We start from the raw sequence: 56,627 nt of genomic DNA, 5'->3' as shown, positions 1-56,627 counted from the left end.
TATGACGGCTCCTGCCCTTCCTGCGTGAAGGACCGACAGTGGTACGAGAAACTTGCCGGTCGCCATGGCGACCGGGTGCGGTGGGTCGATATTACCGGTCGCGACGAGATGCTGCGTGAACGTGGTATTGACCCGGAGCATGCCCTGATGGAGCTCCACGTGGAGGATGCTGACGGCAGGGTTCACCGTGAGCTGGATGCCTATATCCTGCTCATGTCACGGGTTCTGGTGCTTAAGCCACTGGCGTGGGTTCTTGGCCTTCCAGGCATTCGTGGCCTGTTATCCCGGCTATACCGCCGATGGGTGCGACAGCGACTGGCGCGGGAAGGGCGTCTTCCGGATACCAAAAAAGGGGATTCTGAATGAGTAACGATGATGACGAGCTTGACCGCGAGGTGCGGGAACTGGCCAGCCAGCTGACGGATGAGCAGATGGACTCGATCGCGCGCAAGCTCGGGTTGCGTGACGATGAGCGGGTCCGCAGGACAGGTGAAAGTGAAACAGGGAACTGTTCTTTCTGCGGTAAACCGAGTTCCGAGGTGGGTGATATGGTCACCAATGGGGCGGGAGCCCGTATCTGCCGGCAATGCCTGGGCGCATTCAGCAGCGGACCGGCATAAAAAAACCCGCACACAAGGGGTGCGGGTTTTTTCCTCTGGGCGGAATCCTCAGGTTGCGGCTGCCGCCTTCCTGCTACGACCGCGCTTGGCCTTGGACTCGGCCGGCTTGATACCGCGCTTCTCCATGGCCAGGCTCCGCACACGGTCGAAATCCTCGTCCGTGTAGACGCCGTTCACCCCGGAGATGGACGCCAGCTTCATGCCGTGCTTGAGGCCGAGCTGGTAGATCTCGCGGACTTTTTCCCACTCGATCTCCCGGCCCACGGTGAAGGTTTCGTAGCGGCCCTCCAGCGCGAGAACGATGGTCTCCGCAAGGCAGGCATAGGCCACCTTCGGCGGCAGGCCAATGTTCTTCATGCGGACATCGCCCGGAAGCTCCACCTCGCCGGATTCAATGACCAGCACGTCGGGGCGCTTGGCCACGTCCTCGGGCGGAATATCCAGAGGCCGAGCCACGTCGGTGATGACGCATCCGGGCTTCACTTCCATGATGTCCAGGATCCGCTTACCGGCACCGGAAGTGGAGGTCACGATCATGTCCATTTCACCCAGGTACTTGTTGGGGTTGGACGTGACGTGGATCTTCGCTCCCGGCGTCTCCTTCATGATGGATTCCTTGAGCGCCAGCAGCCGGGCCGATTCGCGGGCCACGATGTAGACCTCGTCCACGGCCTTGGCGAGCAGGCGGGCACAGACGGCGCCGATGGAGCCGGTGGCGCCAACCACCATGGCCTTGGCCTTCGCCTTGTTGTTCTCGCCGACCTCAACCAGGCCGAGCTTCTTGAGCGCCTCGTGGGCCGCCCAGAGGGCACCGGAGGCGCTGTAGCTGTTGCCGGTGGTGATCGGCAGCGGCGAGCGCTTGGATACTGTCAGGCCGGCATCGCCAACCACCTTGGTAAAGGCGCCGAGACCCATGATCTGGGCCCCCAGCCGCTTGGCCAGCCTGGCGGCGGCAAGCAGGCGGCGATAGGTGAATTCCGGGCTGTGCGACATGATTTCCTTGGGCGTACCCCCCACGGTGATCAGCCAGCCCTCGGCTTCCGCACCGGTCGGGGACTTGATGCCGGAAACCTTGGAATAGACGAAGGGTGGCGAGTAGGCCATCACCTTCTCAACACTGTTCATAAAGGTCTTCGGTGCATAGCTGGCCACCACATCAAGCGGCTTGGCGTTGCGGAAATACTGCTGGGACAGCGGGTGGATGACGAATGCGAAACGGCTGATCCGCTTGTAGCCGGAGGGGTAGAGAATGCGCGGCTCAATGCCCTCGTTGGTGATGATCTCGAGGTAGTCGTCGTGAGTGATTTCCGACGGTGAGCGCTCAAGCGCGGCCAGGATCATCGCTTCGACGACATTGATGCCAATGGTCTCGTTGAAGATCTGGGGGGTGTAGTCAATCACGACGTTGACGCCGCGGTCGCCCAGCTCCTTGAGACGCTCATCGGAAATGGAGGAGGTGAGCACGGTCTTGCCGGCCAGCTCCTCAAGGCCCATTTCCTCAAGTTCGTTGTAGCGGGCCGCAATAACGTCCGCGTTCTGTGCGCCCTTGCGCAGAACGTAATTGGTGACATTCTTGGCCACCGGAAGTCGGCCGACGGTGTCACCGATATTCCATGACTGGAGGTAACCCGTACCCGTTGCATAGGTCTCGAGCGCGTCGAGTGAGGTAAGCATCTTGGGTACGCCCAGCTGCGTTACCGGATCCGCAAAGAAAAGATTTTCCGTGTACTCGGAGAATACCCGTGCCGGGCGGTAGTTGGCCTGGCCATTGAGGAAGAGGACCTTGGCATTGTTGAAGCAATGCTCCAGTTCCAGCTGGGTGTGACGCACCGCCCAGTCCTGAAGAATGCCGCGCAGCGTGGCGCCGGTTGTCACGGGCACGGACTGGACGGCCTCCTCAAGGCGGCGCGTTTCCTGGTGAGTAACGGTGTGGGTGCCAACCTGGTAGTGGTCCTGGACCATGCCCAGGCCGATCACATCCGCCCTGGGTTCCCATTCGCGGATTGCTGATTCGGCGCGGTCAACATTGCCATCGGTGCCGATGCGGATGACCCGGATCGTCTGGCCCAGAAACTCTGTTTCCAGATCATAGTCCAGCCTTGCAGGTCCAAGGCTGATACTGACTACAGTCTTCATATTTAAAATCTCCCCTTACTATCCCGACTGAAAGAACAGTCCATGACCGATTGTGGTGAATCGGTGGAAATTCATCGTCGGGAAAACCGACATCCTCCCATCGGAGTTGTCTTTTCGTTGTTGTGATTTCCGAGGATCCCGGAGGCGTTAGTCCATTTGCAATCAAACGGCTTGGTAGGACCGATTGTCTGTCAAAGTATAACAGGGTTCAAAGGCGAAGGGGTACAGTGGGGGGTGTGCTTTCAGGCACAAAAAAACCCGGCTTTCAAGCCGGGTTTTTTCGACCTGCGTTCGCTTTACAGCGGCGAAACGTTTTCCGCCTGCGGACCTTTCGGGCCCTGTGTAATAGCGAACTGGACTTCCTGCCCCTCGGTCAGCGTCCGGAAACCGGTTCCGTTGATCGCACTGTAATGTACGAATACGTCGGAGCCGTCTTCACGCGCGATAAAACCAAAACCCTTGGCTTCGTTAAACCACTTGACGCGACCAGTATTGAGATCAGACATGATGCACTTTCCTTCAAAAACACGATTTTCTTACAAGCCCACAATTGGGCTCTTTGGGGCTGTGACGCTTGGCAATTCTGTGAGGAACGATCGATGAGTCCTGAGGCAGGTCGTCGTAAAGCTTTCACATGCAGAGCCGCTTAACGTGCGCAGCAGATTTCATTATAGGAGCTCGCAATAGGCGGTCAACCCTTTTCTGGCGCATTGGCGGAAGTTTTTTCCACTGAGTCCACGGTGCACTGGAGGGCGCCGTGGGCCAGTCGCAGGCGCAGCGGATCACCCGGGTTGATGCTTTCGGGGTCGCGGAGGATGTCCCCGCCGGGCTTCTCGGCGATGGCGTAGCCCCGCTCCAGTGTTGCCAGGGGGCTGACCAGGTCGAGCTGTGAGGCGAGCCCCCTGTAGCGTTCACGTTCGCGTCTGAGCCGGGTGTTGATCGAGAGGCTTAAGCGTTCGCCCAGGTCGCTGACCCGCTGCTGGTACTGTCCGATGCGGTAATCCGGACGACTGGCGTGGAGCCGGTTGCGGAACTGCTCCAGCTTCTCCCAGCGGGCGGTGAGTTGTTGCTGCATGCGCTGCTCAAGACGGAGTTCCAGGTCGTCAACGCGCTGGGCCTGTTCCTGCAACTGCTGGCTGGGGTGGCGCAGGCGTGCGCCCAGCTCCTGCACCCGGTCGTGGCGTTGGCGCAGTATCTGGCGGGCCGAGAGCAGCAGCCGCTCCTCCAGTCGGGTAAGCATGTCCAGCCACTTCTGGCGGTCGGGTGACACCATTTCGGCTGCGGCCGAGGGGGTCGGGGCGCGCTGGTCCGCCACCAGGTCGGCAATGGTGATGTCCACTTCATGGCCGACCGCGCTGATGATGGGGATTCGGCTGTCGTGGATGGCCCGTGCGACCGCCTCTTCATTAAAGCACCAGAGGTCCTCAAGGGAGCCGCCGCCACGGCCCACGATCAGGGCGTCGCAGCGTCCATCGCGATTGGCCCGTTCGATGGCCTCGACGATCCTGGCGGTTGCCTCCTTCCCCTGGACCGGAGTGGGGTAGAGCGTAACGGGCAACCCCGGGAAGCGACGGTTCAGCACCGTGAGGATGTCATGGATGGCAGCGCCGGTGCCGGATGTCACCAGGCCCAGGCGTTGCGGCGGAACCGGGATCGGCCGTTTGCGGTCCTCGCTGAACAGCCCCTCCCGATCGAGCCGCGCCTTGAGTTCCTCGAATGCCTTCTGCAGGGCGCCCAACCCGGCGGGTTCGATGGCTTCGGCAATCAGCTGGAAATCCCCGCGCGCCTCATAAAGGCTGACTTTTGCCCGGACCAGGATCTGCTCTCCCTCGGCAGGGACCGTTTTGACGCTGCGGTTACGGCTGCGGAACATCGCGCAGCGGACCTGGGCGCGGTCATCCTTGAGGGTGAAGTACCAGTGCCCCGACGCCGGGCGCGACAATCCGGATATTTCGCCCTCCACCCAGACCTGCAGAAAACTGACTTCCAGAAGGTGGCGGACCTGGTGGGTCAGTTCGCTCACGCTGACGGCGTGAGCGGCGGATGTCGGGGGATTGCCTTCTTTACGCATTCACTTGCCACAACGTATAATGTTCGTTTACTTAAACCGGCGCCACTGGCGCTCTGAAAGGCCATCCGGATGGCGTTGTACAGCGGCAGAGTGAACCAGAGGTTCCCCGAATTGGCAAGTTCATAAGGCGGATTAGATGCTGCGAATTGCGGAAGAAGCGCTCACCTTCGACGATGTCCTTCTTGTTCCCGGCTACTCCAATGTGATGCCGAACGAAGTATCCCTGAAGACACCACTCACGCGCGGTATCAAGCTCAATGTTCCGCTGGTATCGGCGGCAATGGACACGGTTACCGAGGCGGATCTGGCGATTGCCATGGCCCAGGTGGGTGGCATTGGCATCGTGCACAAGAATATGACGGTTGAGCAGCAGGCCGCGGCAGTACGCAAGGTCAAGAAATACGAAAGTGGCGTGGTCAAGGATCCCATCACAGTCACGCCCCAGACCACGGTGCGCGAACTTCTCGATATCACCCAGGCCAACCGGATTTCCGGACTTCCCGTCGTGGATGGCAAGGATCTGGTGGGCATTGTGACCGGGCGTGATATCCGGTTCGAGGGCGGCCTGGATACCGCGGTTTCTGAGATCATGACACCCCGCGAGAAACTGGTGACGGTCCGCGAGGGCGAGGACGTCGAGAACATCAAGGACCTGCTGCACAAGCACCGCATCGAAAAGGTGCTGGTGGTGAACGACAACTTTGAGCTGCGCGGGCTGATCACGGTCAAGGATATCCAGAAGGCCGAGGATTACCCCGATGCCTGCAAGGATGACCAGGGCCATCTGCGGGTCGGCGCGGCCGTCAGTACCGGTGGTGACACCGAAGCCCGGCTTGAGGCGCTCACCCGGGCCGGAGTTGATGTGGTTGTTGTGGATACTGCCCACGGCCATTCCCAGGGCGTGATCAACCGGGTTCGCTGGGTCAAGGAGCATTACCCGGATCTGCAGGTGATTGGCGGCAACATCGCCACAGCCGAAGCCGCGATCGCGCTGGCCGACGCCGGTGTTGATGGCGTCAAGGTGGGCATCGGCCCGGGTTCCATCTGTACAACCCGTATCGTGGCCGGTATCGGCGTCCCCCAGATCTCCGCTGTGTCCAATGTGGCGGAAGCGCTCAAGAACCGGGATGTTCCGCTGATTGCCGATGGTGGCATCCGTTTCTCCGGCGATATTGCCAAGGCTATCGCGGCCGGGGCTCACACAGTCATGGCGGGCAGCCTGCTCGCGGGTACCGATGAGGCGCCGGGCGAGGTGGAGCTCTACCAGGGCAGGACCTACAAGGCCTATCGTGGCATGGGATCCATTGGAGCCATGGGGCAGGGCTCCAGCGACCGTTATTTCCAGGATGCAGCCGAGGGCCTCGACAAGCTTGTCCCTGAAGGCATTGAAGGTCGCGTTGACTGCAAGGGCCCGATGAAGAGCATTGTGCACCAGTTGATGGGTGGTCTGAGCGCGGCCATGGGCTATACGGGTTGTGCCGATATCCAGGAGATGCGCACCAAGCCCCAGTTCTCGCGCATCACCAATGCCGGCATGCGCGAAAGCCACGTTCATGACGTGACCATCACCAAGGAAGCGCCCAACTACCGGGTCACCTGATAAACGTATTGCCACAGAGGACCTGCATGGCCAAGAACATCCACGACCACCGCATCCTGATCCTGGATTTCGGCTCACAGTACACACAGCTGATTGCCCGCAGGGTGCGTGAGATCGGGGTCTATTGCGAAATCCGCCCCTTTGATCTGACCCCCTCCGAGATCAGCGAGTTCTCCCCCCGTGGCATCATCCTGGCCGGTGGCCCGGAGTCGGTCACCGAGCTCGGTAGCCCCCGAGCTCCGGAAGGACTCTTTTCACTCGGGATTCCGGTGCTTGGCATCTGCTACGGCATGCAGACCATGGCGGAAGAGCTGGGTGGACAGGTAGCCGCCTGTGACAAGCGCGAGTTCGGTTACGCCCAGGTTCGTGTGACCGGCGACAGCAAGCTGCTGCACGACATTTCAGACCATATTACCGAGGGTGGCGAACGTCTCCTGGATGTCTGGATGAGCCATGGCGACCAGGTGGTGGCCGTGCCGGACGGCTTTGAAGTCCTTGCCGGCACCGGCAGTGCCCCCATTGCGGCCATGCAGGATGAAAGCCGCGGTTTCTACGGCGTCCAGTTTCACCCGGAAGTGACCCATACCCTCCAGGGCCAGCGGATACTGTCCCACTTCGTGCTTGATATCTGCGGCTGCGAAGCGCTCTGGACCCCCAGTGAAATTGTTGACGACGCCGTCGACCAGATTCGTGCCCAGGTGGGCAGCGACAAGGTGCTTCTGGGTCTCTCGGGCGGCGTGGATTCCTCGGTGACGGCGGCGCTGCTGCACCGCGCCATTGGCGACCAGCTCACCTGTGTTTTCGTGGATAATGGGCTGCTCCGTCTCAATGAAGGCAAGCAGGTGATGGACATGTTCGCCCGCAACATGGGCGTTAACGTCATCCATCACAATGCCGAGGATCGCTTTCTGGACCTCCTGAAGGGCGTCGATGACCCGGAGGAAAAGCGTCGTATCATCGGCAATACCTTCATTGATGTGTTCGACGAGGAAGCCGTTACCATCCGCGACGTGAACTGGCTGGCTCAGGGCACCATCTATCCGGATGTGGTGGAGTCCGCCAAATCCCGGAGTGGTAAAGCCACTGTCATCAAGTCCCACCACAATGTTGGCGGTCTCCCGGAAAAGATGAAGCTGAGCCTGGTTGAGCCGCTGCGTGAGTTGTTCAAGGATGAGGTGCGGCGTATCGGCCTGGAGCTGGGGCTGCCCTACGACATGGTCTACCGTCATCCCTTCCCCGGGCCAGGGCTGGGGGTGCGCATTCTCGGCGAGGTGCGCAAGGAATACGCGGATATGCTCCGCGAAGCGGATGCCATCTTTCTGGAAGAACTGCACAACTACGACTGGTACCACAGGACGAGTCAGGCATTCGCGGTTTTCCTGCCGGTGAAATCGGTTGGCGTTGTAGGGGATGCCCGTCGCTATGAATACGTGGTGGCGCTCAGGGCCGTGGAGACGCTGGATTTCATGACCGCGCGCTGGGCGCACCTTCCCTATGAGCTACTGGAGACGGTGTCCAGCCGCATCATCAACGAGATCCCCGGTATCTCGCGGGTGACCTATGACGTGTCGTCCAAGCCGCCGGCTACCATCGAGTGGGAGTGATGGTCCTTGACCGCCGCGAGCACGCCAGACGCTGATCGTTACTGGATGCGGCGTGCTCTGAGCCTGGCGGAACAGGCGGCGGAGTACGGGGAGGTGCCGGTGGGTGCCGTGGTGGTCCTGGATGGCGAGCTGATCGGGACCGGCTTCAATGCGCCCATCAGCGGTCATGATCCGACCGCCCATGCCGAGGTTCGCGCGCTGCGGGACGCCGCCGCGACCCTGGGCAATTACCGGCTCCAGGGCGCCAGTCTTTACGTGACCATCGAGCCCTGTACGATGTGTGCCGGAGCACTGGTGCATGCCCGCATCAGCCGGTTGGTTTTCGGCGCCAGGGAGCCCAAGGCAGGCATTATCCGTTCCAGGGATCGGCTTCTGGAGCACGCCCATTTCAACTGGCGCGTGGAGGTTCTTGAAGGGGTTCTGGAAGAGCAGTGCCGCCAGCAATTGACGGATTTTTTTGCACAGAGGCGCGCGGCAAAGAAGGCCGACCGGCTGAGAATGAAGGGAGACGAGCAGTGACCGATAAGGTATTGGTAACCGGCGGCGCCGGCTATATCGGCAGCCATGTGGTGCGCCAGCTTGGCGAGGCGGGCTATGACGTGGTTGTCTACGACAACCTTTCCACCGGCCATGCCTGGGCCGTGACCCATGGTGAGCTGGTAGTGGGGGACCTCGCCGATACCGAGGCCCTCAATGCGCTCTTCGAACATCACCGCTTTTCCGCCGTCCTGCATTTTGCCGCGCATATCGTGGTGCCTGAGTCCGTCGCCGCTCCGCTGAAGTACTACAGCAACAACACGCGCAACACACTGAATCTGCTTGGCGTTATGAACCGCCACGGGGTGTCCCGAATCGTTTTCTCTTCCACGGCGGCTGTTTACGGTATGCCCGAGCAGACGGTTCTTACGGAAGACCTGCCGCTGGCGCCCATCAACCCCTACGGGGCTTCCAAGATGATGAGCGAGCGCATGATCATGGACCTGGCCAATGCCAGTGACCTGACCTACGTCATCCTGCGCTATTTCAATGTGGCCGGCGCGGACCCGCAGACGCGGCTGGGCCAGGCCACACCGGAAGCCACGCACCTGATCAAGGTGGCCTGCGAGTGCGCCACCGGTGCCCGGGACGGCATGCAGATCTTCGGTACCGATTACGACACCCGTGACGGCACCTGTGTGCGGGATTACATCCATGTTGAGGATCTTGCCAGCGCCCACGTGCGTGCCCTGGAGTACATGAACCAGGGGGGCGATTCACAGGTGCTGAACTGTGGTTATGGCCGGGGCTTCACCGTCCGGGAAGTGATCGACGTGGTCCAGAGGCTGTCCGGCGTGGCCTTCCCGGTGAGCGAGACCGCCCGGCGGGCAGGGGACCCGGAAGCACTGATGGCGGACAACACCCGGATACGCGGGACGCTCGACTGGCAGCCCGCCTACGACGACCTCGACACCATTGTACAGACAGCGCTTGACTGGGAACGCCATTGGCAGGCGCGGCAGAACTCTTAAACGGATAGCAAAGGACACGACGGCATGCGTATTACCATTTTCGGAACCGGTTATGTAGGGCTTGTGACAGGCGCCTGTTTGGCCGAAGTGGGCCATCACGTCATGTGCATGGACGTGGACCAGAACAAGATTGACCGCCTGCGCCAGGGCATCATCCCCATCTATGAGCCGGGGCTCGAGCCGATTGTCAGCCACAACACCGAATCCGGACGCCTGCAGTTCACTACCGATGTGGCGGAGGCCGTGACCTTTGGAGATCTGCAGTTCATCGCCGTGGGCACCCCCTCGGACGAAGACGGTTCCGCCGACCTCAAGTACGTGCTGGCGGTGGCAGGCAGCATTGGCGAGCACATGGACGAATACAAGGTGGTGATCGACAAGTCCACGGTCCCCGTGGGCACGGCCGACAAGGTCCGTAACACCATCTCGGAAAAACTGAAGGCGCGTGGTGTTTCCACGGAGTTTGATGTGGTCTCCAATCCGGAGTTCCTGAAGGAGGGGGCGGCCGTCGCTGACTTCATGAAGCCGGATCGCATCATCGTGGGGACCGAAACCGAGCGCCCACGGGAGCTGCTTCGCGAGCTGTATTACCCCTTCAACCGTAACCACGAGCGGGTCCTGTTCATGGATGTGCGTTCCGCGGAGCTGACCAAGTACGCGGCCAACGCCATGCTTGCCACCAAGATCAGCTTCATGAACGAGATTGCGAACCTGGCGGAGCGCCTGGGCGCGGATATCGAGAATGTGCGGCGGGGCATTGGTTCGGACCCGCGTATCGGCTATCACTTCATCTACCCGGGCTGCGGCTACGGCGGTTCCTGTTTCCCCAAGGATGTGAAGGCGCTGGCGCGCACCGCCCATGAATACGACTATGACGCCCGGCTCATGAATGCCGTCGAAGCGGTTAACAACAGCCAGAAATACGTGCTCTTCGACAAGGTCAGCCACTACTTCAAGGGCGACCTTAACGGCAAGACTGTCGCCCTCTGGGGACTGTCCTTCAAGCCCAAGACCGATGACATGCGAGAGGCGCCGAGCCGAGTACTTATGGAGAAACTCTGGGCAGCGGGTGCCAGTGTCCAGGCTTTCGACCCGGAAGCCATGGAGGAAACCCAGAAGATCTATCCGGACCAGCCGGGGCTGCAGCTCTGCGGCACCAAGGAACAGGCACTGAAGGGCGCGGACTGCCTGGTGATCTGTACCGAGTGGAAGGAGTTCCGTTCACCGGACTTCGAGCAGATCGCGGCGGCGATCCGCTTTCCGGTGGTGTTTGACGGGCGTAATCTCTATGACGAGCAGATGCTGGGTCGCTACGGGCTGAGCTACTACGCCATCGGGCGTGGCCTCAACCAGTTCGATCGCACCTAGTCCGGCGTTTCGTAACCTTCCTGCGCCATGGTCTGGGCTCCCACCAGAACCATGCGCAGCTGCACCTTGAGCTTCTCCTTGAGCTTGTTGCGCTGGCGCGGTGGCGCGTCCAGCGCCTCGGCGCCAAGATGGAACACCAGAACCACCATGGATTCCGCCACCATGTGGGCGTCCAGCAGGGGGCGCTGCTTGCCGTCGGCGAACTTTTCCAGATCCTCAGCCAGTTCCGTTACGAAATGGTCGATTTCCGCCTGCACGGCGGTCCGGAATATGCGGGAAACCCCGGTACGCTCCCGTAACAGCAGGCGGAAAAGGTTGGCGTTGTCACTCAGGTACTCCATGAAGGTTTCAACTGAGGTGTCGATGGCGCCGCCGTGGCGCTCGATGCGCTTGCGGGCCTGGCGCATCAGCTGGCGCAGCGCGACACCGGCCTCGTCCACCAGGGCCAGCCCCAGCTCATCCATCTCGGTGAAGTGGCGATAGAAGGAGGTGGGGGCGATGCCGGCCTCGCGCGCGATCTCGCGCAGGCTCAGGCTGCCGAAACCACGGTCCGCGCTGAGCTGACGCAGGGCCGCATCCATCAGGGCGCGACGGGTCTTGAGTTTCTGTTCAGCACGTACGGACACCGGCGATCCTCTTACTCAGTCGTTGCGGAGGGACATGTTAGCGGTTGGATGGCGGGACGTCACTATAGGCCGTCACTGTGATGCCTGTCGCTCATCGGGCGCATTATTCATCAGATGGTCTGACTTCGCCCGCTGTAGCCGTTATAATACGTGGCTTTTCCACGCCGAACCTCTCAGGCAAACAGGACAGAATGGGTATGCGCAGTCATTATTGCGGCGGAATCAACGAATCGCACATCGATCAGGAAGTGACCCTTTGTGGCTGGGTCCATCGCCGGCGTGACCACGGTGGCGTCATTTTTCTGGATCTCCGGGACCGGGACGGTATCGCCCAGGTGGTGTTTGATCCCGACACGCCGGAGAGTTTTGCCCAGGCGGACCGGGTACGCAGTGAGTACGTAATCCAGATCAAGGGTCGCGTCAGGCACCGTCCTGAGGGCACCGAAAATGCCCACATGGCCACGGGGCAGGTGGAAGTCCTGGGCTATGAGCTGGAGCTGCTGAATGAAGCCGCCACACCGCCGTTCCCCCTGGATGAATACTCGGATGTAGGCGAAGACGTCCGCCTGCGCTACCGCTATGTGGACCTGCGCCGCCCGGAGATGCTCAACCGCCTGCGTTTCCGCTCCAGGGTGACGAGCTACCTGCGCAACTTCCTGGACGGGCACGGTTTCATGGACGTGGAAACCCCTATCCTGACCCGGGCCACCCCGGAAGGTGCCCGCGACTATCTTGTGCCGAGCCGCACCCATGCGGGCAGCTTCTTTGCGCTGCCGCAGTCGCCCCAGCTGTTCAAGCAGCTGCTGATGGTTTCCGGCGTGGACCGCTATTACCAGATTGCCAAGTGCTTCCGTGACGAAGACCTGCGCGCCGATCGCCAGCCCGAGTTTACCCAGGTGGACGTCGAGGCCTCCTTCGTGCGCGAAGAGGACATCATGAACACCATGGAGCAGATGATCCGGAACCTCTTCCAGGATCTGCTCAGCGTGGAACTTCCGGAATTCCCGCGCCTGCCCTATGCCGAGGCCATCCGCCGTTTCGGCAGCGACAAGCCGGACCTGCGCATCCCGTTCGAGCTGGTTGATGTGGCCGACCTGGTGGCCAACGTGGACTTCAAGGTCTTTTCGGGCCCGGCCAACAATCCCAAGGGCCGTGTCGCGGCGTTGCGCATTCCCGGCGGCGGTGAGCTGACCCGCAAGCAGATCGACGACTACACCAACTTCGTCGGCATCTATGGCGCCAAGGGGCTGGCCTACATCAAGGTCAACGAGCGCGCCAAGGGCATTGAGGGGCTGCAGTCGCCCATCGTGAAGTTCCTTGGTGACGATGTGGCATTGGCGATCATGGACCGTGTCGAGGCCCAGGACGGGGATATCGTCTTCTTCGGCGCCGACAAGGCCAGCGTCGTGGATGAAGCCCTGGGTGCCCTGCGGGTGAAAATCGGCCATGATCTGGATCGTGTTGAAGGCGACTGGGCGCCCTGCTGGGTCGTGGACTTCCCGATGTTCGAGGAAGACGACGACGGCAAGCTGCACGCGCTGCACCATCCGTTCACCGCGCCGGTCTCCGCTGAAGAGCTCCAGAGCAATCCCGCCGGGGCGCTGTCCAGGGCCTACGACATGGTCCTCAATGGCACCGAGCTGGGCGGTGGTTCCATCCGTATCCACGAGGAACAGACCCAGCAGGTCGTCTTTGAGAGCCTCGGCATTGGCAAAGAGGAAGCGCGCGAGAAATTCGGCTTCCTGCTGGACGCGCTGCGATTCGGCTGCCCGCCCCACGGTGGTCTGGCCTTTGGCCTCGACCGCCTGGTCATGCTGATGACGGAAGCCGGCTCCATCCGCGACGTGATTCCGTTCCCGAAAACCCAGAATGCAACCTGCCTGATGACCGACGCCCCGGGCGAGGTGGATGAGAAGCAGCTCCGCGAGCTCAACATCCGTCTGCGCAAGAGCGCGAAGGACCAGCAGGAAGGCAGCAACTGAGCGAGGCGAGACATGGCCGGACACAGTAAATGGTCCAACATCAAGCATCGCAAGGCGGCCCAGGACGCCAAGAAAGGCAAGATCTTCACCAAGCTGATCCGCGAGCTCTTTGTGGCGGCGCGCGAGGGCGGCGGCGAGCCCGAGGACAATCCCCGGCTGCGCACCGCCGTCGACAAGGCCCTCTTCAACAACATGAAGAAGGACACCATTGAGCGCGCCATCGAGCGTGGCGCCGGCAATGCGGGCGACGAGGATTACGAGGAGCTTGTCTACGAGGGCTATGGTCCCGGTGGCATGGCCGTCTACGTGGAGGCCATGACGGACAACAAGAACCGCACGGTTTCGGATGTTCGCCATGCCTTCAGCAAATTCGGTGGCAACCTGGGCACCGACGGCTCGGTGGCTTTCCTGTTCAACCGCCAGGGGACGCTGAGCTTCAGCGCCGACCATGACGAGGACACCATCATGGAGGCAGCCCTGGAGCACGGCGCCGAGGATGTCCGGGTGAACGAGGACGGTACCAAAGACGTCATCACCACCCCCGAGAACTACATGGATGTGAAGGACGGCATGAAGCAGGCCGGCCTGGAACCCGAACAGGCGGACATCAGCATGGTGCCCGTCACTACCGTCGCCATGGATGACGAGGTCGCCGAGACCAACCTCAAGCTCCTGGAATGGTTGGAAGACCTGGACGATGTCCAGAACGTCTATACCAACGCCGACTTCTCGGATGAGGCCCTGGAGCGCTTCGGTTATGCCTGACGCCGGTGAGGCCCATGGCCATCATCCTCGGGGTTGATCCCGGATCGCGGGTCACCGGCTACGGGCTCATCCGCAGCGGTGGCCGTGAGCTTGAATACCTCGACAGCGGCTGTGTCGTCATGGGCGACAAGCCCATGGCCGAGCGGCTCCAGATCATCTACGCCGGCCTTACGGAAATCATCGAAACCTACCGCCCGGAAGAGTTCGCCATAGAAAAAGTGTTTCTTTCCCGGAACGTGGATTCCGCCCTCAAGCTGGGTCAGGCGAGGGGCGTGGCCATCGTCTGTGGCGCCAATGCCGGGCTTCCCGTTCACGAATATTCCGCCCGCCAGGTCAAGCAGGCCACGGTGGGCAGTGGCAGTGCCGGTAAGCACCAGATCCAGCACATGATCCAGGCTATTTTCCATCTTACCCGCCAGCCGCGCGAGGATGCGGCGGACGCGCTCGCGATCGCGCTCTGTCACGCACACCTCAGGGCCGGACTGGCACGAACCGGTTCCTCCAGCAGCCGTGGCGGCCGGGCCCGTTAAAGGATTGTCATAATGATCGGACGACTCAGGGGCATTCTCGTCGAGAAACAACCCGGCGATGCGCTGATTGAAGCCGGCGGTGTGGGCTATGAGGTCGACATTCCCTACACCACCTTTTTCCGCCTGCCCGAGCTGGGGCAGGAAGCGGTCCTCTATACCCATCTCGCGGTCCGTGAGGACGCCCAGCAACTCTATGGTTTTGCCGCCAAGAGTGAGCGTGAGCTGTTCCGCCTGCTGATCCGCACCAGTGGTGTCGGCCCCAAGCTGGCGCTGGCGATTCTCTCGGGCCTGGAAGCGGATGCCTTTATCCGGGTGGTTGAGGACAACGACGCCGCCGCTCTGGTCAAGATTCCCGGTGTGGGCAAGAAGACCGCGGAGCGCCTGCTCATCGAGATCCGCGACCGTGTCCGCAAGCTCGATAAGGCGCCCGCCACATCGGGCCGGGAGGAGGCGGTATCCGAGCTGCCGGGCATTTCCGCCGTGGAGAGTACACCCCTCGAAGAGGCCGAGGCCGCCCTCATAGCGCTGGGATATCGACCCCAGGAAGCGGGGCGTGCGCTCAACGCCGTTGCCGAAGAAGGGATGGCCAGCCAGCAGCTGATACGACTCGCCCTGAGGAACATGCTCAACCGCTGAAGGGTAGCGTGTGGTATAACATTAACGTAACGTGACTGCCTGTATGCAGGCGATACAATGCCCTGCGAATGGCACCAGGTCAGTATCAGGACAAACATGATTGAATCCGATCGACTGATATCCGGCCAGGCGGATCCCGGTGAAGACAGGCAGGACCGGGCAATCAGGCCCGCACGGCTCCAGGACTACGTGGGTCAGCCCACGGTGAGCGAGCAGATGGAGATCTTCGTGGGGGCCGCCAGGGGCCGCCGCGAGGCTCTGGATCATGTGCTGATCTTCGGCCCTCCCGGACTTGGCAAGACCACACTGGCCAACATCATCGCCAATGAAATGGGCAGCGCCATCAAGGCCACCTCGGGTCCTGTGCTGGAAAAGGCCGGGGATCTCGCGGCGCTGTTGACCAACCTGGAAGAGGGCGACATTCTCTTTATTGACGAGATTCATCGCCTGAGCGCTGTCGTCGAGGAAGTCCTCTATCCAGCCATGGAAGACTACCAGCTGGATATCGTGATTGGTGAGGGGCCGGCGGCGCGTTCCATCAAGCTGGACCTGCCCGCTTTTACCCTGGTGGGCGCAACGACCCGGGCGGGCCTGCTGACATCGCCGCTGCGCGACCGTTTCGGCATCGTGCAGCGCCTTGAATTCTACAGCACGGACGACCTGACCCGGATCGTGACACGTTCGGCGGAACTCCAGGGCATCCAGGTCCAGGCCGAGGGCGCCCGGGAAATCGCAAGACGCTCGCGGGGCACGCCCCGGATTGCCAACCGGCTTCTGCGTCGGGTCCGCGACTTCGCCGAGGTGCGCTCGGACGGCAGCGTGAGCGCGGAGGTTGCGGATCAGGCCCTGAACATGCTTAAAGTCGACTATGAGGGCTTTGATCATATGGACCGACGCCTGCTGCTGGCGTTGATCGAGAAGTTCGGGGGCGGCCCCGTGGGGGTGGAAAGCCTCTCCGCGGCGATCAGCGAAGAGCGGGGCACCATCGAGGATGTGCTCGAGCCCTTCCTGATCCAGCAGGGTTTCATGATGCGAACGCCACGCGGGCGCATGGCGACGACACACGCCTACCTGCATTTCGGTTTTGACACGCCGGATGCCGGAGGCGAGCAATGACTGATTTCCGCTGGCCCGTGCGTATCTATGTGGAGGATACCGATGCCGGCGGTATTGTTTTTTATGCGAATTACCTGAAGTATTTTGAAAGGGCGCGCACGGAATGGGTTCGCTCCCGGGGCGTGGCGCTGCGCGGACGGCTTGAGGAGGGCATCGCCTTCGTCGTCCACAGCCTGAATATCCGCTATCTCCAGCCCGCCTTTCTGGATGATGAGCTGGAAATCAGCGCCGATCTTATCTCGGCGACCCGGACCGCCATGACGTTCCGTCAGGAAGCGTGGCGACGGGACGATGGGGCAGCCCTGGTGTCGGGGGAAGTCAAGGTGGCCTGCGTTCAGCTGCCATCGGGGCGACCCAGGCGGATCCCGGAGGATCTGGACAGGGTATTGAAGGACACTCTCAGTGGTAACGAGTAAGCAATAGGAGCCTTACGTGGACGAACAGCTTTCTGTCTGGCATCTGGTCACCAACGCCGGCATCATCGTGCAGTTTGTGATGCTGTTACTGCTGCTGGCCTCCATTCTCTCATGGGGGCTGATCTTCCAGCGTATCCGGCTGTATCGCCAGACCCGTCAGGCGCAGGCCTCCTTCGAGGAGCGCTTCTGGTCCGGGATGGATCTGGGGCAGCTTTACAAGGAGGTCTGTGGGACTCCCACGCCGCAGGCCGGTGGTGAAAACGTCTTCCGGGCGGGATTCAAGGAATTCAGTCGCCTGCGTCAGCAGAGCGAGGACGGGGAGGCCGTCATGGACGGGACCCAGCGGGCCATGAAGGTGGCGCTTTCCCGGGAGCTGGAAAAGCTGGAATCCCATCTACCGTTTCTGGCTACGGTCGGCTCCACCAGCCCTTATGTGGGCTTGTTCGGTACCGTCTGGGGCATCATGAACAGCTTCCTGGGATTGGCTCAGGTCCAGCAGCCGACGTTGCAGACCGTGGCCCCGGGCATTGCCGAGGCCCTGATCGCCACGGCCATGGGTCTGTTCGCCGCTATCCCGGCAGTGGTTGCCTACAACCGCTTTACCGCCCAGTCGGATGCCCAGGTGAAGAGCTATGAGATGTTTGCGGAAGAGTTCGCCAGCATTCTGCATCGGCGTGTTCACAACAACAGCCAGTAAGCACCCAGGGTGCCAGGAGTCGACAGCATGGACATGAGTCCCCGAAAGTCCCGGCGGCCCCAGATGTCGGAGATGAACGTCGTTCCCTACATCGACGTGATGCTGGTGCTGCTGGTTATTTTCATGATCACGGCGCCCATGCTCACCCAGGGCGTGAATGTGGAGCTGCCATCGACGGAAGCCGAGCCGCTGCCGGTGGATCAGAACAATGAGCCGGTGATTGTCTCGGTCGATTCCAACGGTGGCTATTACCTGGAAGTGGGCGAGGATCGCAGCGATCCCAAGCCCATGAACCAGATCGTGGAGGAGGTGTCGACGATCCTGGCGGAGCGTTCCGATGCCAACGTTTATGTGCGGGGTGACCAGCATGTGCGCTATGGCGTGGTGATACGACTGATGTCGGCTCTGCAGGTTGCCGGCGCCAGTGAAGTGGGCCTGATCACGGACCCGCCCCGGGAGGATTGATGCGCATCAGTGGAAGCGGCGGCGCGGGAGCGCTATGAAGCTGGACTGGAACCGGATTGTGCAGGCGACGGGCGCCCTGGGCGACAGGGCGATTCCCTGGGTAAGTCGGGTCCTTGGTGTGCCCGAGGACGAACTCAGGGAATGGAAGTGGCCGTTTCTGGGGTCTGTGGGGCTGCACCTGCTTATTCTGATCATGGCTATTGTGGGTTGGTCCTCGGTGCCGCCGGAACCCGAGACCACACAACCCCAGGCGGTCAAGGCCCGGCTGATCGAGGCTGAGGAACCGGAGCCGGAACCCCAACCAGAGCCAACTCGCGAGCCGGAGCCGGAGCCTGAGCCAGAACCGGAGCCTGAGCCAGAGCCAGAGCCAGAACCGGAGCCTGAGCCAGAGCCAGAACCGGAGCCAGAACCGGAGCCTGAGCCAGAACCTGAGCCCGAGCCAGAGCCGGAACCTGAGCCAGAGCCGGAACCTGAGCCAGAGCCAGAGTCGGAACCTGAGCCAGAGCCGGAACCTGAGCCTGAGCCGGAACCTGAGCCTGAGCCTGAGCCTGAGCCTGAGCCTGAGCCAGAAGATGATCGGCGCTCTGAATGGGAAAAGCAGCTCGAAGCCATGGCAGAGGATACGGAAACCGAGGAAGAGGATCCCTCACCCGGCCAGGACGAGGGTATGGAAGCGGAGGTTGATTCCGAAAATGGCCAGCGGTTGCTGGAGGAATGGGAGCGTTACCGCAGCCTTATCAAGCAGACCTTTAAGGACAACTGGTACATACCGCCGGGCAGTGACGAGAGCCAGACCGTAACGCTAAGTCTCACGCTGCTGCCAACGGGTGAAGTCAGTAACGTCAGCATTGTCGAGGGCAGTGGCAATCAGGCGCTGGATGAATCTGCCCTCAGAGCCGTCGGGCGGGTAGATAATTTTCCGGTCCCGGACGACCCTGCGGTTTTCAATGAGTATTTCCGGGGCGGCCTTACCATGAAATTCAGCCCCAAAGAGTGAGAGCAAGATGGCGATAACCCCCATGCGGCTATCAACAATACTTCTGGGAGTCGTGCTGTGCTTCTTGGCACTCACTGCCCAGGGCCAAATGGTGATCCGCATCACCGAGGGCGCCGAAAAGCGGATGCCCCTTGCCGTGGTTCCCTTTGGCAGTACGGATGGCCAGGGCGCGCCGGAAAATCTGGACGAGATCATCCGCAATAACCTGACCATGAGCGGTGATTTCGAACTGCTGGCACCTCAGCGCATGCTCAGTCTTCCCAGTTCGGGCGACGATATCCACTTTCGCGACTGGCGGGTTCTGGGTCAGCAGTTTGTTCTGGTCGGTGAAGTTGACTATCGCCCGGATGACGACCGCTACGTGCTGAGCTATGAACTCTTTGACGTCAGCCAGCAGAAACGGATCCTTGGTTCCCGTGCCTCGGCCGCGCCCTCGGAGCTCCGGAGCCTGGCCCACCATGTCAGTGACCGGATCTATAAGACCATTACCGGTATCCCGGGCATCTTTTCGACCCGTCTTGCCTTCGTTACCCGAACCCGGGAGGAGGGGGACGTGGTCTACCAACTTCAGGTCAGCGACGTGGACGGAAAGCGCGCCCAGGTCCTGCTGCGTTCCAGCGAACCCATCCTTTCCCCGGACTGGTCGCCGGATCGCAGGGAACTGACCTATGTATCGTTTGAAGGTGGCCGGCCCGGCGTCTACCGCCAGGTCATCAAGAGCGGTGAACGGCGCAGGCTCACGAGCTTTGAGGGACTGAACTCGGCGCCGGCGTGGTCACCGGATGGCGACTCATTGCTGGTTACCCTGTCCAAGGATGGGAGCGCCGAGGTGTACCGGCTGCCACTGGATACCCTGGAGCCCGAACGCCTGACCCACCACTCCTCCATCAACACCGAGGCCAGTTGGTCGCCGGATGGTGAGCGCTTTGCGTTTACCTCGGACCGTTCGGGCAACCCGCAGGTCTACATCAAGGACCTGGACGGGGGAAGGGCGCAGCGCCTGACTTTTGAAGGCAGTTATAACGCGCGGCCGCGCTTTGGGCCGGACGGCGAGGAAATATTCTTTCTCCACCGACGCGAGGGGCGCTACTATCTCGGCGCTGTTGAGCTTGAGAGTGGCGACGAGCGGGTTTTTTCCGCGTCGGAGATGGATGAGGCACCGGCCATCTCGCCCAACGGGCGGCTGGCCATCTACGTTACCCAGGCGCGCAATGGTCGCAATGCCCTGGAGCTGACCACCGTGGACGGGAACGCCCGTTTCACGCTCCCGGTACGTCATCCGGGGATCCGCGATCCGGCCTGGTCACCACTCAACTAGATGGTAGGGAGGTTTGCAGTATTACCAGGAACGTCATACATTAATCCATGACTGAAACTGTGCGGACCGTTTTGGTCCTAAAAACATTCAGTCCAACAAACCGAAACAAAGAAAAGGAATGCCAATGATTGATCTGCTGAAAAACAGGGTACTGATTCTGGGCCTGTCGCTTGTTGTGCTGGGCGGTTGTAGTGCCACGGACACCCAGCCGGATGAACCGGCGGATGACCAGACCATGACCGAGGAGTCCACCAGCGAGACGCAATCCGACAGCGAAGCCTACAGCGCTGAAGATGGTGATGGCGTCAGCTCCGAGGATATGAGCGCTGAAGAGCGCGCCGACCAGATGCGCCAGGAGGCCGAACAGAAGGCCATGCAGGCGGCGAACACCATCTATTTTGACTTTGACAGCGCGGACGTCCGTCGCGAGTCCAGGAGCATCCTGGAAGCGCACGCGGCTTATCTCGCTGCAGACGACAGTGCATCCGTCGTTCTGGAAGGTCATACAGACGAACGTGGCAGCGGTGAATACAACATGGCGCTGGGTGAGCGTCGCGCACAATCCGTCGCTCGCTTCCTGAAAGTCAATGATGTCAGCGAGGACCAGATTGAGACCGTCAGTTACGGCGAAGAAAAGCCCGCGGTTGATGAAAGCAACGAAGATGCCTGGGCGCAGAATCGTCGCGTTGAAATCAACTACGAGTGATTCCATGCGGTATCTGCTGACGCCGGTTTTTGCTGCTGTTCTGATCTTGCCGACGACGCTCCCCGCCCAATCGGACGGGGATGCGCCGCTGGTCAGCAGCGATTCCGGCGCGGGCGGCGGCTCCTCCACTGAACTCTTCTTCATGGTGGAGGAGCTCAGTGAGGAGATCCGGCAGCTGCGGGGCCAGATCGAGGAAACCAACCACGAGCTGGATCGACTGAACCGTCAGTCCCGGCAGCGTTATGTTGACCTGGACCAGCGTCTGGTGGATCTCAGCAGCCGGGTGGCGGAGCTTGAGGATGCCTCGGGTAACGCAAGCTCGAGTGCAGACTCGGAGGAGAGCGATTCGGCTTCCAGTGCGGATTCCGGTGATTCTTCCGGGGAGCAGGGCTCTGCATCCTATCGGCAGCCGGGTGAAGAGGAGCGGAAGGACTATGCGTCCATCCAGAATCTGATTCACAACGAAAAGGATTTTGACGCGGCGATTGACGAGATCTATCAGTTCCTTGATAAGTATCCGGAAGGCGATCTGACGGTGAATGCCTATTACTGGCTGGGCGAGCTTTACCTGAGCCAGGAATCCTATGAACAGGCACGCCAGGCTTTCACCATCGTTACGTCACGTCATAAGTCGCATCGCAAGGCGCCGGACGCGCTCTTCAAACTGGCGGTCAGTCATGATCGGGCCGGCAACCCGGAGAAGGCCAAAGAAGCGCTTGAACGCCTCCAGTCCGAATACCCCGAAACAGAATCCGCTGCCAAGGGCAGACAGTACCGTTCCGAAGAAATGGGTTGACTGGGATTGGTCAGGGGTCGTGAATCAGATCACGAAAACGGTTGCGAAACGCGAAAAAATAAGTACCATATGCGCCTCGTTTGGGTCGTTAGCTCAGTTGGTAGAGCAGTTGGCTTTTAACCAATTGGTCGGAGGTTCGAATCCTCCACGACCCACCATCTTTATCCCCCGGTTTTACCGAGCACAGGGTCGTTAGCTCAGTTGGTAGAGCAGTTGGCTTTTAACCAATTGGTCGGAGGTTCGAATCCTCCACGACCCACCATCCGCCTTTAAGGCTTTGCTTACCCGGCACCTGATTGAACCGCACCATTGAAAAATGCCGGTTGCAGAGGCATAAAGGTAGACAGGAACTACCTTATTCCAACGGTGGGGAGGGTAAATACACCCTATGACTTACATGCAGGATCGAATTCTCGTCCAGGAGCATCTGGCCCGTGAAAAAGAGGCGCCAACGCTGGACGAAGCCAGAGCGAACGAGCTTCGCGAGCGTATCCAGGAAGAGCTGAAAGCCCAGAACGCGGCGCTTGTTGCCCATTATTACACGGACCCTGATATTCAGTCCCTGGCCGAGGAAACCGGCGGCTGTGTTGCGGACTCTCTGGAAATGGCCCGGTTCGGGAGTGAGCATCCCGCCTCCACGCTCGTGGTTGCCGGTGTCCGTTTCATGGGCGAGACGGCCAAGATCCTGAACCCGGAGAAGCGCATTCTCATGCCCACTCTGGAAGCGACCTGTTCGCTGGATATCGGCTGTCCCGCCGATGAGTTTGCAGCCTTCTGCGACCAGCACCCGGATCGCACGGTTGTCGTTTACGCAAACACCTCAGCGGCCGTGAAGGCCCGCTCCGACTGGGTGGTGACCTCAAGCTGCGCCGAGGATATCGTGGATTATCTGGACTCCAGGGGTGAGAAAGTCCTCTGGGCGCCGGACAAGCATCTGGGCGAGTACATCCGTCGTTCCACACAGGCGGATATGCTGCTCTGGGATGGCTCCTGCATCGTGCACGAGGAATTCAAGGGCCAGGGGTTGGCTGACCTGAAAGCCACCATGCCACAGGCGGCCGTTCTGGCTCACCCGGAGTCACCGATGGCGGTGGTTGAGCAGGCGGATGTCGTTGGATCCACCACCAAGCTCATTGACGCGGTCCGTACGATGCCCAATGAGGATTTCATCGTGGCCACGGACAGGGGCATTTTCTACAAAATGCATGAGGTCGCCCCCGACAAGAACCTGATTGAGGCGCCAACCGCCGGCGAGAGTGCGACCTGCCGCAGTTGTGCCCATTGTCCCTGGATGGCGATGAATGGCCTGGAGAACCTGTTGGCGGTGCTGCAGAACGGGGACCAGGAGATTCATGTCGATGCCGAGACCCGGGAAAAGGCCTTGATCCCGGTGCAGCGCATGCTCGACTTCACGGCGCAGCGTAATATCAAGGTTGCCGGAAACGCCTAACCATTGCCTGCTCGAGGCCGTCGGTCACCCAACCGGCTCAACCGCCGGTTGGCCTCCTCAAGGCGCTCTCGCAGCACTTCAATACGGGTGTGGCTGCTGCCGGCCCTGTCCAGCGCCTGTCGGAATTCCCTCACCGCAACACGCGGATCCCCCAATAGCAGGCTCCGCTCGCCCCGGGCACGATGGACCTCGATGACATTGCCGGCACGGCCGTGGGCCTCGGCAAGATCCTTCCAGAGCGTGGGGTCATCTCCGTATTCCTGGGCAATACGTTCGTAAAGCCGCGCGGCCCGATCCGGGTCGTTCGCTTCCATGTGGGTGTCCGCCAGGGTTCTGGAGAGTGTCAGGTTTCCCGGGTTTCGCTCCAGGTGCTTCTCCAGCAACGTGATGGCCTTCCGGTGGTCACCGGACTCGCGCAGGGCTCTCCCCAATTCGGCCGCATAGATAATATAGCCCTCATTATCAGCGAGCAGTGCTTCCAGGTGTGGGATGGCTTCATCGGGCCTGCCCGCTTCAATCAGGGTGTAGGCCAGCCCGTAACGCGCGGCGGCGCGTGCCTGGCCTTCGGATTTCTCGAACTGCTGACGGAACAGCCCTTCGGCGTTTCCCAGATCGTTCGTGTAGCGCACGCGCAGGCGGTTGCGCACCAGGTGATAGGCCAGGTCTTCCCCGTAGCTTTCCTGATCGCGGTAGTCCTTGACCCGTGCCCGGGTGTCCGAGACCCGGGATTCGGTCAGCGGGTGGGTCGACAGGTATTCCGGTGGCCGGTTCCCCTGGAGTCGAGCCTGCCTGAGCATGCGCTCGAACATGGCCGGCATCCCCGCTGGGTCGTAGCCGGCCTCGGCCAGCAGTTCCAGCCCCAACCGGTCCGCTTCCTGTTCGTGGGCGCGGCTGTGACGGAGCATGGTGTCGATGGCAAGGGCCTGGGTGCCGGCAATGGTGGCAATGCCGGCCTGGGAGCCGGTAGCCGCAGTCAGGATGATGCCGGCGAGAATACCGGCAATGGTCAGTGGTGTGCTGCGTTCCTGCTGCTCGAGGCGGCGCGCGTAATGACGCTGACTCAGGTGCGCGATCTCGTGGGCCATCACGGCGGCAAATTCGTGTTCGCTCTGGGCCGAGAGAAAAAGCCCGGCATGCACACCGACCACATTGCCCGGAACTGCGAACGCGTTCAGTGACGGATCGTCGATGGCAACAATGCTGATCGAGCGGTCCTCCATAGGGGCGTGGGGGATAATTTGATAGAGGGTATTCTCCAGGTATTCTGTCAGCACGGGGTCGGACAGCAGCGGTGCATTGCGTCTGAGCTGGACGAGCACGCGCTGTCCTATCTCCTCTTCCTGCTGTTCTGCCAGCAGGCCGCTGCCGCCCAGGGTGGGCAGTTCATCGGAAACCGCCAGGGGCATCAGCAGCGGGTTCAGCAGGGTCAGGATCAGTACGATCGAAATCAATCTATGCATGCCTGAAACAATGCCAGATTCCGGGCCTGTGGTATAGATTGCATCGTGGCCCTCCCGTATTCCGGTGGAAGGGCCTTTTCGTGCTATCATCAGCATCACTTTCAGTCATTATTACGTGATGCAGTGCGTGCCATGTCAGCGGAAGCGGATCAGACACTCGACGCCAGCGGCCTTCAGTGCCCCATGCCACTGCTGAAAACCAAGCTGTGCCTGAATGGCATGGAACCGGGTGAGAGCCTCAGGGTGATCGCCACCGATCCCGGTTCGGCCCGCGATATCCCGGCTTTCCTACGACTCTCGGACCACGAGCTTGAAGTCGAGGAACATGACGAGGACCGTTACGTTTTTGTCATCCGGCGCGGCCAGGACAAATCAGGAACCAGGCATGGTTAGGATGTTCCACCGTTTTGTGGCGCGGTACTTTTCCGATGAAGAGGCGGTTGTTGTACTGCTGATGCTCATCGGCTTCTTTCTGGGCATCTTCTTCCTTGGGCGTATTCTCGCGCCGTTCATCGCGGGCCTCATCATCGCCTACATTCTTCAGGGCCTGGTTATCAAACTGGTGCGGGTGGGCGTTCCCCATCTGCTGGCGGTGTTTGCTGTCTTCATTCTGTTCATCGGAATCTTCATCGCCTTCCTTCTCGGCCTCATGCCGCTGGTCTGGTCCCAGGTGTCCGGGCTGGCCTCGGAACTCCCGCGGATGATGCGCGCCGCGCAGCACTACATTGAAGGGTTGCCACAGGAGTATCCCCAGCTGGTATCCATGGAAGAAGTGAATACGCTGTTCCGGCAGGTGACCGCGGAGGTGGGGCAGATCACGCAATGGCTCGTCTCTATGTCGCTGGAAAGCATTCCGGGCCTGATGGCGGTTCTGGTTTACCTGGTGCTGGTCCCGATACTGGTTTTCTTTTTCCTCAAGGATCGGGATGTGATTCTGCTGAGGCTCAGCAGTTTTCTGCCTGACGAGCGCCCCCTGATGGATCGCATCTGGGCCGAAGTGAACATGGAATTCGCCAACTTCGTCCGGGGCAAGGCCATTGAGATCCTGATCGTCGGCAGTGTGACCTATGTGTCGCTCAAGTTCCTGGGGCTGGATTACGCTGCGCTGTTGAGTCTGCTGGTGGGCTTTTCCGTGGTCATTCCCTATATCGGTGCGGCGGTAGTGACGGTGCCCATTGCCATGGTGGGGCTCTTCCAGTTCGGATGGACGGATCAGTTCTTCCTGCTCATGGTTGTCTATCTCATCATCCAGGCGATTGATGGCAACATTCTGGTGCCACTGCTGTTTTCGGAGGTCGTGGACCTGCATCCCGTCACCATCATTCTTGCGGTGCTGATTTTTGGTGGCATCTGGGGCATGTGGGGCGTTTTCTTTGCGATTCCGCTGGCGATTGTGCTCAACGCCGTGCTCAAATCCTGGCCCGTTACGGAGCCAGTGTCGGATGAATCCCCGGGGTCGGTTGACTGAGAGGCTCTTGTGTCACTCAGGTCCCGGGATTACCATTACTTTTTTACCGGTTCGGAGCGGATATGATCACTGGGAGTCTGGTTGCACTTGTTACCCCGATGGACGCCGAAGGGCGTATTGATTGGGAATGCCTGGATAAACTGGTGGAGTATCACATCGACGCCGGTACCAACGCGATTGTCGCGGTAGGTACGACGGGTGAATCCTCCACGCTGGATCCTGATGAGCATATCAGCGTGATCCGGCGCGTGGTTAAACAGGCTGACGGGCGCATTCCCATCATTGCCGGAACGGGCGGCAATTCGACCCGTGAGGCGGTCGACCTGACCCGCGAAGCGGCCGAGATCGGTGTGGATGCCTGCCTTCTGGTGGTGCCGTACTATAATAAGCCCACTCAGGAAGGCCTCTATCAGCATTTCCGGACCGTTGCCGAATCGGTGGACGTCAACCAGATTCTGTACAACGTCCCCGGTCGCACCTCCTGCGACATGCTCAATGAAACCGTTGACCGTCTGGCCGATATCCCCAATATCGTCGCCATCAAGGACGCGACCGGTAATGTCAGCCGCGGCGAGGAACTGGTACGCATGGTCGGCGACCGGATCGCGGTCTATTCCGGCGACGATGGGACATCCCTGGAACTGATGCTGCGTGGCGGCAAGGGCAATGTCTCGGTAACGGCCAATGTGGCGCCCCGGCTGATGGCGCAGGTCTGCGAAGCAGCTGTTTCGGGGGACGAGGCGCGGGCCAGGGAGCTGAATGAGACACTGGCGCCGCTGAATCGCAAGCTGTTCCTGGAGGCCAACCCGATTCCGGTTAAGTGGGCATTGAACCAGATGGGGTTGATCGGCCCCGGAATCCGGCTCCCCATGACGCCGTTGAGCCCCGAATACCATGAAGACGTGCTGGAGGCCCTCAGATCCGCGGGCTGTCTCTGAACCGCGTCCTGCTCAATCCAACGGAGTAACGGATGTACGAAACACTTCAACGGGGCGCACCTGTACTGCGCCCCGTTATCGTTGTAACGCTTGTTTCCTCGGTGGCCGGGTGTGGCCTGTTTCCGGATCGCTCCATGCGCTACCAGCAGGAACCCCTGGGTGAGCCGCTTGAGATGCCGGAAGAGGTGTCCCGCGAAGCCTTCCAGAGCGAGTACCGGATTCCGCCGGTCAGGGGGACCAATGGGCTTGGATCCGGGGAAAACTATGAACTGCCCCGGCCCCCGGACCTGACCGACCAGATTCTGGAGGATAATTACCTGGTCCGGACTTCCGGGGATCTGACCTGGCTCGTCGTCAATGACGTGCCCGGGCGGGTCTGGCCGGCCTTGTCGGCTTTCTTCACGGAACAGGGAATTGAAATTGCCCATGAGGATCCGAGGGAGGGGCTCAAGCAGACCGGTATTCTCAACAATTCCCAACAGGCCCGCCGCTGGATCGGCCTTGATGATGCCTCAGTACAGGAGGATCTGATCCTCCAGGCCCGGGTGGAGCATGGCGTTCAGGGGCGCAGCACGGAAGTCCAGGTGCGACTGGTGCCGGTGGAAGAGCCTCCACGGTCGCTGCTGCCGTGGCATGACAGCCCGGGGAATTCTGCGCGCGAGGCTACCGTTATCGAACGGATGGCAGAGTACCTTCGCGAGAACGCCGATACCAAGAGCTACTCCCGCGTTGCATTGAATCTGCCCCGGGAAGAGCGTGTCGACGCCGTTAGCCAGGATGGCCGGATCAGCCACCTGGAACTCGAATTCGGGTTTGAGCGGGGCTGGGCCGAAGTCAGTCGTGCCATCGCATCGCTGGATATTCCGGTCGTGGATCGCAACCGGAGTGAAGGAGTCTGGTACCTTGATATGCGTCCCGAGGAAGCCAGGAACCGTGGCTGGTGGTTATGGGCGTATCAGCTTGAACCGGAACAGACGGGCCTGATACGACTCAGAGAGTCAGGCGACCGGCTTGTACTCAGGGTGGAGCCCGATCCGGAGCGGGAGAACAACATGCCTGCCTCCCAGGTTCTTGACCGGATCTACGACAACCTGCGCTAGGCTCAGATCATCCAGCCCGCGCCCAGGCCCACCAGCAGGGACAGGCCCATGGGAACGCCAACCCGTCTTCCCAGGGCCTGCGGGCCTATGAACCAGGCCATGGTCGCCTTGACCAGGTTATTGACCGAGGAGGCGATGACGATCCCGATGACCGCCGTGTGAGTTGTGATGGCGGATTCGGACATGCGGGTGAGCGACAGGGTGATGGCGTCCACGTCCGCAATGCCGGAAGTGGCCGCCAGCATGTAGATGCCCGCATCCCCAAACCAATCACTCAGCCAGTGGCCCACCAGCAGGATCAGCGTCAGTACAACCCCGAAAAACAGCGCCGGTTTAAGGTCCAGGGGGTTGCGGTTGAGCATTGGTTGATCCACTTGCAGGCTTTCGCGGTTACGGTGCCAGATCAGCCCCGCTGGCACGTAGAGCATGAGTGCCATGGCGATGACCGGCACCACGAGGCTTGGGAGCAGCGCCGGGTTGATGATGCCGCAGTAGATCAGGATGCGCGGGAACATGGTGCCGCACGCGATCAGGATGCCGGCGGCAAGCTGGGGCGAAAGCACCGGGGTTTGCCGTGCCTGGCGGGAGAAGTGGAGCGTCAGGGCTGTGGAGGAGCTCAGGCCGGCAAAGAGGCTCGTGAACAGAATGCCCTTGCCGGGGCCGCCCATGCGTATCGCGAAGTAGCCCACGAAGGATATGGAGGCGATCAGCACCACCAGCCACCAGATCTCGTAGGGGTTCAGCACACCGCCAGGACCCATGGCGCGATTGGGAAGAAGTGGCAACACCACGACGGTGATCAGCAGCAGCTTAAAGCCGGCATCCAGTTCGTTGGCCTGGAGCTTGTTGAGCAGGCCGTGGATCTCTTCCTTGTTGTCCAGGATCAGGGCCGTGATCACGGCCAGTGCCGTGGCCAGGGTCACGTCCACGCCTACCGCCATACCGCCAAAGCAGAACGTCAGGGTAAGGCCGATAATCCCGGTAATGCTGTAGTCCCCGGTCGAAGGGGCGCGTATCCAGTAGGCCGTGAGATTGAGTAGCATCAGGGCCACCAGTAGAACGGGGAAGATGCTCGCACTCAGCTCCCGGGAGAGCAGAGCCCCTACGCCACCCAGGAGCGCTGTCAGGGCATGGGTACGGATACCGGCAACGCGTTCCCCGGGGCCCCGGTCTCGTGCCTGCCAGCCCCGCTGGATGCCGATGAGCGTGCCCAGAAGAAGCGCCACAATCAGATGAAGGGCATCCCGGTTGGTCGTGATAAACTGCTCGAAAAGGTCTTCCATAGTCCCCGATGGTCCATGAGGTTTCGCGAACAGTATAGGCGGTGAGTGCCCCGCACGCACTGTGTGTGATGGTGGCCCGCCGTGGTGGCGTAGAGCTGGCGCCATCGGCTATCATGCGCCACGCTGGGGCGTCCGGACGGAGCCCGTATGAACAGGCAGCGGAGATGGTAATGCAGAAAGGTGACGAGCTCTACGCGGGTAAGGCCAAATCCGTCTTCAGGACGGAAGACCCGGATTATTTTGTTCTGGAGTTCCGGGATGACACGTCCGCCTTCGACGGGCAGAAGGTCAAGCAGCTCAGTCGCAAGGGCCGCGTGAACAACCTCTTTAATGCCTTCATCATGGAGAAGCTCGAACAGGCGGGCATTCCCACCCATTTCGAGCGTGTGCTCGCCCCCAATCAGTCCCTGGTGCGCAACCTCGACATGATGCCGGTCGAATGCGTCGTCCGGAATATCTCAGCAGGCAGCCTGTGCCGTCGCCTGGGCGTTCAGGAAGGCCAGGACCTGAACCCGCCGACCTATGAACTCTTCCTCAAGGACGATCAGCTCCACGATCCGATGATTAACGAGTCCCTCGCGGAGACCTTCGGCTGGGCGGGCGCTGAAGAACTTCACGAAATGAAGGAACGAACCTACCAGGTCAATCGTGTTCTCAAACAGCTCTTCCTCGACGCGGATATGCTGCTTGTGGATTACAAGCTGGAATTCGGGCGCGCCGATGGCCGTGTTGTGCTCGGTGACGAGTTCACGCCGGATGGCTGCCGGATCTGGGACCGGGAAACAAGACGCAAGATGGATAAGGATCGGTTCCGCCAGGATCTGGGCGATGTGATTGAAACGTACGAGGAAGTTGGCCGCCGGCTCGGAATTGACTTTGAAAGCTTGTGAATCCGGGTCGATACTGTAGGAGTTACTTCAAAACCCAAAAGGGGAGGATCTATGAAAAGAACAATGACAGCGGCGGCGGGGATGTTGCTCCTGGCTGGTGCCAGTACGGCTCATGCGGTGATACCGCTGATTGATGTGGATGTTACGGCCAACTCCTGGCAGGCCGGTCCCACGGGCACGGTCCAATCCGGTGGCAACGAGATTGATGTCGAGGATGATCTGGGCTATGACGACGAGTCCCATACGGGCTTTGCGGTGCGCTTTGCGCATCCGGTACCGGTAATCCCGAACCTGCGGCTGCGCTATAACGACATTGAGCATAAAGGGCAGGGGACGGTGACTACTCAGTTTCGGGATTCCACCTATGCGGAAGATGTGGATAGCCGCATTGATCTCACCCACTATGACTACACCATCTTCTACACCGCACCGGTGCCGATCGTAACCCTCGACCTCGGCTTCAACGTCAAGCATTTTGACGGTCAGTTCGACATCGAAGGACAGACTACGGGCCAGGCGGAGTCCGTCAAAATCGACGAATTCCTGCCCATGCTTCATGCCCGGGGCGACGTGGACCTACCGCTGACCGGACTGGGTGCCGGCGCCGAGATCAATTACGTGTCCTATGACGGCGATTCCGCCCGCGATATTGAGGCCTACCTCAAGTACAGCGTTGATCCGGTCTATGTGGAAGGCGGCTATCGCGAGCTGTCGATGGATGTGGATTCCAATAACCTCAACGTCGATACCGACCTGGGTGGCCCCTTCGTGCGCGTCGGCATCGGCTTTTAATCAACAGGGAGAATGCAGTTGAGGATACTGGTAACGGGAACAGCCGGGTTCATCGGGTCCCATGTGGCTCACCAGCTTCTGGACCGGGGCGATGAGGTCATTGGCGTCGACAACGTCAACGACTATTACGACGTCTCCCTCAAGGAGGCAAGACTTGCCCGACTGACCGCCAGGGATGGGTTTACCGAGGTCCGCGAGGACATCGCCGACCGTGAGAAAATGGCGGAAACCTTCCGCGAGTTCGCACCGGCACGCGTCGTCCATCTGGCGGCGCAGGCCGGCGTTCGCTACTCCATTGAGAACCCCCATGCCTACGTGGACGCCAACCTGGTTGGTTTCATCAACATCCTTGAGGGATGCCGGCACAACGGGGTTGAGCACCTGGTCTACGCCTCCAGCAGTTCGGTCTACGGCGGCAACGAGACCATGCCGTTCTCGGTTCACGACAACGTGGATCACCCCCTCAGTCTCTACGCGGCTTCAAAGAAGGCCAATGAGCTGATGGCCCATACCTACAGCCACCTGTACCGGCTGCCCACGACCGGGCTGCGGTTCTTTACCGTCTATGGTCCCTGGGGCCGTCCGGACATGGCGCTGTTTATCTTTACCAAGCGGATTCTCGAGGGCGAGCCGATTGATGTATTCAATCACGGCCACCACAAGCGGGATTTCACCTACATTGATGACATTGTCGAGGGCGTGGTTCGGACCCTGGACAACGTGGCAACGCCGAATCCGGAATGGACCGGCGTCACCCCGGATTCCGGTACCAGCAATGCGCCATACCGGCTGTACAACATCGGCAGTAACAATCCCGTGGAGCTCTCGCGCTTCATTGAGGTGCTGGAAGAGTGCCTGGGGCGCAAGGCGGAAAAGAACTACCTGCCCATGCAGCCCGGGGACGTGCCGGCCACCTATGCCGACGTCCAGGACCTGATCGACGATGTGGGCTACCGTCCGGAGACGCCCGTGGAGACGGGCATCAAGCGCTTCGTGGACTGGTACCGGAACTTCTACGGCGTCTGATCTCAGCCCCGGGGGCTGAGGAAGGGCGCTGCCACCAGGAAAACCCAGAGGCTGATCAGCACGATCGCGACCAGGCTGACCACGGCCCCGGCTCTGGCCATCTGCATCACGCTCAGGCGTTCACTGCTGAAGATGATCGCGTTGGGCGGTGTGGCCACCGGGAGCATGAAGGCGCAGGAGGCGCCCATGGCCACCGGGATCGCCATATAAACCAGTGGCAGGTTCTGGGCAAGGGCAAAGGAGGCCGTCAGGGGCAGCATGGTGGCCGCTGTGGCCGTGTTGCTGGTCACGTGGCTGAGCAGCATGATCAGCGTTGTGACAGCTCCCATAAGCAGCCAGAGGGGCAGGTTTGCCAGCCCCTCAAGCAGTGCTGCGGCGGCCTCTGCAAGACCGCTGGATTCGATGGCTGTTCCCAGGCTCAGCCCACCACCGACCAGGATCAGCACACCCCAGGGCAGATTTCTCGCCTGCTCCCAGGACATCAGGAACTCCAGGTTGCGCCAGTGTGACGGGATCACGAAGAGCAGCAGGGCGCCGGTAATCGCAATGCCCGCGTCTGTCAGCTGTATGCCGCCGATCGCGGCGTCCAGCAGGGGGCGAGTCAGCCAGGCCAGGGCCACCAATCCGAAAACCAGGCTGACCATGAACTGCGGATAGTTGATGGCACCGAGGCTCTCGCGCTCACGGTGAATCAACCCTTCCAGCCCCTGTATGTGCTGGTGTCCCAGCGGGTAGACGCGTCGGGTCAGGAGCCACCAGGCACTGGCCAGAAGGATTGCCGCCAGGGGGGCGGCGACAATCATCCAGCCCACGAAACTCACCTCAATGCCGTGGCTGTCCCTCAGGTAACCGGCAAGCAGCGCGTTGGGCGGTGTGCCGATCAGGGTGCCCATTCCGCCGATATTGGCCGCCATGGCAATGCCCAACAGAAGCGCCAGGCTCAGGTTGCCGTGGTCATGCTGCTGGTCGCCCTCGTCCACGAGGGCCAGCACCGACAGGCCAATGGGCAGCATCAGTGCCGCCGTCGCCGTGTTGCTGACCCACATACTCAGGCCCGCCGTGGCGATCATGAAACCCGCAACCACCCGGTCCGGACGTATGCCGGCCAGTGCAAGAACGCCCAGGGCCAGACGCTTGTGCAGGTTCCAGCGTTGAATCCCTTCCGCGAGAATGAACCCCCCCAGGAACAGGAAGATCAGGGGGTTGGCATAGGGCGCCGCCGCCTCGTCGATGGGAACCACATCCAGCATCGGCAACAGGGCCACGGGAAGCAGGGCGGTAATGGCAATGGGGAGCGCCTCGGTTACCCACCAGGTGGCCATGAGCAGTGTAAGTGCGAACACACGCCAGGCATCCGCGGTCATCCCCTCCGGCGGCCCGAGGACCAGCATCAGCAGGAAAATAACGGGCCCGGCAATGAATCCCAGCTGAACCCGCCAGTGGCTGACGCTCGCCATCAGCGATGGCTCGGTGGAGGTCAGGGAAATGCCGGAAAACCTGCGGAATCGCCTCATTCAATACCCTGTATCAATTATTGGTGTGACGGTTGACCCAGCCCGAGCGGCTCGCTATATTACGCACCCATCGCGACAGGACCGTAGCTCAGTTGGTTAGAGCGCTGCCTTGACATGGCAGAGGTCGGTGGTTCGAATCCACTCGGTCCTACCAGATTCTACAGAAAAGGGGTTTCCGGTTTTCCGGAGACCCCTTTTTTATGTCCTGCGGTAAAACTGCCGTAAAACCACAGCGAGATACAGTACCAGATCACTGGTGTTTGAAAACCGCTGTGATGCCCTGGCCGGCACTCATCCCATCGTCGTTCCGATCCCTGAAGTAATTTCCCTCGTCGGATCCGATTATCCCGCTTTCTGTAACAGCTGAACTATCTTTCTGTCCGTTATGACGCTACCAGAACTAGCGTAAGTGCAATCAGAGACCCCCAACGGCCGATGCTTGGACGACCTTTGCGGAGTTCACCCGTTGACTCAAGAAGCAGGCGGTTGTTGGATAGAGAGCAAACTGCATCAGTGGCGACGCTGAAACGGGAATAACGATGTCTGAGAAACCTATGGAATCCGGGTCACGCAGCGGTGGGGCTCCTTATCGTGTCCATCGTCCAATATGGATTCTGCCGGCAATTGTGGTGGGGCAATGGATGGTGACGTCGCTGTGGTTCGCCACGAACGCGGTGATGGGTTCGTTGCAGGAACTCTGGGGTACCTCCGGCGGAGAGGGGATTGTCACGACCGCCGTCCAGCTTGGTTTTATTATTGGCACCCTGGTGTTCGCTTTAGTCGGCATTGCCGACCGATTCCGTGCAACCACCGTATTTCTGATCTGCGCCGTACTTGGGGCCGCAGCCAACGCAACAGTGCTGGTGGTGCCCGAGTCGTTCGCCCTGGTGTTGCTCTTGCGCTTCCTGGTCGGGGTATCCCTGGCTGGGGTCTATCCGGTCGGAATGCGTATAGCTGCCGGCTGGTACGCCGGTGGCCTGGGTCGGGCGCTGGGGTTTCTTGTCGGCGCGCTCGTGCTGGGGACGGCTTCGCCGCACCTGTTGAGTGCGGTTGGCGCTGAGTGGGACTGGCAGATGACCGTGGCTGGCACGTCAGTGCTGGCGTTGGCGGGTGGATTGATTGTCTGGTGGGTGCCTGAGGGGCCACAGCTGACCCGCGGCGGGCCGGTGCGCTTTCGGGGCGTGCTCTCGGCGTTTCGGGATCGACGTTTCCGGGCTTCCGCTTGCGGCTATTTTGGCCATATGTGGGAGCTTTACGCCTTCTGGGCCTTCGTTCCTGTCTGGATCGCGAGCCATGGCATGAGCGGCGCCTCCTCGTCATGGATGGCATTCGCCGTGATTGGGGTGGGTTTTGTTGGCTGTGCCGGGGGTGGTCTCTTTGTAAAGCGCTTCAGCGGTCAACGCATTGCGTTGGGGCAGCTTGGCGTATCGGGTGTCTGCTGTCTGGTATCGCCATTCATGCTCCACACACCGACTCCGGTTTTCACGGCGTTTATGCTGGTGTGGGGCATTACTGTTGCGGGTGATTCTCCCCAGTTTTCAGCGCTGACGGCCCAGTTCGCCCCGCGCGAGGTCGTGGGCTCGGCGTTGACACTCGTAAACTCAGGTGGGTTTGCCATTACGATCCTGAGCCTGTCGCTGCTGGAATGGATGAGGTTTGAAACAGCGCCGCAGTGGCTCCTGATGCCACTCGCGCTTGGACCACTTTTCGGGCTGGTCACAGGGGCGTACCTGCTTAAACCGAGCGGAAGCACCAACCCATGACGCTTGTGGTGATCCCCTCTGGGAGCCGGGTCGTGCTTGTTCCCGTAGCGGCGTCGTGGAACGCCAGGTGCAGAACATTATCTGGCCACAGTTCGTTGATCACCTCGCGCACACCGTCGCAGAGCTGTGATATTCCGGGCGACGCCCAGGCGCAAGCGGTCTTCCTCAGACCAGCGCGCTGACCACAGGATAGGGACGACACTGCCGTCCCTGTGGAGATACGTGCGCGTTGCTATAGGACAATACCTGTGGTTACCCGTCCCGCAGCAGGTTAATGATGTCGATGATGCCCGCATTGGCCCGGGTCATGTAGGACGACATGGCCAGTGAATAGTTCGGCACCAGACCGAACTCATAACCATTGAGCACCATGGGGCTGTACAGGGACTTCTGGGTGGATTTCAGCTCACGGATGATCTGGTCCATGCTGGGCTGGGCATTCTTGTCCTCCAGCACCCGATCGAAATCCTCCTCGAAGGCCTGCAGGTAGGCCAGCATTGCCCAGGTGGTGCCGCGCGCCTGATAGAAGACGTTATCCACCTGCATCCAGGGTGTTTTCATGACCTCGGCCGGGGGACGGGCTTTTGCGGATGACGACGTGGGATCATTGGCAAGGGCGGTGTAGCGCCGCTCTTCGGCAACGCTGGCCGCCAGGTTCTGGGACATGCTGCCGAGGCGCTTGCTCATCAGTTCGAGGGCGGCGACCAGGTTGTCGGAGCGCGCGTAGAAATCCCCCTCGCGCGAGTCCGTGTCCACAAGATGTTCCCGGTAGCTCCTGAGCCTTGAAATCGCCTCGTTGTACTTGCTTTCGGCGGACGGGAAGATCCATTTCTCGGAGTCGTTGTTGAGCAGTACCTGCGCCTGGACCATGTCCGGGTCTTCCTCGGACTGCGACTGGGACCGGGTGATGTCATTGCGCATGGCCAGTGACAGGTCCCGGGCCTGGCGCAGCGCGCCCGTCTCCCAGGCCGGGATGTTGTCCATAAGCACAAACGGCGGCATTACGTCGTTGGATAGGAATCCGCCGCGTTTGTTCACCACAATATCAATGGAGCGGATCAGGGTTTCGGTGGTGTGGTAACCCACCGGAGGCGCCTCGCCGTCGTGCTGCGCTTCGAATTCAGAGCGGATCGTTTCCTGGGAGGGAATCTCGGGAAAACTGGATGGCACCAGTGAAACAACGAACATCAGGACCAGCAGTAACGCGATCGCAATGAGTGGTGTCATCACCACGCTGCGCATTCGCAGGCCAAGCAGGAACGTTTTCAGCCTGCGGAACAGGCCGCTCATTCTTGGTCGTAGCCACGTCATGGAAAACCTCGCTCAGGGCATTAGCTCTTTCAACAATGCGCCATTGTCCCGGTCCCGGACGCGCTCGTCCATGGGCAAATGGGACTTTACGGAACAGCGTGAGAATCGTTATTGTTTGCATTATTTATTTGAGAGAGGAACGCATCATGACGACACGGATTCCGGCTCCATTAACCAGCATGGCTCTGGTCCTGCTTTTCGCGGCAATGCCGGTGACAGCGCTGGCCAGCGGCGAAATCGGCGATCACGTCGAGGACCTCAAGGCCCACCTGGGTGAGTACGACAGCGAGGTTAAGGATTTCAACGCGAAAGTGGACGGCCTGGTCGATTCCTATGCCGAGAAGGGCGGTGAATCTGTGAATACCGCCAAGCTGATTGAGTGGTGGGAAGACGTGAAGTTCCACGCCGCGGTTGAAGTCAATTACGTCCCGGTCTACGCCTCCATCTGGCAGGGGATCTATGGCGTCAAGGAAGCCATCGACGAGGGCAAGGCGGCTGCCGAGGTCCGTAAGCAACAGCGTGCGCTGGAGCAGGCCATGTGGAAGGGCATGGGTGCCGTTATGCTCGCCGCCAAAAATCAGGCCGACGGTGGCACCTCCGAGGGTGACGACAGCGGAAAGGTTTCCGGCAGCGACGCCGTTGACCGGATTTTGACAAATCTCGATGAAGTGACGATTGAATACGCGGAGAATGAAAGCGAAGAAGCAACCGAAATCATTCACAACACCTATCTCAACCTCTTCGAGGGCATAGAAGGGGCGTTGATCGAGCAGGACGCCGAGCTGGTTGAAGACCTGGAGAAGGATTTCAACGTGGGACTGCCGAAGCTGATTGAGAACGGGGCATCCGTCTCCGAGGTGACCGACTACGTGAAAGCCATGAAGAAGAAGCTGAAGCGCGCCCAGAAGCTGTTGGAAAAGGGCGAGCAGGACAAGAAGGACGTATTCTGAGATGGAGCGTCGCGAGCTGCTGCGTGGCCTGGCCGCGCTCGGGCTGCTGGGAAGCTGGCCAATGGGGGCACTTGGCGCCGGTGATGCCGGTGACGCTGTCTCCGTTGATGAGCTTCCCGAACTGGAAGGTGAGCTGACCCTCTACTTAGGCCGTGGCGAGGGCGGGCTTTACGAGGATGTGATCGAGGCGATCCGTAAGCGTAACCCGAAGCTGACGCTCAACATCCGGCGCGGCCCAACAGTGGCGCTGGCCAACACCCTCGTGGCCGAGGCTGAGGCGAGCGCCCAGCAGGCGGACCTGTTCTGGGCGGTCGACTCGGGGTCGCTGGGCCTGGTCAGTGAGGCCGGCCTTGCCAAGCCCGTGCGCGAGGAAGCTCGCTCGCATCTTCGAGAGGGATTCCGCTACGAGGATTGGGCGCCGGTATCGGGCCGTGTCCGGACCCTGCCATACAACCCCGACCGGCTTGAGCCCAAGCAGATCCCTGAGAGCATCATGGCCCTGCCGGACACGGATCTGAGCGTGGGCTGGGCGCCGGCTTACGGCTCCTTCCAGTCGTTCGTCACGGCCATGCGCCTCCTGGAAGGCGACGCCGCCACCCGCGACTGGCTGCGTGGCATGAAGGCGAGGACGCGTCAGTACGCCGGGGAGCTCGGCGTGGTCATGGGCGTTTCCCGGGGTGAAGTGGATATTGGCCTTGCCAATCACTACTACACCCTGCGCTTGAAGGCAGGCCAGCCTGATGCCCCCCTGGAACTGGCATTCACGAAAGATGACGCCGGCTCGCTGCTCAATGCTTCCGGCGTGATGGCGCTGCGCGATACGGACCTGGCCCACAACTTCATCCGTTACCTGCTGACGCAGGAAGTGCAGTCCTACCTTGCCAGCGAGGCCTATGAGATCCCCATGGTCGAGGGGGTTGCACTGCCTGAAGGACTGCCCGAGGCGGCGAGCGCAAACCCGCCGTCCATTGAACTGACCCGTCTGGCGGATGTACGTCCGACCCTGACGCTGATGCGTGACGCCGGGGTGCTATGAGGCAGTGGCCCCTGTCCCCGGTACTGGCGGCACCGGTTGCGCTGACGGCGCTACTGCCGCTTCTCGTACTGCTGGATCTGGGCGCCGAGGCGGAGAGTCTCTGGGATCCCCAGTGGCTTTCGGTTTTTGGCCAGTCGATCGCGCTGGCGGGGCTGACCGTCCTGGGGGCAGTGCTGATCGGCGTGCCCCTGGCCGTGCTCATGGCCTACGTGAAACTGCCGGCACAGCGCCTCTGGCTTGCCCTGCTGGCGGCGCCCCTTGCCATGCCCAGCTATATTGGCGCCTTCACCTTCTACGCCGCCTTCGGCCCCGATGGTGAGGTTGAGCAGCTCATCGGCCTGCCAACCCCGGACATGCGCGGGCTGCTCGGCGCCGCTGTCGTGATGACGCTCTATACCTTCCCGTTCGTGCTCCTGACGACTAGGGCCTCGCTGCGAAGCCTGGATGCCAGCGTTCTGGATGCGGCCCGTACCCTCGGGCTGTCGCTGCCTGAGGCGCTGTGGCGTGCCGTGCTGCCCCGGGTCCGCCGGGGTATCGCTGCTGGCGCCCTTCTGGTGGCGCTGTACACGTTGTCGGATTTCGGGACACCCGCCATTATGGGAGTGGATACCTTCACCCGCGTGATCTTTGTGGAATACAACGCATTCGGGTTGAGCCAGGCGGCGATGCTGTCACTGCACCTGCTGGCCATTGTCGGACTGGTGCTGTTCCTCGAGAGTCGTCTGGGTACGGAGCGCGAGCATCCGGGGCGTACACTGGTTCTCCATTTGCGACCCTGGACCCTGGGGCTGGCGCTGGTCATCGTGCTGGTGGTGTTCGGGCTGGCGGTGGGCCTGCCCCTGGGCTTGTTCGGAGTCTGGCTGGCGCGTGATGGCATGAGCGGGTTTGACCCGGCCCTGGCGATGAATTCGGCCATGGCGGCTCTGCTTGCGGCACTGGGGGCGGTCCTGCTGGCGCTGCCTGTGGCCTTTGCGGCCCTGACCGGACGTTTCGGGCGGATCATGGAACGCATAACGTACCTTGGTTTTGGCGTGCCAGGGATTGTCATGGGGACGGCGCTGGTCTATCTGGGCCTGCAGGTCACCGTGCTGTACCAGACGTTGTTTCTGCTCGTGATGGCCTATATTCTTCGGTTCCTGCCGCTGGCGGTCGGCGCTGTTCGGTCCACGGCGGCACGGCTGGATGCGAACCTGGTGCAGGCGGCCCGGGTGCTCGGTGCTTCGCGCAGCGAAGCGTTTCGCCGGGTGAGTCTGCCGCTGACCCTGCGCGGCATGGCGGCCGGCGCAGCACTGGTTTTTCTGGAGGCGATGCGGGAGCTTCCGGCCACACTCCTGCTGCGGCCCACCGGTTTCGAGACCCTGGCGACCCAGCTTTGGCAGGTCTATGAAGCCGGCTATTTCGGCCGGGCGGCGGTACCGGGACTGCTACTGGTACTGATCTCCGGCCTGGGACTGATTCTGATGTTGAGTGGAGAGCGCGAGCGCCATCATGCTTGATGTACGTAACCTGGGAGTCAGCTACGGGGGTACCCCCGTCATCGAGGACCTGTCATTCCGGCTTGAGGGCAGTGACATCCTGATGCTGGTCGGGCCGACAGGCTGTGGCAAGACTACGGTCCTGCGCGCCCTGGCGGGACTGGTCCGACCGTCCTCGGGCGAGATACAGATCGGCTCCCGACGCATTACCGCAGGCCGGGATGTTCCGCCGGAGAAGCGCCGCGTGGGCATGGTGTTCCAGGACTTTGCGCTCTTCCCCCATCTCAGCGTTATCAATAACGTGAGCTTTCGGCTCAAGGACAAGCGCCTTGCCCTGGACTGGCTGGACCGACTCGGTCTGATGCCGGTGCGGGACGCCATGCCGGAAACCCTCTCGGGAGGCCAGAAACAGCGGGTCGCACTGGCGCGGGCGCTGGCTCACGAACCCAGGCTGATGCTGCTGGATGAGCCGCTTTCCAACCTGGACGCGGCGCTCAAGGATACGCTTCGCTGGGACATCCGGGAGGCTCTGGAGGAGGCGGGCGTACCGGCCGTGTGGGTGACACACGACCAGGAGGAGGCGCTTTCCGTGGGCGACCAGCTTGGCATCCTCAACCGGGGCCGCCTTGAACAACTGGACACGCCGGAGCACTGCTTCAGCATGCCGCAGAGCCGCTTTACCGCCAATTTCCTGGGTGAGGCCGCCTTCGTGCGGGGGAAACTGCGGGCCAATCGTGTCGAGACGCCCCTGGGCAACGCCCGGGTACGTGCCGTGGAGGGCGCCACCGACGAGGTGGACCTGATGGTACGTCCGGACGACCTCAGCCTGACCCCTGCCGAAGCGGGTAACGGGCGGGTCACCTGGAGTCGTTACGAGGGCGAAACACGCCTTTACGCGGTTCGCATTGATGACGGTGAGCCCCTGCGGGTAAGGACCAACCATGAAGTGGACCTGCCCCGTGGTAGTGCCGTGAACCTGCATATCAACGCTGAACACACGCTGGCGGCCTTTCTGCCGGTGGGCCGGGATTCGCGTTAAAACTCTACCGGATGGCTTCAGCGTTTGCCGTTCAGGGTATCGAGGATGCGTTTAGGCAGGCTCTGGAGCACAGGCTCCGTTGGTTCCTCGTGGTAATTGCTGTGGATGGTCCGACCATGCTGCGGTCGTCGTTCGTTGGCAGCGTACTGTTCCAGGCGCTGCACCAGCTTATCGGTCCAGTGCAGTTCTCGGGTAAGCAGGGCGAGAGCTCCCGCCAGGACCAGCCCGAGAAACAGGGTTATGACGCTCATCAGCATTGGCCTTTCCTCCTAGCGGTATTCAACACTGATTTCGGATTCAATACCACGCTCTGAGAGCGCATCGTCCAGTTCCTCGGTGAGCTGGCGGAAGACCATGCGGCGAATGGTTTCGGGCATGTAGCCGCCAATCAGCCGTGCGGACGCGGATTCGCGCCGGGCCACCTCGAGCGGGTTCAGCACACGCACTGTCATCAGCATCTCCGGTTCCGGGGTATTGGGGTCGGCGACCCGTGCCAGCGCGTGCTCAAGCCGCTCGCGCTGGGCGATGGCACGACGCCACAGCCAGAAGGTCAGCCCGCAGAGCACCAGCAGAATCAGACTCAACAGATACAGCATGGCCTTATTTACCCCTGCGTTTCCCCTTGTTCCACGCCCTTGCCCAGGGGCTGGAAGGTTACGATCAACTGCGGCAGCAGCGTCAGAGCCCCCAGCAGGGCGATGGCCATCGCCAGCCCCGTGAAGAGGCCGAAGTAGATCGTGGGTATGAAATTGGACAACGCCAGTATCGAGAACCCGATGATGATCGTCAGTGTTGTATAGAACATGGCCCGCCCGATGGTCCTGTGGCTGCGGTGCATGGCATCCAGGTAGTTGCCGCTGCGGGCGAACTCCTGTTTGAAGCGGTAGATATAATGGATGGTGTCATCCACCGCAATACCCACTGTAATCGCCGCAATGGTGATGGTCATCATATCCAGTGAAATACCCAGCCAGCCCATGATGCCCAGCACGGTTCCCGCAGCCAGAAGGTTGGGGGAGATGGCAATGAACGCGATCTTCAGGGACCGGAACAGGATCATGAACATGGCCATGATGGCCAGGAAAACCGCGCCCAGGGTCTTGATCTGGGAACTGAACAGGCTCTGGAGCATGTTGTTGTAGAGCACGGCCATGCCCGTCAGGTGCACCTGCTCGTCTTCCAGCCCGATCTCCTTCGTCAGGTGCTCGCGGATGTCGTCGAACAAAGCCTGGCGACGAAGATCCGGGCTGGATTCGACCAGCCTTATGCCGATGCGGGCCTGGCGCGTGTCCATATTGACATAGGGCCTCAGCAGGATGTCGCGAAGGTCATCCGGGAAGGCACGCCCCATCAGGCCAAGCTGCAGGCGGTTGAGCTCGCCCTGGTTGATGCGCTCGGCGAGGCGAACCGTTGTTGCCAGTGAGATCACCTTGCCGGTTTCCGGGCGCTGGTCCAGGTAGTCGTGAACCTTGTTGAGCAGCGCGACGCCGTCAGGGCTGAAGAAGGTCTCGATCTGTTCCTGCTGGGGCTCTTCACAGTCCGGATCCACGAATGGATCGCAGTCAGGCTGATTGTCGGCGAGGCCCTCACGCTCCTTGAGGTCGATGATCACGTCGAGAGGGGTGGTGCCGCCGAGTTTCTGATCGATCACCTTCATGCCCTGATGGATCTCGGTATCGGACTTGAAGTAGTCGATGAAGCGGTTCTCCACGGACAGCTGCGTGATGCCGCCGATACAGAAGGCCGCCAGGAGCACGCTGAAGGCCAGGATTCGACCCCCGTGGGCCTGGGTAAACGCCGCCACATAGGCCGTAACCGGTGCCTTGTTCAGGCGCTGGCCCGGACTGGCTGCCCGGGGCAGCAGCATCAGGATGGCGGGCAAAACCAGGAAGACCACGACGTAGGCGATCATGATGCCCACGGCCATCATGAGCCCGAAGTCGATCACCGGCCGGATCTCGCTGAAGAACAGCGAGCCGAAGGCCACCACCGTGGTCAGTACCATGTAGAAACAGGGCAGGCTCATGGCCGTGACGGTTTCCTGCACGAGCTGGTAGGCACTGGCCTCTGGCTCCTCCTGCTGGTATTCGCGGTAACGAACGATCAGGTGGATGGTCAGCGACAGCGTGATGATCAGAAGCAGCGAGACGAAGTTGGAGGAAATAACGGTGACCGGCCAGTGGGTCCATCCCAGGTAGCCGAGCGTGAGCCAGACCGTGGTTGAGCAGCATATCAGTGGCAGCAGCACCCAGCGGACCTGGCGGAAGATAACGGTGAGCGTCAGCAGGATGAACGCGAGAACGCCAAGGCCGAAGGTAACCAGGTCGCTGCGCACGAAGTCCATCATGTCGGCAACGATCATGGGCACACCACCCAGGTGGATTGTCGCGTTGTCCTGGTAATCCTTCAGGACCTGCCTGACATCGGTAATGATACGGTCCTGCTGCGCATCCAGCTCGATCTTGCGCTGGCGGTACTCCCGGACCACCGAATCGAGTTCGTCCGCTTCGTCGTCGCTGAGGCCTTCTTCGCGGGCTTTCTCCTGCAGCTCGTTGCGGCGTTCGCGCAGCTCGTAATAATGCTCCGCCGAGGGGAAAATCAGCTGAATCGCCGTTGTTTCCGCATCCTCGCTGATCAGCATGTTGGGGTAGAGCGGGTTGGACAGCAGCGACTTCCGGGCCACGTCCAGGGGCACGTCGTCCCCGTCCAGCGTTTTCTGGTGCTGGCTTACCGTGGTCAGAGAGATTTTGGGGCTGTGCAGCAGGGGAACACTGAGGATGCTGTTGGTTTCGCGAATGCCCTCAACTGCCGCCAGCTCGTCCCTCAGCGATCGCAGGTGGCTGATGCTGGATTCACTGAAAAGTTCGCCTTCCGGCTCATAGCTGACGACCAAAAAGTCGTCCGAGGTGGTGAAACGGCTGCTGATGGTCTGGTAGTACTCAAAGGCGCTGTCCCCTTCCTTGACCAGGGAGTCGGGGGAGGCGTCCAGACGGAACTGGTCGAGCCGAAGCCCGGCGATGATCGCAACCACCAGGACGAAGAGCAGCGTCAATATCGGATGGGAGAGAACCGTGCGATCGTAGATTTTGAAAATTCGCGAGCCCAAGATTACACCTGCTTGTTGTGGTCGTGTATCGGTTAATCGTGGCGGTGAGCCGTCAGGGAAAGGCGCGCCAGGCGCTGCTGTTCGTCCAGCGCCAGGATGGCATCCGCCGCCGGAGGTTCACGCAGCAACTGCCGTGTGATGCGTTCGTAGTGTGCCATAAAGCGCTCGAAGGATTCGCCTTCATCCAGATGGCCCCGGTAGTCGTCACCCCGTTCCCGGATCAGCTTGGCTTCCTGGCGCAGGCGCCAGCGCCGCACTGCGTCCCAGCCGGGCGCCTTGAGGAAAAGCAGCCGATCAAAGCGGTTGAACAGGGCCTGGTAGGGGCCAGCAAGCTGCTGGTTCACGTACCTGCGCCAGTGTGCCTCCGGGTCCTCGCTGGCCTCAAGCGCGTTGATCGGTTCGGCGAGGGTTACTTCGGATTCCGGCCGGGCCCCCAGGCACCAGCCTTCGAGCAGAATGATCCCGGGCCGCCCCTGGAACTGCTGGAAGTGGTCCTCCGCAGCCCGGGTATCGCGCCCCTTGTCGAAGGTCGGGATGCTCGTGACGCGGCGCGAATCCGCCGCCGACAGGGCGTCCAGCGTGTTCATGAGCAGGTCCACGTCGTGGGTTCCCGGCGCCCCGCGCGTCGCCAGTAGTGGATGCACCTCTTCGGCGAGCCGGGCGCGTTCCTCGTGGGGCCTGTAGAAATCATCCAGGCTCAGTACGCAGGACGAGACCGCAAAACAGTGATGCAGGGCCAGGCGCAGACCACGGGCCAGGGTGGTCTTGCCGCTGCCCTGGCTGCCGCCAATGCCCATCACTAATGGTCGACCCAGCTTCTGCTGTTCGCGCAACAGCCAGGCGCCCATGGGAATGATCAGCTTCGGGAACAGGCTGCTGTAGGCCTGGGGAAGCTGCTCATCCGCGATGAATCGCTGCACGGCCAGGACTGCATGCTGCTGGGCGCCGTGAATGGCATCGCCGGACAGCGGTTCGCCCAGCGGCCAGCAGGCCTCCGGCAGGATCAGCTCTCTCGGAGCGCTCGCGTGGTCCGCTTTGCGTGTCGGCATTGCTGTTTCCCGGCCCTGGGTTAACCTTTCTCCGGCTGGCGATAGACGTTCTCGTAGACGTAGTTCGTCGCTTCCACGAAGCCGTCAATGCTGCCGCAGTCGAAACGCCGCCCCTTGAACTGGTACGCCAGCACGCAGCCGTCGCGCGCCTGTTCCAGCAGCGCATCGGTGATCTGGATCTCACCGCCCTTGCCGGGCTCGGTGCGCTCCAGGATGTCGAAGATATCCGGCGTCAGGATGTAACGGCCGATGATGGCGAGATTCGAGGGCGCCTTGTCCTTCGGTGGCTTCTCGACCATGTCGGTAATCCGGAAGAGCCCTTCCTTTATCGTATCGCCCGCAATCACGCCGTACTTGTGAGTCTCGTCTTCCGGTACTTCCTCGATGGCCACAATGCTGCACCGGAACTGGTTGTAGAGCTTCACCATCTGCGACATGACGCCGTTGTATTCCGCATCGGCAACGCAGAAATCGTCTGCGAGGATCACGGCAAAGGCATTGTCACCGATCAGGGTGCGCCCGGTCAGAATGGCGTGGCCCAGCCCCTTCATCTCGTTCTGCCGGGTAAAGGCAAAGCGGTGATTCTCGATCAGTTTGCGGATGCTCTTGAGATTATCTTCCTTGCCGGTGCCGGCAATCTGGTGCTCCAGCTCGTAGCTGGTATCAAAATGGTCCTCGATGGCGCGCTTGCCGCGCCCGGTCACAAAGCCGATATCCTTGATGCCTGCCTCGGAGGCTTCCTCGACGGCGTACTGCACCAGCGGCTTGTTTACAATCGGCAGTATTTCCTTGGGCATGGCTTTGGTCGCCGGAAGGAATCGGGTTCCGTAACCTGCTACCGGAAAAAGACACTTGCTGATCATTGCTCGCTTTCCCTGTTATGAATGAGCAAGAAAGTACGCGGACAGGTCTTTCCAGAACACGCTGTAAATACTTCCATGTACGCTCGCCTCCGCCCATCGCGCTTCGCAATCCTGCTCCGCGCGCTGGTCCTGGGTTGCCTTCCCTGGCAACCCGTTAGGCCTTTCGACCTAACCCATGGCTCCGGACGGTTCTGGAAAGACCTGTCCGCGTACTTTCTTGCTCATTAGTATTAGTATGTCGTGATGTTGGATCATTCCAGAAGCGCCCAGTGTAAACAATCCTTTGGGTAAAAAGGAGGGGGCGGTGAATAAGGATTTGCGCTGGTCAGCGCGTTTGGTCATGCTGTGGTAATGGACACACAGCAGACGCCTTTTACCCTGGTTCTCTTTGGCGCCACCGGCGACCTGGCGCGCCGGCGGCTGCTGCCCTCCCTGTTTGCGCTTTTCCGTGATGGCCGTCTTCCAGCCCAGTGGCAACTTGTTGGGGTAGGGCGCAGTGAGCGTACCAGTGAGGAGTGGGAGTCGGGGCTGGTTGAGGCGCTGCGCGAAGAAAAGCCGGACCTGGAAGGCTGGCAGGATGACTGGGCGGCCTTTGCCGGGCATCTTGCCTATTTCCAGGGCGACGCCAGTGCGGCCGGAGATATGCAGCAGCTGGCAACCCTGGTCCAGCACGAACGCTGCCTGTACTACCTCTCCACGCGTGCCGACCTATACGGTTCCGTAACCCGGGCGCTCGCATCGGCTGGCCTTGTCGGGCCGCGCGCCAGTATCGTGATGGAAAAGCCCATCGGGCTGGATCTGGAATCGGCCCGGGCGATCGATGACGTGGTCTCGGAGCATTTTGCCGAGAGCCAGATCTATCGAATCGACCACTACCTGGGCAAGGAAACCGTCCAGAACCTGCTGGTGTTGCGCTTCGCCAACTCCATCTTCGAGAGCCAGTGGAACCACCGCTACATTGACCACATCCAGATCACGATTGCCGAGTCCGGCAGCGTGGCCGGGCGGGCTGCCTTCTATGACGAAGTCGGGGCGCTGCGGGACATGGTCCAGAACCACCTGCTGCAGCTGCTGTGCATGACCGCCATGGAGCCGCCCCATGCCCTGACCGCCGACGCGGTGCGCGATGAGAAGGTCAAGGTGCTCAAGTCCCTGCGCCCGCTGGACAACAACGTCATCCCGGAGAAAATCGTGCGCGGCCAGTATCAGAGGGCCGGGGACGAACCGGGCTACCTGGCGGATATTGGGGCGGAGGACAGCGACACGGAAACCTTCGCCGCCCTGAAGGTGGAGGTCGACAACTGGCGCTGGGCCGGCGTGCCCTTCTACCTGCGCACCGGCAAGCGCCTGGCGGAACGGGCCTGCGAGATCGCGGTGCACTTCCGGCCTGTGCCGCACTCCATATTCACGCAGCAGCACCGGGCGGCCATGGCCAACCGGCTGGTGTTCCGCCTGCAGCCGGACGAGGGCATCCACCTCTCACTGAGCGAGAAGCAGCCCGGGGCGGGCATGAACATCAAGATGTCCGAGCTCAGCCTGAACCCGGAAACCCTGGCCGGCAAGCGGGTTCCGGATGCCTACGAACGCCTGCTCGGCGATGTACTTGCCGATAACCAGACCCTGTTCGTGCGCCGGGACGAACTCATGGCCGCCTGGGAATGGATCGACCCGATCATCCAGCACTGGCGCCACTCCGGCGTCCGCCCGGAGCCCTATCAGGCGGGAAGCTGGGGGCCCTCGGCAGCGACACTTCTGCTGGCCCGGGACGGACGGCTCTGGGATGAGCTGGCCGGCGGTGTTTACGGGCAATGGACATAAGGGGACTATTACCATGAACCCGGAAATCGAGCGCATTACCCGCCGAATCCGCGAACGCAGCGCCACCCACCGTGACCGCTACCTGGCCCTGATGGCCCAGATGCGCCGGAAGGGGCCGCAACGCGACGCCATGAGCTGCACCAACCTGGCCCATGTAATGGCGTCCAAGTCGGAATCCGACAAGATGATCCTCCGGCAGACGGAGCAGAACGCCAACATCGGCATTGTATCCGCCTACAATGAGATCCTCTCCGCCCATCAGCCTTATGGCAGCTACCCGGAGCAGATCCGCCGGGCCATGGCGCGCCAGGGGCATGTGGCCCAGTTCGCCGCCGGGGTGCCGGCCATGTGCGACGGGGTCACCCAGGGCCAGCCGGGCATGGAACTCTCCCTGTTCTCCCGGGACGTCATCGCCCAGGCCACCGCCGTGGCGCTGACGCACAACATCTTCGACGGCGCCCTGTGTATGGGCATCTGTGACAAGATCGTCCCCGGCCTGCTCACCGGCGCCCTGCGCTTCGGGCACCTGCCGGTGATCTTCGTGCCCGCCGGGCCCATGCCCTCGGGGCTGCCCAACAGCGAAAAGGCCGCCGTGCGCCAGCGCTACGCCCGGGGCGAGATCGGGCGGGACGAGCTGCTGGAAGCCGAGGTGGAGTCCTACCACTCGCCCGGCACCTGCACCTTCTACGGCACCGCCAACTCCAACCAGGTGCTGATGGAGGTGATGGGGCTGCAGCTTCCCGGCTCGTCCTTCGTGAACCCCGGCACCGAGGTGCGCGACGCCTTTACCGAGAAGGCCTGCCAGCAGATCACCTCGGTTACAGATCTCAGCAATGACTACCGCCCCCTGCACGACGTGGTCTCGGAGAAGACCATCGTCAACGCCATGGCGGCGCTGCTGGCCACCGGCGGCTCCACCAACCACAGCATCCACCTGGTGGCCATCGCCCGGGCCGCCGGCATCCGCATTGACTGGGAGGATTTCCACGAGCTTTCCCGGGTGGTGCCGTTGATGACGCGCCTGTACCCCAACGGCGAGGCGGACATCAACGCCTTCGAAAAGGCCGGCGGTGTGGCCTTCCTGATGCGGGAACTCCTTGGCCACGGGGTGATGCACGAGGACGTGAACGTCATGTTCGGAGAGTCCATTCACGACTACACGAAGCCCGCCGGGCTGGATGAGGCGGGACGCCTGGTCTGGCATCGCTCCCGGTTGGCCTCGGCGGACACAAGCTGCCTGCGCAGCGCGGATGATCCCTTCGAGGCGGACAGTGGCCTCTATCGGGTGGAAGGCAACCTGGGAAGGGCCATGGTCAAGACCTCCTCCGTGCCCAAGGAAAACTGGTGCATCGAGGCCCCCGCCCGGGTCTTTGCGGACCAACAGGCCCTGCTGGCAGCCTATGAGGCGGGCGAACTGAACCTGGACGCGGTGGTGGTGCTGCCCGGTCAGGGCCCCGCCGGCAACGGCATGCCGGAACTGCACAAACTGATGCCGGCGCTGGCCAACCTCCAGGCTGACGGCTATCGTGTTGCCCTGCTCACGGATGGCCGCCTATCGGGGGCCTCCGGCAAGGTACTCAGCGCCATCCACCTGCATCCCGAGGCGGTGCGTGGCGGCGCCATTGGCCGGATCCGGAACGGCGACTGGATACGCATCGATGCCACCGCCGGGGAAATGCACTGGGAGGCGGCTGACGACCATGGGTCGGCTGCCCACTGGGGCAGGGCCAACGAAGGACTGGGGCGCGAGCTGTTTCGGGTATTCCGGCAGCAGGTGACCCACGCGGAGGCCGGCGCCACGATTTTCAGGTGGGACGACTGATGGGAGGCAGGATGACGTTGATCCGCCAGTTTGAAATCAACGACTGGCCTGGTGTCTGGCCCATGCTGGAACCGGTATTCCGGGCCGGGGAGACCTATGCCGTCCCCACAGACATCACCGAGGATGACGCCTACCGGTTCTGGGTCCAGGCACCACAGGCCACCTTCGTGGCGCTGGACGATGATGGCCACTATCTTGGCACCTATTTCATGAAGACCAACCACCCCGGCCCCGGGAGCCACGTCTGCAACTGCGGCTATATCGTGGCTGAATCCGCGCGGGGCCAAGGGCTTGCCGGTGAGCTCTGCCGCCATTCGCTGGACGTGGCCCGTGAGCGGGGCTATCGCGCCATGCAGTACAACCTGGTGGTGGCCAGCAACACCGCTGCCATCCGGGTCTGGAACAAGCACGGCTTCCACATCGCCGGGACCCTCCCCGGCGCCTTTCAGCACCCGCGCGAAGGCGACGTGGACGCCCATGTGATGTTCCGGACCCTGGTCCCATGAACCAATCGGGATGAAACCATGACTACAACCCACGCCTTCACCCATTACGGCACCGACTTTTCCATGTACAGCGGGAAAACCCGGTCCTATCTGCGCTACAAGGGCATCCCCTTCGAGGAAAAGCTGGCGACGGCCAGCGTCTACCGCAGGATCCTGATCCCCAGGACCGGCGTTGCCATGATTCCCGTTCTGGAAACACCGGAAGGGGAGTTTATCCAGGACACTACCGAGATCATCGACAGCCTCGAAAAGCGTTTCCCGGAACGCGGCGTCTACCCGGCGACACCCCGGCAGCGGCTGGTGGCATTGTTGATGGAGCTCTACGCCGATGAGTGGCTGCTGATCCCCGCCATGCACTTTCGCTGGAGTTTTCCCAGGGTGAATAAAAAATTCATCTACGGCGAGTTCGGAAAAGTCGTTTCGCCCTGGCTGCCAGGGCCCGTCCGCCGCATGGCCGGCAAGCGCCTCGCCAGTCGCTTTTCCGGCATGCTGCCGCTTCTGGGCATCACGGACCGCACCTCGGACGCCATTGAGAACTGGTACTACACGGTACTGGACCAGCTCAACACCCACTTCAGCCAGTTCCCGTACCTCTTGGGGGAGCGGGCCAGCGTGGGCGACTTTGCCCTGATGGCACCCATGTACGCCCATCTCTACCGCGATCCGGCCCCGGGGCGCATCATGAGGCGCCGCGCGCCCCACCTGGTGAACTGGATCGCGCGCATGAACACCCGCAAACCCCGGATAGGGGACTGGCTGCCGGATGACCAGGTGCCGGATACACTACTCCCGCTGCTGCAACACCAGTTCCAGACGCAGTTCCCCGTCCTGAGGGATACCGTCTCCGCCGTGAGCGACTGGATTGAGGCCCATCCGGGCGATCGCGTGCCGCGCAAGGTGGGTGAGCACAGCTTCCGGCTCGGGGCGGAGGAGGAGAACCGAGCGCTGCTGAGCTTTCCCCAATGGAAGCTCCAGCGCCCGCTGGACTGGTACCAGGGGCTGGATGAGGCCCAGCGCGGCCCGGTGGATGAGATGCTGGACAGGGTTGGCGGGCGGGAGGCCATGCAGATGACCATCCCGCACCGCATCAAGCGCGAGAACAACCGCCTGGTGCCGGAATGATAGGGGCTGATGAGCAATAAGGGGGAGGACAGGTCTTTTCAGAACACGCTGTGAATACTTCCATGTACGCTCGCCTCCGCCATCCATGGCTCCGGACGGTTCTGAAAAGACCTGTCCTCCCCCTTATTGCTCATCAGGCTGTTTAATGGAGTTTCATTTTGGGCTTGAAGACCCGGTGCAGCCGGTCCGTCATGGCCATGAGCAGGCCGCGCATCACGCCGAAGACTGCGATCTGGTGCATGCGGTAGAGGGAGACGTACACCAGTCGGGCAATCCGGCCCTCCACGCGCAGGCTGCCCTTCGAGAGCCCGCCCATGAGTGTGCCCACGGCTGAATACTGGCTGAGGTTGATCAGTGAGCCGTAGTCCCGGTACTGGAAGGCCCTGAGTTCCTTCCCGGCCAGCTGGCGTTCCAGGTTGTCCGCAAGGTGGTTCGCCATCTGGTGGGCGCTCTGGGCCCGGGGCGGGACAAAGCCCTGCTCCTGGGGGCAGGCCGCGCAGTCGCCCATGGCAAAGATGGCCGGGTCGTCCACCGACTGCAGCGTGGCGGACACCTTCAGCATGCGGTTGGGCTGCAGGCTCAGTCCGTCCAGCTCGTTCATCAGCTCCGGCCCCTGGACGCCCGCGGCCCAGACCATCAGGTCGCCGGGCATCTCATGGCCGTCCTGGTCCACGAGGGCTTCGGGGGTGGCCTGGGTGATGCGGGCATTGAGCTTCACATCCACGCCCAGCTCCTGGAGCTCGCGCAGGGTATCGCGAGAGATGCGCTCGGGCAGGGCGGGGAGCAGCCGGGGGCCGGCTTCCAGCAGGGTGATCTTCACCATGCCCCGGTCCGCGCGGGTAAAGCCGTACTCGTGCACTGTCTCTGCCGCGTACACCAACTCTGCCGCCAGCTCAACGCCGGTGGCGCCGCCTCCCACAATGCGGATGCGCGCTTTTGCCTCCGGGTTCGTGGCCCGCTCGCTGTTAACCCGCATCAGCGTGTTCAGGAAAGTCTTCTGGAAGTGCTGCGCCTGTTCCGGCGAATCCAGGAAGTAGCAGTGATCCTTTACGCCGGGAATGCCGAAATCATTGGTGATGCTTCCGAGCGCCAGCACCAGGTAGTCGTAGGGCAGTTCGCGCTCGGGGAGCACGGTGTTGCCGTCCTCGTCCAGGATCGCATTCAGCGTGATCGTCTGGTTCTGACGGTCCAGCCCGGAGAATTCGCCGAGCATGAACCTGAAGCGCCGGTAACGGGCCACCGCCCGGTAACTGATCTGGTCCACCGACGAGTCCATGGCCCCGGAGGCCACCTCGTGAAGCAACGGCTTCCAGATATGGGTGGGGCTGCGGTCCACCAGGATAACGTTGGCCTGGCCGCGCTTATCCAGACGGCGCCCGAGCCTGGTGGCCAGCTCCAGCCCTCCGGCGCCCCCGCCAATGATGACAATATCCGGTTTCATCAAATAATCTCCCTCTCCGAGGGCATAAACCTTAACACAGCGCGGCTGATGCGTGCCCGGGGCCATTCGGAGTACACTCAGACTTTGAACCAGGGATTGCCCCAGCGTCATGACGATGAGAACCGCTTTACTGCTCCTCCTGCTCGGCCTCTATTCCGCGCCGCTTGTGGCCAGCGAGTGCGTGATCCTGCTGCACGGCCTGGTCCGCACCTCCGACTCCATGGCCGACCTGGAGTACGCGTTGAAGGACGATGGCTATTTCGTCAGCAACATCGACTATCCCTCCCGGGACATGCGGGTCCAGCCCCTGGCCGAGGAAGCCGTGCCGAAGGGACTCAGGGAGTGCCGGGAAGCGGGCGCCAACCCGGTGAACTTCGTGACCCATTCGCTGGGCGGCATCCTGGTGCGCCAGTACTACAGCCAGAACAGCCCGGAGAACGTCAATCGCGTGGTGATGCTGGGCCCACCCAACCAGGGCAGCGCCGTGGTGGACAACCTCAAGAACATGCCCGGCTTTGACCTGCTTAACGGCCCGGCGGGACGCCAGCTCGGCACCGGGGATAACAGCGTGCCGGACGACCTAGGGCCGGTGAACTTCGAGACGGGTATTATTGCGGGCACCGAGTCCATCAACCTGATCCTCTCCACCTTTCTGGAGGAGCCCAACGATGGCAAGGTCTCGGTGGAAGCCGCAAAAGTAGAGGGCATGTGTTCCTTCGTGACACTGCCGGCCATGCACCCCTTCATGATGCAGAACGAGAACGTCATCCAGGAGGTCAGGAACTTCCTGAAGACCGGCAGCTTCGGCAGCGAGCACGCCCAGAACCTGGACTGTGCCTTCCGCTAGACGGCGTTACTGGAAATCCGCGAACTCGTGATCCTCGGCGCCCAGGGAAAGGCAGAGACTGCCGGGGCCGATGTAGATGCAACTGGTAATGCCCATCTGCGACAGCAGCAGCTCCACGCCGTTCTTCTCGCAGGTCTCCTTGAGGCGGTCGAGCCCGGGCAGGGCATGGATCTCCGGCCAGGACATACCTACAGAGAGCGAGACATAGGGCGTGAGCAGCCCCGCCTCCACGCGCCCGATGGCGTAGTTGATGGCCTTCTCCACCGCCGCCTCAAAACTGCGCGTCTTGGCTGCCGGCTTGGCTTCCGCGCCCTTGCCGAAAAGGACGGGTGTAATGTTCAGGGCCTTGCCCAGGAACGCCACCAGTCCCGAGACGCTCTTGTCGCCCCGCCGGCGCGCCCGCTCGCGGATGTAATGCAGGTCCCGGGGAATCACGCAGGTGTGGATTGTGTCAGCAAAGGCATCCACCTCGTAACGGAGCTGGTTCTTGGAGTGGCGGTCCTCGTCGATAAGCTTCTGGGTGTGCGCCGCCAGCAGCCCCTGGCCGGCGAAGATCTGCTTGCTGTCGATCACGCGCATGGAGAAGTTGCCATCACTTCCGCTTTCCTGCTGCTGGCGCCGGTACTCGGACATCACCGAATTCATGGCGAGCATGGCGTTGTCGTAGACCAGGCTGCGGGAGCGCGTGACCGTCTCGCAGATGGCCACATCGTAGTTGTTCACGATCTTTTCCATGAACAGCTTATGGATCTCCTGGGCGGAGAAGGGTTCGGTCTCGGCGTGGTGACCCTTTTCCAGCAGTCCGGAATCATAGAACTCCTGAGTGCGCTCCGGATCGTGATCGTCCACGAACGTCTGGTCATCAATGCGTGCCGTCACCGGCAGCACGAACAGCCCGTTACGGCGGCTGAACCAGTAGGGAAGGTCACAGGCGGAATCCACAATCAAACCTACGCGCATCATCAATCTCCGTGCCTATTGTCCCTGGAGCCCAGGGAGTAATTGTTGTATTGGCTTTACCTTTAACACGGCAGCCACGGAGTTTCTGACGAGCAGGTAACATTTCGCAAGCGTATGACAGTTTTTAACCGAAAATGGCAAGCCCATGGCCGGATCCGTATCGGAAACGGCACTTAATTCCCGCCGTCGCGCGCGGGTCGTCAGGATTTGATACAGTCGGTGGCTACAAACAACGAAATATGACAAGGAGGGGATTATGAAAGTCGCCAACGTACCGAGCCCCGGTGGTCTGGACAAACTCAGCGTATCCGACCAGCCCGCACCGGGCGAACCCGGCCCCGGAGAGATCCGCGTGCGCGTCCACGCCAGTTCGCTCAACTTCCACGACTACAGCGTCGTCTCCGGCGTGATCCCCACCGAGGACGGCCGCATCCCCATGTCCGACGGCGCGGGCGTAGTTGAAGCCGTGGGCGAGGGGGTTACCGAATTCGCCGTGGGCGACAACGTGGTCTCCACCTTCTTCCCGCCCTGGCTGGAAGGCGAACCCCAGCAGGGCAACTTCAGCGCCGTGCCCGGCGACGGCATGGATGGCTACGCCCGGGAACAGGTGGTGCGCCCCACCAACTGGTTCACCCACGCCCCCCAGGGCTACAGCCACGCCGAGGCCGCCACCCTCACCACCGCGGGCCTCACCGCCTGGCGCGCGCTCACGGTGGACAACCACATCAAGGCCGGCGACACCATCCTGGTCCTGGGCACCGGCGGCGTCTCCATCTTCGCGCTGCAGTTCGCGCGCCTGATGGGCGTTAACGTCATCGCCACCTCCTCGTCCAACGAGAAGCTCGAGCGACTCAAGCAAATGGGCGCCCAGCACACCATCAACTACAAGGACGACCCCAAGTGGGGCAAGACCGTGAAGAAGCTCACCAACGGCCGGGGCGTGGACCAGGTCATTGAAGTGGGCGGCCCGGGCACGCTCGCCCAGTCCATCGATGCCATCCGCATCGGCGGCATCATCTCGCTGATCGGCGTGCTCACCGGCACCGCAGGCGACGTCCCCACCGCCAAGTTCATGACCAAACAGGCCAAACTCCAGGGCCTGCTCGTCGGCAGCCGCCGCCACCAGATCGACATGGTGCGCGCCATCGAATCCAGTAACCTGAAGCCGGTGATTGACCGCAGCTTTGGGCTGGAGGAGATTGCGGATGCGTTCCGGCATGAGGAGGCCGGGAAGCACTTTGGGAAGATCTGCCTGGAGTACTAACCCAGCTGTCCTGCCTTCCGCGCCGGGGTTCCAGGCCCCGGCGCTCGATCAGTTTCCCGCAATAAGATTTGATGCTCAAAAACCGTATCCTGGGGTGGCGCCGAGCGTTGGGAGTGCTACGGTAGTGGGATGGTTATGAGTGATATGTGGAATTCTTCATATCACTCATCGGGAAAAGGAAAGGGCGATAGATTCTTGAATTTAAAGATAATACGAATGTTGAGATTTGAGTGATATCACGCGGTCACGAATATTGATATCGCTGCGTTCCACATATTACCTGTTGTGCGACGAAAAGCGCACCTCATTGATTCGGTGCAAGCGGGTGGTATGATAATGTCATACATTTGACTTATTAGGGGCACCAGCTATGAGCT

At 61.4% G+C, this 56,627-nt stretch carries 53 protein-coding genes and 3 tRNA genes (1 of these 56 running past the window's edge); 41 read left to right on the top strand and 15 right to left on the bottom strand.

Annotation, left to right across the window (positions count from 1 at the left end):
- Together DES49_RS03870 and DES49_RS03865 are read left to right on the top strand one after the other, a co-directional pair.
- Positions 1-366 carry the 3' portion of a thiol-disulfide oxidoreductase DCC family protein gene (locus tag DES49_RS03870; protein ID WP_133735090.1) on the top strand. The gene continues 33 nt to the left of window position 1, outside the view, so the window shows 366 of its 399 coding nt (coding positions 34-399); its start codon lies beyond the left edge, outside the window; the stop codon is at positions 364-366.
- Positions 363-620 (top strand): ClpX C4-type zinc finger protein, encoded by a 258-nt coding sequence (locus DES49_RS03865; RefSeq protein WP_133735089.1) that lies wholly within the window; start codon positions 363-365, stop codon positions 618-620. Before DES49_RS03870 ends, DES49_RS03865 begins: the two co-directional genes overlap by 4 nt.
- 48 nt (positions 621-668) lie before the next feature.
- On the opposite strand, the gene DES49_RS03860 is transcribed toward DES49_RS03865, so the two are convergent.
- From DES49_RS03860 to xseA, 3 genes are all read right to left on the bottom strand, one after another.
- Positions 669-2,756, bottom strand: a complete 2,088-nt coding sequence (locus DES49_RS03860) for a dehydrogenase (protein WP_133735088.1) — start codon at positions 2,754-2,756, stop codon at positions 669-671.
- A gap of 296 nt (positions 2,757-3,052) precedes the next feature.
- Complete coding sequence (locus DES49_RS03855; protein WP_133735087.1) at positions 3,053-3,262, bottom strand: cold shock domain-containing protein; 210 nt, start codon at positions 3,260-3,262, stop codon at positions 3,053-3,055.
- Between the two features lie 185 nt (positions 3,263-3,447).
- On the bottom strand, positions 3,448-4,827 hold the full coding sequence (gene xseA, locus DES49_RS03850; RefSeq protein WP_133735086.1) for an exodeoxyribonuclease VII large subunit: 1,380 nt from the start codon (positions 4,825-4,827) through the stop codon (positions 3,448-3,450).
- 136 nt (positions 4,828-4,963) lie between these two features.
- On the opposite strand from xseA, the gene guaB reads away from it, so the two are divergent.
- Genes guaB through DES49_RS03825 form a run of 5 tightly spaced genes read left to right on the top strand, consistent with a single transcriptional unit; the run spans position 4,964 to position 10,907 of the window.
- Positions 4,964-6,427 (top strand): IMP dehydrogenase, encoded by a 1,464-nt coding sequence (guaB, locus tag DES49_RS03845; RefSeq protein ID WP_133735085.1) that lies wholly within the window; start codon positions 4,964-4,966, stop codon positions 6,425-6,427.
- Positions 6,428-6,453: 26 nt separating this feature from the next.
- Positions 6,454-8,031 carry a glutamine-hydrolyzing GMP synthase gene (gene guaA / locus DES49_RS03840; protein ID WP_133735084.1) on the top strand — a complete coding sequence of 526 codons (1,578 nt, stop codon included), beginning with the start codon at positions 6,454-6,456 and terminating at the stop codon, positions 8,029-8,031.
- Between the two features lie 6 nt (positions 8,032-8,037).
- The gene (gene tadA / locus DES49_RS03835) at positions 8,038-8,550 is read left to right on the top strand and encodes a tRNA adenosine(34) deaminase TadA (RefSeq protein WP_279591373.1); all 513 of its coding nucleotides are present in this window, start codon (positions 8,038-8,040) and stop codon (positions 8,548-8,550) included.
- Positions 8,547-9,539, top strand: a complete 993-nt coding sequence (gene galE, locus DES49_RS03830; RefSeq protein ID WP_133735083.1) for a UDP-glucose 4-epimerase GalE — start codon at positions 8,547-8,549, stop codon at positions 9,537-9,539. Before tadA ends, galE begins: the two co-directional genes overlap by 4 nt.
- 24 nt (positions 9,540-9,563) lie before the next feature.
- The gene (locus DES49_RS03825) at positions 9,564-10,907 is read left to right on the top strand and encodes a UDP-glucose dehydrogenase family protein (RefSeq protein WP_133735082.1); all 1,344 of its coding nucleotides are present in this window, start codon (positions 9,564-9,566) and stop codon (positions 10,905-10,907) included.
- On the opposite strand, the gene fabR is transcribed toward DES49_RS03825, so the two are convergent.
- A complete protein-coding gene (gene fabR, locus DES49_RS03820; protein ID WP_133735081.1) occupies positions 10,904-11,533 on the bottom strand; it encodes an HTH-type transcriptional repressor FabR in 630 nt (209 codons plus the stop codon). The genes DES49_RS03825 and fabR overlap by 4 nt on opposite strands.
- A gap of 197 nt (positions 11,534-11,730) precedes the next feature.
- On the opposite strand from fabR, the gene aspS reads away from it, so the two are divergent.
- The 15 genes from aspS to nadA all read left to right on the top strand — a co-directional run bounded on the left by aspS (position 11,731) and on the right by nadA (position 23,407).
- The gene (aspS, locus tag DES49_RS03815) at positions 11,731-13,515 is read left to right on the top strand and encodes an aspartate--tRNA ligase (protein ID WP_133735080.1); all 1,785 of its coding nucleotides are present in this window, start codon (positions 11,731-11,733) and stop codon (positions 13,513-13,515) included.
- A 12-nt stretch (positions 13,516-13,527) separates the two neighbouring features.
- Positions 13,528-14,280, top strand: coding sequence for a YebC/PmpR family DNA-binding transcriptional regulator (locus tag DES49_RS03810; protein ID WP_133735079.1), 753 nt, complete (start codon positions 13,528-13,530; stop codon positions 14,278-14,280).
- A 14-nt stretch (positions 14,281-14,294) separates the two neighbouring features.
- The gene (gene ruvC, locus DES49_RS03805; RefSeq protein WP_133735078.1) at positions 14,295-14,810 is read left to right on the top strand and encodes a crossover junction endodeoxyribonuclease RuvC; all 516 of its coding nucleotides are present in this window, start codon (positions 14,295-14,297) and stop codon (positions 14,808-14,810) included.
- A 12-nt stretch (positions 14,811-14,822) separates the two neighbouring features.
- Positions 14,823-15,446 (top strand): Holliday junction branch migration protein RuvA, encoded by a 624-nt coding sequence (ruvA, locus tag DES49_RS03800; RefSeq protein ID WP_133735077.1) that lies wholly within the window; start codon positions 14,823-14,825, stop codon positions 15,444-15,446.
- Positions 15,447-15,542: 96 nt separating this feature from the next.
- On the top strand, positions 15,543-16,562 hold the full coding sequence (ruvB, locus tag DES49_RS03795; protein ID WP_133735076.1) for a Holliday junction branch migration DNA helicase RuvB: 1,020 nt from the start codon (positions 15,543-15,545) through the stop codon (positions 16,560-16,562).
- The gene (gene ybgC, locus DES49_RS03790; protein ID WP_133735075.1) at positions 16,559-16,978 is read left to right on the top strand and encodes a tol-pal system-associated acyl-CoA thioesterase; all 420 of its coding nucleotides are present in this window, start codon (positions 16,559-16,561) and stop codon (positions 16,976-16,978) included. Before ruvB ends, ybgC begins: the two co-directional genes overlap by 4 nt.
- Positions 16,979-16,994: 16 nt before the next feature.
- On the top strand, positions 16,995-17,675 hold the full coding sequence (gene tolQ / locus DES49_RS03785; protein WP_133735074.1) for a protein TolQ: 681 nt from the start codon (positions 16,995-16,997) through the stop codon (positions 17,673-17,675).
- 27 nt (positions 17,676-17,702) lie between these two features.
- A complete protein-coding gene (gene tolR / locus DES49_RS03780; protein ID WP_424955217.1) occupies positions 17,703-18,140 on the top strand; it encodes a protein TolR in 438 nt (145 codons plus the stop codon).
- Positions 18,141-18,174: 34 nt separating this feature from the next.
- Entirely contained in the window at positions 18,175-19,137 is a 963-nt protein-coding gene (gene tolA, locus DES49_RS03775) for a cell envelope integrity protein TolA (RefSeq protein ID WP_208297013.1), read from the top strand.
- A gap of 64 nt (positions 19,138-19,201) precedes the next feature.
- Positions 19,202-20,455, top strand: a complete 1,254-nt coding sequence (tolB, locus tag DES49_RS03770; RefSeq protein WP_243864880.1) for a Tol-Pal system beta propeller repeat protein TolB — start codon at positions 19,202-19,204, stop codon at positions 20,453-20,455.
- Between the two features lie 124 nt (positions 20,456-20,579).
- A complete protein-coding gene (gene pal / locus DES49_RS03765; RefSeq protein ID WP_133735072.1) occupies positions 20,580-21,161 on the top strand; it encodes a peptidoglycan-associated lipoprotein Pal in 582 nt (193 codons plus the stop codon).
- A 4-nt stretch (positions 21,162-21,165) separates the two neighbouring features.
- Positions 21,166-21,957 carry a tol-pal system protein YbgF gene (gene ybgF, locus DES49_RS03760; RefSeq protein WP_166645979.1) on the top strand — a complete coding sequence of 264 codons (792 nt, stop codon included), beginning with the start codon at positions 21,166-21,168 and terminating at the stop codon, positions 21,955-21,957.
- An 82-nt stretch (positions 21,958-22,039) separates the two neighbouring features.
- A tRNA-Lys gene (locus DES49_RS03755) sits at positions 22,040-22,115 on the top strand.
- 28 nt (positions 22,116-22,143) lie between these two features.
- Positions 22,144-22,219 (top strand) — tRNA-Lys (locus DES49_RS03750).
- A gap of 126 nt (positions 22,220-22,345) precedes the next feature.
- Positions 22,346-23,407 carry a quinolinate synthase NadA gene (nadA, locus tag DES49_RS03745; protein WP_133735070.1) on the top strand — a complete coding sequence of 354 codons (1,062 nt, stop codon included), beginning with the start codon at positions 22,346-22,348 and terminating at the stop codon, positions 23,405-23,407.
- On the opposite strand, the gene DES49_RS03740 is transcribed toward nadA, so the two are convergent.
- Positions 23,404-24,867, bottom strand: coding sequence for a M48 family metalloprotease (locus DES49_RS03740; RefSeq protein WP_166645978.1), 1,464 nt, complete (start codon positions 24,865-24,867; stop codon positions 23,404-23,406). The two genes, nadA and DES49_RS03740, sit on opposite strands and share 4 nt — an antisense overlap.
- 132 nt (positions 24,868-24,999) lie before the next feature.
- On the opposite strand from DES49_RS03740, the gene DES49_RS03735 reads away from it, so the two are divergent.
- From DES49_RS03735 to bamC, 4 genes are all read left to right on the top strand, one after another.
- Entirely contained in the window at positions 25,000-25,260 is a 261-nt protein-coding gene (locus DES49_RS03735) for a sulfurtransferase TusA family protein (RefSeq protein WP_133735068.1), read from the top strand.
- Positions 25,253-26,335 carry an AI-2E family transporter gene (locus DES49_RS03730; protein ID WP_133735067.1) on the top strand — a complete coding sequence of 361 codons (1,083 nt, stop codon included), beginning with the start codon at positions 25,253-25,255 and terminating at the stop codon, positions 26,333-26,335. Before DES49_RS03735 ends, DES49_RS03730 begins: the two co-directional genes overlap by 8 nt.
- Positions 26,336-26,397: 62 nt before the next feature.
- Entirely contained in the window at positions 26,398-27,273 is an 876-nt protein-coding gene (gene dapA / locus DES49_RS03725; RefSeq protein WP_133735066.1) for a 4-hydroxy-tetrahydrodipicolinate synthase, read from the top strand.
- 32 nt (positions 27,274-27,305) lie between these two features.
- Positions 27,306-28,373 (top strand): outer membrane protein assembly factor BamC, encoded by a 1,068-nt coding sequence (bamC, locus tag DES49_RS03720; RefSeq protein WP_133735065.1) that lies wholly within the window; start codon positions 27,306-27,308, stop codon positions 28,371-28,373.
- 2 nt (positions 28,374-28,375) lie between these two features.
- On the opposite strand, the gene DES49_RS03715 is transcribed toward bamC, so the two are convergent.
- Positions 28,376-29,656 carry an MgtC/SapB family protein gene (locus tag DES49_RS03715; RefSeq protein ID WP_133735064.1) on the bottom strand — a complete coding sequence of 427 codons (1,281 nt, stop codon included), beginning with the start codon at positions 29,654-29,656 and terminating at the stop codon, positions 28,376-28,378.
- A 170-nt stretch (positions 29,657-29,826) separates the two neighbouring features.
- Between DES49_RS03715 and purC the strand changes: the two genes are divergently transcribed.
- From purC to DES49_RS03700, 3 genes are read left to right on the top strand one after another with little or no spacing between them, the layout of a single operon-like run.
- Positions 29,827-30,546: a phosphoribosylaminoimidazolesuccinocarboxamide synthase gene (purC, locus tag DES49_RS03710; protein ID WP_133735063.1), complete on the top strand. Its 720-nt coding sequence runs from the start codon at positions 29,827-29,829 to the stop codon at positions 30,544-30,546.
- Between the two features lie 51 nt (positions 30,547-30,597).
- Positions 30,598-31,338, top strand: coding sequence for a TIGR04219 family outer membrane beta-barrel protein (locus DES49_RS03705; RefSeq protein ID WP_133735062.1), 741 nt, complete (start codon positions 30,598-30,600; stop codon positions 31,336-31,338).
- Positions 31,339-31,356: 18 nt separating this feature from the next.
- Positions 31,357-32,364: an NAD-dependent epimerase gene (locus DES49_RS03700; protein WP_133735061.1), complete on the top strand. Its 1,008-nt coding sequence runs from the start codon at positions 31,357-31,359 to the stop codon at positions 32,362-32,364.
- Between the two features lie 2 nt (positions 32,365-32,366).
- On the opposite strand, the gene DES49_RS03695 is transcribed toward DES49_RS03700, so the two are convergent.
- Entirely contained in the window at positions 32,367-33,878 is a 1,512-nt protein-coding gene (locus tag DES49_RS03695) for an SLC13 family permease (RefSeq protein WP_424955216.1), read from the bottom strand.
- Positions 33,879-33,955: 77 nt separating this feature from the next.
- Here DES49_RS03695 and DES49_RS03690 point away from each other — a divergent pair.
- Together DES49_RS03690 and DES49_RS03685 are read left to right on the top strand one after the other, a co-directional pair.
- Positions 33,956-34,032, top strand: a tRNA-Val gene (locus DES49_RS03690).
- 385 nt (positions 34,033-34,417) lie between these two features.
- Complete coding sequence (locus tag DES49_RS03685; RefSeq protein WP_243864878.1) at positions 34,418-35,641, top strand: MFS transporter; 1,224 nt, start codon at positions 34,418-34,420, stop codon at positions 35,639-35,641.
- Between the two features lie 252 nt (positions 35,642-35,893).
- Here the strand turns inward: DES49_RS03685 and DES49_RS03675 are convergent, their stop codons facing one another.
- On the bottom strand, positions 35,894-36,931 hold the full coding sequence (locus DES49_RS03675) for a DUF2333 family protein (RefSeq protein ID WP_243864876.1): 1,038 nt from the start codon (positions 36,929-36,931) through the stop codon (positions 35,894-35,896).
- Positions 36,932-37,098: 167 nt separating this feature from the next.
- Here DES49_RS03675 and DES49_RS03670 point away from each other — a divergent pair, with 167 nt between their 5' ends.
- From DES49_RS03670 to DES49_RS03655, 4 genes are read left to right on the top strand one after another with little or no spacing between them, the layout of a single operon-like run.
- Positions 37,099-37,902, top strand: a complete 804-nt coding sequence (locus DES49_RS03670) for a hypothetical protein (RefSeq protein ID WP_133735060.1) — start codon at positions 37,099-37,101, stop codon at positions 37,900-37,902.
- A gap of 1 nt (position 37,903) precedes the next feature.
- Entirely contained in the window at positions 37,904-38,938 is a 1,035-nt protein-coding gene (locus tag DES49_RS03665; RefSeq protein WP_133735059.1) for an extracellular solute-binding protein, read from the top strand.
- Complete coding sequence (locus DES49_RS03660) at positions 38,935-40,434, top strand: ABC transporter permease (protein ID WP_133735058.1); 1,500 nt, start codon at positions 38,935-38,937, stop codon at positions 40,432-40,434. The genes DES49_RS03665 and DES49_RS03660 overlap by 4 nt, the downstream gene beginning before the upstream one ends.
- Entirely contained in the window at positions 40,427-41,452 is a 1,026-nt protein-coding gene (locus tag DES49_RS03655) for an ABC transporter ATP-binding protein (protein ID WP_133735057.1), read from the top strand. Before DES49_RS03660 ends, DES49_RS03655 begins: the two co-directional genes overlap by 8 nt.
- A 17-nt stretch (positions 41,453-41,469) precedes the next feature.
- Here the strand turns inward: DES49_RS03655 and DES49_RS03650 are convergent, their stop codons facing one another.
- From DES49_RS03650 to galU, 5 genes are read right to left on the bottom strand one after another with little or no spacing between them, the layout of a single operon-like run.
- Positions 41,470-41,703 carry a hypothetical protein gene (locus DES49_RS03650; protein WP_133735056.1) on the bottom strand — a complete coding sequence of 78 codons (234 nt, stop codon included), beginning with the start codon at positions 41,701-41,703 and terminating at the stop codon, positions 41,470-41,472.
- 18 nt (positions 41,704-41,721) lie between these two features.
- On the bottom strand, positions 41,722-42,048 hold the full coding sequence (locus tag DES49_RS03645) for a hypothetical protein (RefSeq protein WP_133735055.1): 327 nt from the start codon (positions 42,046-42,048) through the stop codon (positions 41,722-41,724).
- An 8-nt stretch (positions 42,049-42,056) separates the two neighbouring features.
- Positions 42,057-44,558, bottom strand: a complete 2,502-nt coding sequence (locus tag DES49_RS03640) for an efflux RND transporter permease subunit (RefSeq protein WP_133735054.1) — start codon at positions 44,556-44,558, stop codon at positions 42,057-42,059.
- A gap of 32 nt (positions 44,559-44,590) precedes the next feature.
- Positions 44,591-45,607 (bottom strand): hypothetical protein, encoded by a 1,017-nt coding sequence (locus tag DES49_RS03635; protein ID WP_133735053.1) that lies wholly within the window; start codon positions 45,605-45,607, stop codon positions 44,591-44,593.
- 20 nt (positions 45,608-45,627) lie between these two features.
- On the bottom strand, positions 45,628-46,470 hold the full coding sequence (galU, locus tag DES49_RS03630) for a UTP--glucose-1-phosphate uridylyltransferase GalU (RefSeq protein WP_133735052.1): 843 nt from the start codon (positions 46,468-46,470) through the stop codon (positions 45,628-45,630).
- Positions 46,471-46,821: 351 nt separating this feature from the next.
- Between galU and zwf the strand changes: the two genes are divergently transcribed.
- From zwf to DES49_RS03610, 4 genes are read left to right on the top strand one after another with little or no spacing between them, the layout of a single operon-like run.
- Positions 46,822-48,288 (top strand): glucose-6-phosphate dehydrogenase, encoded by a 1,467-nt coding sequence (zwf, locus tag DES49_RS03625; protein WP_133735051.1) that lies wholly within the window; start codon positions 46,822-46,824, stop codon positions 48,286-48,288.
- A gap of 13 nt (positions 48,289-48,301) precedes the next feature.
- A complete protein-coding gene (edd, locus tag DES49_RS03620) occupies positions 48,302-50,110 on the top strand; it encodes a phosphogluconate dehydratase (RefSeq protein WP_133735050.1) in 1,809 nt (602 codons plus the stop codon).
- 11 nt (positions 50,111-50,121) lie between these two features.
- Positions 50,122-50,616, top strand: coding sequence for a GNAT family N-acetyltransferase (locus DES49_RS03615; RefSeq protein ID WP_133735049.1), 495 nt, complete (start codon positions 50,122-50,124; stop codon positions 50,614-50,616).
- A gap of 18 nt (positions 50,617-50,634) precedes the next feature.
- Complete coding sequence (locus DES49_RS03610; protein WP_133735048.1) at positions 50,635-51,738, top strand: glutathione S-transferase family protein; 1,104 nt, start codon at positions 50,635-50,637, stop codon at positions 51,736-51,738.
- A 142-nt stretch (positions 51,739-51,880) separates the two neighbouring features.
- Here DES49_RS03610 and DES49_RS03605 read toward each other — a convergent pair whose 3' ends face one another.
- Positions 51,881-53,179: an NAD(P)/FAD-dependent oxidoreductase gene (locus tag DES49_RS03605; protein WP_133735047.1), complete on the bottom strand. Its 1,299-nt coding sequence runs from the start codon at positions 53,177-53,179 to the stop codon at positions 51,881-51,883.
- Between the two features lie 109 nt (positions 53,180-53,288).
- On the opposite strand from DES49_RS03605, the gene DES49_RS03600 reads away from it, so the two are divergent.
- A complete protein-coding gene (locus DES49_RS03600; protein WP_341776775.1) occupies positions 53,289-54,026 on the top strand; it encodes an alpha/beta fold hydrolase in 738 nt (245 codons plus the stop codon).
- Positions 54,027-54,032: 6 nt separating this feature from the next.
- Here the strand turns inward: DES49_RS03600 and DES49_RS03595 are convergent, their stop codons facing one another.
- Positions 54,033-54,986, bottom strand: a complete 954-nt coding sequence (locus tag DES49_RS03595; protein ID WP_133735046.1) for a DegV family protein — start codon at positions 54,984-54,986, stop codon at positions 54,033-54,035.
- 256 nt (positions 54,987-55,242) lie between these two features.
- Between DES49_RS03595 and DES49_RS03590 the strand changes: the two genes are divergently transcribed.
- Positions 55,243-56,250, top strand: coding sequence for a zinc-dependent alcohol dehydrogenase family protein (locus DES49_RS03590; protein WP_133735045.1), 1,008 nt, complete (start codon positions 55,243-55,245; stop codon positions 56,248-56,250).
- The last annotated feature ends 377 nt before the right edge of the window (positions 56,251-56,627 follow it).

The sequence above is a fragment of the Halospina denitrificans genome, from assembly GCF_004364635.1.
GTDB lineage: Bacteria > Pseudomonadota > Gammaproteobacteria > Pseudomonadales > Oleiphilaceae > Halospina > Halospina denitrificans.
The sequence above is the reverse complement of the archived record's forward strand: the minus strand, read 5'-3'. Positions and strand labels throughout refer to the sequence as shown.

Excerpts from the sequence above, each read along its gene's own strand:
- galU (WP_133735052.1), bottom strand. The coding sequence starts at position 46,470 with ATGATCAGCAAGTGTCTTTTTCCGGTAGCAGGTTACGGAACCCGATTC.
- tolA (WP_208297013.1), top strand. The coding sequence starts at position 18,175 with ATGAAGCTGGACTGGAACCGGATTGTGCAGGCGACGGGCGCCCTGGGC.
- DES49_RS03810 (WP_133735079.1), top strand. The coding sequence starts at position 13,528 with ATGGCCGGACACAGTAAATGGTCCAACATCAAGCATCGCAAGGCGGCC.
- DES49_RS03605 (WP_133735047.1), bottom strand. The coding sequence starts at position 53,179 with ATGAAACCGGATATTGTCATCATTGGCGGGGGCGCCGGAGGGCTGGAG.
- DES49_RS03655 (WP_133735057.1), top strand. The coding sequence starts at position 40,427 with ATGCTTGATGTACGTAACCTGGGAGTCAGCTACGGGGGTACCCCCGTC.
- DES49_RS03685 (WP_243864878.1), top strand. The coding sequence starts at position 34,418 with ATGTCTGAGAAACCTATGGAATCCGGGTCACGCAGCGGTGGGGCTCCT.
- DES49_RS03860 (WP_133735088.1), bottom strand. The coding sequence starts at position 2,756 with ATGAAGACTGTAGTCAGTATCAGCCTTGGACCTGCAAGGCTGGACTAT.
- zwf (WP_133735051.1), top strand. The coding sequence starts at position 46,822 with ATGGACACACAGCAGACGCCTTTTACCCTGGTTCTCTTTGGCGCCACC.
- bamC (WP_133735065.1), top strand. The coding sequence starts at position 27,306 with ATGTACGAAACACTTCAACGGGGCGCACCTGTACTGCGCCCCGTTATC.
- DES49_RS03735 (WP_133735068.1), top strand. The coding sequence starts at position 25,000 with ATGTCAGCGGAAGCGGATCAGACACTCGACGCCAGCGGCCTTCAGTGC.
- nadA (WP_133735070.1), top strand. The coding sequence starts at position 22,346 with ATGACTTACATGCAGGATCGAATTCTCGTCCAGGAGCATCTGGCCCGT.
- guaB (WP_133735085.1), top strand. The coding sequence starts at position 4,964 with ATGCTGCGAATTGCGGAAGAAGCGCTCACCTTCGACGATGTCCTTCTT.
- ruvC (WP_133735078.1), top strand. The coding sequence starts at position 14,295 with ATGGCCATCATCCTCGGGGTTGATCCCGGATCGCGGGTCACCGGCTAC.
- DES49_RS03660 (WP_133735058.1), top strand. The coding sequence starts at position 38,935 with ATGAGGCAGTGGCCCCTGTCCCCGGTACTGGCGGCACCGGTTGCGCTG.
- DES49_RS03600 (WP_341776775.1), top strand. The coding sequence starts at position 53,289 with ATGACGATGAGAACCGCTTTACTGCTCCTCCTGCTCGGCCTCTATTCC.
- ybgF (WP_166645979.1), top strand. The coding sequence starts at position 21,166 with ATGCGGTATCTGCTGACGCCGGTTTTTGCTGCTGTTCTGATCTTGCCG.
- DES49_RS03715 (WP_133735064.1), bottom strand. The coding sequence starts at position 29,656 with ATGGAAGACCTTTTCGAGCAGTTTATCACGACCAACCGGGATGCCCTT.
- DES49_RS03865 (WP_133735089.1), top strand. The coding sequence starts at position 363 with ATGAGTAACGATGATGACGAGCTTGACCGCGAGGTGCGGGAACTGGCC.
- ybgC (WP_133735075.1), top strand. The coding sequence starts at position 16,559 with ATGACTGATTTCCGCTGGCCCGTGCGTATCTATGTGGAGGATACCGAT.
- ruvA (WP_133735077.1), top strand. The coding sequence starts at position 14,823 with ATGATCGGACGACTCAGGGGCATTCTCGTCGAGAAACAACCCGGCGAT.
- DES49_RS03650 (WP_133735056.1), bottom strand. The coding sequence starts at position 41,703 with ATGAGCGTCATAACCCTGTTTCTCGGGCTGGTCCTGGCGGGAGCTCTC.
- purC (WP_133735063.1), top strand. The coding sequence starts at position 29,827 with ATGCAGAAAGGTGACGAGCTCTACGCGGGTAAGGCCAAATCCGTCTTC.
- dapA (WP_133735066.1), top strand. The coding sequence starts at position 26,398 with ATGATCACTGGGAGTCTGGTTGCACTTGTTACCCCGATGGACGCCGAA.
- DES49_RS03695 (WP_424955216.1), bottom strand. The coding sequence starts at position 33,878 with ATGAGGCGATTCCGCAGGTTTTCCGGCATTTCCCTGACCTCCACCGAG.
- tolR (WP_424955217.1), top strand. The coding sequence starts at position 17,703 with ATGGACATGAGTCCCCGAAAGTCCCGGCGGCCCCAGATGTCGGAGATG.
- edd (WP_133735050.1), top strand. The coding sequence starts at position 48,302 with ATGAACCCGGAAATCGAGCGCATTACCCGCCGAATCCGCGAACGCAGC.
- xseA (WP_133735086.1), bottom strand. The coding sequence starts at position 4,827 with ATGCGTAAAGAAGGCAATCCCCCGACATCCGCCGCTCACGCCGTCAGC.
- aspS (WP_133735080.1), top strand. The coding sequence starts at position 11,731 with ATGCGCAGTCATTATTGCGGCGGAATCAACGAATCGCACATCGATCAG.
- DES49_RS03635 (WP_133735053.1), bottom strand. The coding sequence starts at position 45,607 with ATGCCGACACGCAAAGCGGACCACGCGAGCGCTCCGAGAGAGCTGATC.
- DES49_RS03675 (WP_243864876.1), bottom strand. The coding sequence starts at position 36,931 with ATGAGCGGCCTGTTCCGCAGGCTGAAAACGTTCCTGCTTGGCCTGCGA.
- ruvB (WP_133735076.1), top strand. The coding sequence starts at position 15,543 with ATGATTGAATCCGATCGACTGATATCCGGCCAGGCGGATCCCGGTGAA.
- DES49_RS03595 (WP_133735046.1), bottom strand. The coding sequence starts at position 54,986 with ATGCGCGTAGGTTTGATTGTGGATTCCGCCTGTGACCTTCCCTACTGG.
- DES49_RS03705 (WP_133735062.1), top strand. The coding sequence starts at position 30,598 with ATGAAAAGAACAATGACAGCGGCGGCGGGGATGTTGCTCCTGGCTGGT.
- DES49_RS03615 (WP_133735049.1), top strand. The coding sequence starts at position 50,122 with ATGACGTTGATCCGCCAGTTTGAAATCAACGACTGGCCTGGTGTCTGG.
- pal (WP_133735072.1), top strand. The coding sequence starts at position 20,580 with ATGATTGATCTGCTGAAAAACAGGGTACTGATTCTGGGCCTGTCGCTT.
- DES49_RS03855 (WP_133735087.1), bottom strand. The coding sequence starts at position 3,262 with ATGTCTGATCTCAATACTGGTCGCGTCAAGTGGTTTAACGAAGCCAAG.
- DES49_RS03590 (WP_133735045.1), top strand. The coding sequence starts at position 55,243 with ATGAAAGTCGCCAACGTACCGAGCCCCGGTGGTCTGGACAAACTCAGC.
- guaA (WP_133735084.1), top strand. The coding sequence starts at position 6,454 with ATGGCCAAGAACATCCACGACCACCGCATCCTGATCCTGGATTTCGGC.
- DES49_RS03740 (WP_166645978.1), bottom strand. The coding sequence starts at position 24,867 with ATGCATAGATTGATTTCGATCGTACTGATCCTGACCCTGCTGAACCCG.
- DES49_RS03670 (WP_133735060.1), top strand. The coding sequence starts at position 37,099 with ATGACGACACGGATTCCGGCTCCATTAACCAGCATGGCTCTGGTCCTG.
- DES49_RS03825 (WP_133735082.1), top strand. The coding sequence starts at position 9,564 with ATGCGTATTACCATTTTCGGAACCGGTTATGTAGGGCTTGTGACAGGC.
- DES49_RS03730 (WP_133735067.1), top strand. The coding sequence starts at position 25,253 with ATGGTTAGGATGTTCCACCGTTTTGTGGCGCGGTACTTTTCCGATGAA.
- DES49_RS03665 (WP_133735059.1), top strand. The coding sequence starts at position 37,904 with ATGGAGCGTCGCGAGCTGCTGCGTGGCCTGGCCGCGCTCGGGCTGCTG.
- DES49_RS03645 (WP_133735055.1), bottom strand. The coding sequence starts at position 42,048 with ATGCTGTATCTGTTGAGTCTGATTCTGCTGGTGCTCTGCGGGCTGACC.
- DES49_RS03610 (WP_133735048.1), top strand. The coding sequence starts at position 50,635 with ATGACTACAACCCACGCCTTCACCCATTACGGCACCGACTTTTCCATG.